General features: G+C 71.7%; 49 protein-coding genes (2 of these 49 cut by a window edge). 22 read left to right on the top strand and 27 right to left on the bottom strand.

The genetic code is table 11. The features are described from left to right. The 4 genes from ilvD to ASH01_RS01045 all read right to left on the bottom strand — a co-directional run. Positions 1-156, bottom strand: the 5' end (the start) of a protein-coding gene (gene ilvD / locus ASH01_RS01030) for a dihydroxy-acid dehydratase (protein ID WP_056770279.1). Its footprint begins 1,545 nt before the window's first position; only the first 156 of its 1,701 coding nucleotides appear in the window; the start codon lies at positions 154-156; the stop codon falls past the left edge of the window. Between the two features lie 79 nt (positions 157-235). Continuing rightward, positions 236-769, bottom strand: coding sequence for a SixA phosphatase family protein (locus ASH01_RS01035; protein ID WP_235509490.1), 534 nt, complete (start codon positions 767-769; stop codon positions 236-238). A gap of 46 nt (positions 770-815) precedes the next feature. After that, a complete protein-coding gene (locus tag ASH01_RS01040; protein WP_056770284.1) occupies positions 816-2,879 on the bottom strand; it encodes a YhgE/Pip domain-containing protein in 2,064 nt (687 codons plus the stop codon). Continuing rightward, on the bottom strand, positions 2,876-3,754 hold the full coding sequence (locus tag ASH01_RS01045) for a hypothetical protein (protein ID WP_056770289.1): 879 nt from the start codon (positions 3,752-3,754) through the stop codon (positions 2,876-2,878). Before ASH01_RS01045 ends, ASH01_RS01040 begins: the two co-directional genes overlap by 4 nt. Positions 3,755-3,811: 57 nt before the next feature. Here ASH01_RS01045 and ASH01_RS01050 point away from each other — a divergent pair, with 57 nt between their 5' ends. Continuing rightward, positions 3,812-4,432, top strand: coding sequence for a TetR/AcrR family transcriptional regulator (locus ASH01_RS01050; protein ID WP_056770293.1), 621 nt, complete (start codon positions 3,812-3,814; stop codon positions 4,430-4,432). A 120-nt stretch (positions 4,433-4,552) separates the two neighbouring features. On the opposite strand, the gene ASH01_RS01055 is transcribed toward ASH01_RS01050, so the two are convergent. Beyond that, on the bottom strand, positions 4,553-6,688 hold the full coding sequence (locus ASH01_RS01055) for a PKD domain-containing protein (protein WP_056770296.1): 2,136 nt from the start codon (positions 6,686-6,688) through the stop codon (positions 4,553-4,555). Positions 6,689-6,859: 171 nt separating this feature from the next. Here ASH01_RS01055 and ASH01_RS01060 point away from each other — a divergent pair, with 171 nt between their 5' ends. The 3 genes from ASH01_RS01060 to lepB all read left to right on the top strand — a co-directional run bounded on the left by ASH01_RS01060 (position 6,860) and on the right by lepB (position 9,692). Further along, positions 6,860-8,431: a multicopper oxidase family protein gene (locus ASH01_RS01060; RefSeq protein ID WP_056770299.1), complete on the top strand. Its 1,572-nt coding sequence runs from the start codon at positions 6,860-6,862 to the stop codon at positions 8,429-8,431. Further along, the gene (locus ASH01_RS01065; RefSeq protein WP_056770302.1) at positions 8,428-9,042 is read left to right on the top strand and encodes a hypothetical protein; all 615 of its coding nucleotides are present in this window, start codon (positions 8,428-8,430) and stop codon (positions 9,040-9,042) included. Before ASH01_RS01060 ends, ASH01_RS01065 begins: the two co-directional genes overlap by 4 nt. Positions 9,043-9,125: 83 nt before the next feature. Next, positions 9,126-9,692, top strand: coding sequence for a signal peptidase I (gene lepB, locus ASH01_RS01070; protein WP_162263854.1), 567 nt, complete (start codon positions 9,126-9,128; stop codon positions 9,690-9,692). On the opposite strand, the gene ASH01_RS01075 is transcribed toward lepB, so the two are convergent. Continuing rightward, the gene (locus ASH01_RS01075) at positions 9,670-10,716 is read right to left on the bottom strand and encodes an AfsR/SARP family transcriptional regulator (protein WP_082619326.1); all 1,047 of its coding nucleotides are present in this window, start codon (positions 10,714-10,716) and stop codon (positions 9,670-9,672) included. The genes lepB and ASH01_RS01075 overlap by 23 nt on opposite strands. A 187-nt stretch (positions 10,717-10,903) precedes the next feature. On the opposite strand from ASH01_RS01075, the gene ASH01_RS01080 reads away from it, so the two are divergent. Both ASH01_RS01080 and ASH01_RS01085 read left to right on the top strand, forming a co-directional pair. Further along, positions 10,904-11,557, top strand: a complete 654-nt coding sequence (locus ASH01_RS01080; RefSeq protein WP_056770308.1) for a response regulator transcription factor — start codon at positions 10,904-10,906, stop codon at positions 11,555-11,557. Then, a complete protein-coding gene (locus tag ASH01_RS01085) occupies positions 11,547-12,932 on the top strand; it encodes a sensor histidine kinase (RefSeq protein WP_082619327.1) in 1,386 nt (461 codons plus the stop codon). The genes ASH01_RS01080 and ASH01_RS01085 overlap by 11 nt, the downstream gene beginning before the upstream one ends. Here the strand turns inward: ASH01_RS01085 and ASH01_RS01090 are convergent. The 3 genes from ASH01_RS01090 to ASH01_RS01100 are packed head-to-tail and all read right to left on the bottom strand — an operon-like array spanning position 12,921 to position 15,288. Then, a complete protein-coding gene (locus ASH01_RS01090; protein ID WP_020142870.1) occupies positions 12,921-13,217 on the bottom strand; it encodes a MoaD/ThiS family protein in 297 nt (98 codons plus the stop codon). The genes ASH01_RS01085 and ASH01_RS01090 overlap by 12 nt on opposite strands. Before the next feature lie 17 nt (positions 13,218-13,234). Continuing rightward, positions 13,235-14,317, bottom strand: coding sequence for a WD40/YVTN/BNR-like repeat-containing protein (locus ASH01_RS01095; protein ID WP_056772486.1), 1,083 nt, complete (start codon positions 14,315-14,317; stop codon positions 13,235-13,237). Positions 14,318-14,331: 14 nt separating this feature from the next. Continuing rightward, entirely contained in the window at positions 14,332-15,288 is a 957-nt protein-coding gene (locus ASH01_RS01100) for a 2-hydroxyacid dehydrogenase (protein ID WP_056770315.1), read from the bottom strand. 104 nt (positions 15,289-15,392) lie between these two features. Here ASH01_RS01100 and ASH01_RS01105 point away from each other — a divergent pair, with 104 nt between their 5' ends. From ASH01_RS01105 to ASH01_RS01115, 3 genes are all read left to right on the top strand, one after another. Next, positions 15,393-16,058 carry an MOSC domain-containing protein gene (locus ASH01_RS01105; protein ID WP_056770317.1) on the top strand — a complete coding sequence of 222 codons (666 nt, stop codon included), beginning with the start codon at positions 15,393-15,395 and terminating at the stop codon, positions 16,056-16,058. 40 nt (positions 16,059-16,098) lie between these two features. Further along, positions 16,099-17,277: a PQQ-dependent sugar dehydrogenase gene (locus ASH01_RS01110; RefSeq protein WP_056770319.1), complete on the top strand. Its 1,179-nt coding sequence runs from the start codon at positions 16,099-16,101 to the stop codon at positions 17,275-17,277. Between the two features lie 109 nt (positions 17,278-17,386). Next, positions 17,387-18,070 (top strand): DUF937 domain-containing protein, encoded by a 684-nt coding sequence (locus tag ASH01_RS01115; RefSeq protein ID WP_056770322.1) that lies wholly within the window; start codon positions 17,387-17,389, stop codon positions 18,068-18,070. Positions 18,071-18,177: 107 nt separating this feature from the next. On the opposite strand, the gene gatB is transcribed toward ASH01_RS01115, so the two are convergent. The 3 genes from gatB to gatC form a co-directional block, all read right to left on the bottom strand. Continuing rightward, positions 18,178-19,725 carry an Asp-tRNA(Asn)/Glu-tRNA(Gln) amidotransferase subunit GatB gene (gene gatB / locus ASH01_RS01120; protein ID WP_056770324.1) on the bottom strand — a complete coding sequence of 516 codons (1,548 nt, stop codon included), beginning with the start codon at positions 19,723-19,725 and terminating at the stop codon, positions 18,178-18,180. Between the two features lies 1 nt (position 19,726). Next, positions 19,727-21,253 (bottom strand): Asp-tRNA(Asn)/Glu-tRNA(Gln) amidotransferase subunit GatA, encoded by a 1,527-nt coding sequence (gatA, locus tag ASH01_RS01125; RefSeq protein WP_056772488.1) that lies wholly within the window; start codon positions 21,251-21,253, stop codon positions 19,727-19,729. Between the two features lie 118 nt (positions 21,254-21,371). Beyond that, complete coding sequence (gene gatC / locus ASH01_RS01130) at positions 21,372-21,668, bottom strand: Asp-tRNA(Asn)/Glu-tRNA(Gln) amidotransferase subunit GatC (RefSeq protein ID WP_056770327.1); 297 nt, start codon at positions 21,666-21,668, stop codon at positions 21,372-21,374. A 167-nt stretch (positions 21,669-21,835) separates the two neighbouring features. Here gatC and ASH01_RS23290 point away from each other — a divergent pair, with 167 nt between their 5' ends. Next, on the top strand, positions 21,836-22,435 hold the full coding sequence (locus tag ASH01_RS23290; protein ID WP_200961739.1) for a hypothetical protein: 600 nt from the start codon (positions 21,836-21,838) through the stop codon (positions 22,433-22,435). A 61-nt stretch (positions 22,436-22,496) separates the two neighbouring features. On the opposite strand, the gene ASH01_RS01140 is transcribed toward ASH01_RS23290, so the two are convergent. From ASH01_RS01140 to ligA, 6 genes are all read right to left on the bottom strand, one after another. Next, complete coding sequence (locus tag ASH01_RS01140; RefSeq protein WP_156415365.1) at positions 22,497-23,516, bottom strand: branched-chain amino acid ABC transporter permease; 1,020 nt, start codon at positions 23,514-23,516, stop codon at positions 22,497-22,499. Then, a complete protein-coding gene (locus tag ASH01_RS01145) occupies positions 23,513-24,382 on the bottom strand; it encodes a branched-chain amino acid ABC transporter permease (RefSeq protein WP_056770330.1) in 870 nt (289 codons plus the stop codon). Before ASH01_RS01145 ends, ASH01_RS01140 begins: the two co-directional genes overlap by 4 nt. A 119-nt stretch (positions 24,383-24,501) precedes the next feature. Continuing rightward, a complete protein-coding gene (locus tag ASH01_RS01150; protein WP_056770333.1) occupies positions 24,502-25,746 on the bottom strand; it encodes an ABC transporter substrate-binding protein in 1,245 nt (414 codons plus the stop codon). A 152-nt stretch (positions 25,747-25,898) separates the two neighbouring features. After that, positions 25,899-26,690 (bottom strand): ABC transporter ATP-binding protein, encoded by a 792-nt coding sequence (locus ASH01_RS01155; RefSeq protein ID WP_200961740.1) that lies wholly within the window; start codon positions 26,688-26,690, stop codon positions 25,899-25,901. Next, entirely contained in the window at positions 26,683-27,447 is a 765-nt protein-coding gene (locus ASH01_RS01160) for an ABC transporter ATP-binding protein (RefSeq protein ID WP_235508594.1), read from the bottom strand. The genes ASH01_RS01155 and ASH01_RS01160 overlap by 8 nt, the downstream gene beginning before the upstream one ends. Before the next feature lie 258 nt (positions 27,448-27,705). Continuing rightward, positions 27,706-29,853: an NAD-dependent DNA ligase LigA gene (gene ligA / locus ASH01_RS01165; RefSeq protein WP_056772500.1), complete on the bottom strand. Its 2,148-nt coding sequence runs from the start codon at positions 29,851-29,853 to the stop codon at positions 27,706-27,708. 129 nt (positions 29,854-29,982) lie between these two features. Between ligA and ASH01_RS01170 the strand changes: the two genes are divergently transcribed. Together ASH01_RS01170 and ASH01_RS01175 are read left to right on the top strand one after the other, a co-directional pair. Next, positions 29,983-31,494: a long-chain-fatty-acid--CoA ligase gene (locus ASH01_RS01170; protein WP_056770336.1), complete on the top strand. Its 1,512-nt coding sequence runs from the start codon at positions 29,983-29,985 to the stop codon at positions 31,492-31,494. A gap of 158 nt (positions 31,495-31,652) precedes the next feature. Beyond that, positions 31,653-32,885 carry a L,D-transpeptidase gene (locus ASH01_RS01175; protein ID WP_235509491.1) on the top strand — a complete coding sequence of 411 codons (1,233 nt, stop codon included), beginning with the start codon at positions 31,653-31,655 and terminating at the stop codon, positions 32,883-32,885. Between the two features lie 89 nt (positions 32,886-32,974). On the opposite strand, the gene ASH01_RS01180 is transcribed toward ASH01_RS01175, so the two are convergent. Further along, a complete protein-coding gene (locus ASH01_RS01180) occupies positions 32,975-33,955 on the bottom strand; it encodes a methionine synthase (protein ID WP_056770340.1) in 981 nt (326 codons plus the stop codon). 84 nt (positions 33,956-34,039) lie between these two features. On the opposite strand from ASH01_RS01180, the gene ASH01_RS01185 reads away from it, so the two are divergent. Further along, positions 34,040-34,933, top strand: a complete 894-nt coding sequence (locus ASH01_RS01185) for a GNAT family N-acetyltransferase (RefSeq protein ID WP_235509492.1) — start codon at positions 34,040-34,042, stop codon at positions 34,931-34,933. Positions 34,934-34,946: 13 nt separating this feature from the next. Here ASH01_RS01185 and mnmA read toward each other — a convergent pair whose 3' ends face one another. Then, positions 34,947-36,053 carry a tRNA 2-thiouridine(34) synthase MnmA gene (gene mnmA / locus ASH01_RS01190; RefSeq protein ID WP_056770343.1) on the bottom strand — a complete coding sequence of 369 codons (1,107 nt, stop codon included), beginning with the start codon at positions 36,051-36,053 and terminating at the stop codon, positions 34,947-34,949. Further along, positions 36,050-37,240, bottom strand: coding sequence for a cysteine desulfurase family protein (locus ASH01_RS01195; RefSeq protein WP_082619330.1), 1,191 nt, complete (start codon positions 37,238-37,240; stop codon positions 36,050-36,052). Before ASH01_RS01195 ends, mnmA begins: the two co-directional genes overlap by 4 nt. A 189-nt stretch (positions 37,241-37,429) precedes the next feature. Here ASH01_RS01195 and ASH01_RS01200 point away from each other — a divergent pair, with 189 nt between their 5' ends. Next, positions 37,430-38,947, top strand: a complete 1,518-nt coding sequence (locus ASH01_RS01200) for a S8 family serine peptidase (RefSeq protein ID WP_056770350.1) — start codon at positions 37,430-37,432, stop codon at positions 38,945-38,947. A gap of 76 nt (positions 38,948-39,023) precedes the next feature. Beyond that, positions 39,024-39,497, top strand: coding sequence for a hypothetical protein (locus ASH01_RS01205; protein ID WP_056770354.1), 474 nt, complete (start codon positions 39,024-39,026; stop codon positions 39,495-39,497). A gap of 95 nt (positions 39,498-39,592) precedes the next feature. Here ASH01_RS01205 and ASH01_RS01210 read toward each other — a convergent pair whose 3' ends face one another. Beyond that, positions 39,593-40,558, bottom strand: a complete 966-nt coding sequence (locus ASH01_RS01210; RefSeq protein WP_056770356.1) for an electron transfer flavoprotein subunit alpha/FixB family protein — start codon at positions 40,556-40,558, stop codon at positions 39,593-39,595. Positions 40,559-40,599: 41 nt separating this feature from the next. Then, positions 40,600-41,382, bottom strand: coding sequence for an electron transfer flavoprotein subunit beta/FixA family protein (locus ASH01_RS01215; protein WP_056770359.1), 783 nt, complete (start codon positions 41,380-41,382; stop codon positions 40,600-40,602). Between the two features lie 247 nt (positions 41,383-41,629). On the opposite strand from ASH01_RS01215, the gene ASH01_RS01220 reads away from it, so the two are divergent. Then, positions 41,630-42,427 (top strand): SDR family oxidoreductase, encoded by a 798-nt coding sequence (locus ASH01_RS01220; RefSeq protein ID WP_056770361.1) that lies wholly within the window; start codon positions 41,630-41,632, stop codon positions 42,425-42,427. Between the two features lie 113 nt (positions 42,428-42,540). Here ASH01_RS01220 and ASH01_RS01225 read toward each other — a convergent pair whose 3' ends face one another. The 3 genes from ASH01_RS01225 to ASH01_RS01235 all read right to left on the bottom strand — a co-directional run bounded on the left by ASH01_RS01225 (position 42,541) and on the right by ASH01_RS01235 (position 44,265). Further along, positions 42,541-42,888 carry a hypothetical protein gene (locus tag ASH01_RS01225; protein WP_056770364.1) on the bottom strand — a complete coding sequence of 116 codons (348 nt, stop codon included), beginning with the start codon at positions 42,886-42,888 and terminating at the stop codon, positions 42,541-42,543. A gap of 91 nt (positions 42,889-42,979) precedes the next feature. Then, on the bottom strand, positions 42,980-43,759 hold the full coding sequence (locus ASH01_RS01230; protein WP_056770366.1) for an enoyl-CoA hydratase/isomerase family protein: 780 nt from the start codon (positions 43,757-43,759) through the stop codon (positions 42,980-42,982). Beyond that, positions 43,759-44,265 carry a YbjN domain-containing protein gene (locus ASH01_RS01235; protein WP_020142900.1) on the bottom strand — a complete coding sequence of 169 codons (507 nt, stop codon included), beginning with the start codon at positions 44,263-44,265 and terminating at the stop codon, positions 43,759-43,761. The genes ASH01_RS01230 and ASH01_RS01235 overlap by 1 nt, the downstream gene beginning before the upstream one ends. Before the next feature lie 78 nt (positions 44,266-44,343). On the opposite strand from ASH01_RS01235, the gene glgX reads away from it, so the two are divergent. Further along, positions 44,344-46,485 carry a glycogen debranching protein GlgX gene (gene glgX / locus ASH01_RS01240; RefSeq protein WP_056770369.1) on the top strand — a complete coding sequence of 714 codons (2,142 nt, stop codon included), beginning with the start codon at positions 44,344-44,346 and terminating at the stop codon, positions 46,483-46,485. An 84-nt stretch (positions 46,486-46,569) separates the two neighbouring features. Here glgX and glgP read toward each other — a convergent pair whose 3' ends face one another. Further along, a complete protein-coding gene (gene glgP / locus ASH01_RS01245; RefSeq protein WP_056770371.1) occupies positions 46,570-49,158 on the bottom strand; it encodes an alpha-glucan family phosphorylase in 2,589 nt (862 codons plus the stop codon). A gap of 308 nt (positions 49,159-49,466) precedes the next feature. Between glgP and ASH01_RS01250 the strand changes: the two genes are divergently transcribed. The 5 genes in view from ASH01_RS01250 to pgm are tightly spaced (at most 3 nt apart) and all read left to right on the top strand, a layout consistent with a single transcriptional unit that may run on beyond the window. After that, positions 49,467-51,485 (top strand): alpha-1,4-glucan--maltose-1-phosphate maltosyltransferase, encoded by a 2,019-nt coding sequence (locus ASH01_RS01250; protein ID WP_056772505.1) that lies wholly within the window; start codon positions 49,467-49,469, stop codon positions 51,483-51,485. Positions 51,486-51,488: 3 nt separating this feature from the next. Then, positions 51,489-53,195 carry a maltose alpha-D-glucosyltransferase gene (treS, locus tag ASH01_RS01255; RefSeq protein ID WP_056770373.1) on the top strand — a complete coding sequence of 569 codons (1,707 nt, stop codon included), beginning with the start codon at positions 51,489-51,491 and terminating at the stop codon, positions 53,193-53,195. After that, positions 53,195-54,622: a maltokinase N-terminal cap-like domain-containing protein gene (locus tag ASH01_RS01260; RefSeq protein WP_056770376.1), complete on the top strand. Its 1,428-nt coding sequence runs from the start codon at positions 53,195-53,197 to the stop codon at positions 54,620-54,622. Before treS ends, ASH01_RS01260 begins: the two co-directional genes overlap by 1 nt. Continuing rightward, the gene (glgB, locus tag ASH01_RS01265; protein WP_056770381.1) at positions 54,619-56,901 is read left to right on the top strand and encodes a 1,4-alpha-glucan branching protein GlgB; all 2,283 of its coding nucleotides are present in this window, start codon (positions 54,619-54,621) and stop codon (positions 56,899-56,901) included. Before ASH01_RS01260 ends, glgB begins: the two co-directional genes overlap by 4 nt. Further along, positions 56,898-57,671, top strand: partial view of a phosphoglucomutase (alpha-D-glucose-1,6-bisphosphate-dependent) gene (pgm, locus tag ASH01_RS01270; protein WP_056770383.1) — the 5' portion only. Its footprint extends 873 nt past the window's final position; 774 of the gene's 1,647 nt are visible here — the first part of the coding sequence; the start codon lies at positions 56,898-56,900; its stop codon lies beyond the right edge, outside the window. The genes glgB and pgm overlap by 4 nt, the downstream gene beginning before the upstream one ends.

Genomic DNA, 57,671 nt, shown 5'->3' on the forward strand with positions numbered 1-57,671 from the left:
CGTGATCTCGTTCCACGAGCTCGCGACGCCGATCTGCGGCTTGACCCAGTCGTCGTCGCCGAGGCCCACGGCCCGGAGCATCCCCCGCGCGGCGGTCTTCTCGAGACCGTCGGTGACGTCGCGGCTGCGGGGCTTGATGTCAGGCGTCTGCGTCATGCGAGCAGCATAGAACCGTGTCCGCTGGGTGGACACCGCATCTCACAGCCTGAGCCCGTGCCGAGCGGGCGTCGGCCGGTCAGTCGTCGTGACCGCGGCTGACGTGGAAGCGCGCCAGCTCGCACGTGCCGAGGTCGAGGTCGGCCCAGTCCCCCGCGTAGCGCAGGACCGCGAGCCCACTCGTGACGAAGCCCTCGCCGAGGGCCTCGTGCGCCTCGCGCGAGCCCTCGCCGTCGGTGAGCAGACTCGTCAGCTGCGCCATCGTCGGGTTGTGGCCGACGACGAGGACGGTCGAGGTGTCACCGGCGTCCTCGCGCACCGTCTCGAGCGTCTGCTCGGAGCCGCCGAGGTAGACGCTGCGCCGGAACTCGACGAACTCCGTGTGCGCGCCACCGCGGCACGCCTCCTCCCACGTCTGCCGCGTGCGCTGCGCCGTCGAGCAGATGACGAGGTCGGGCACGAGGCCTTCGGCATGGAGCCACTTCCCCGCAGCCTTGGCGTCCCGTCGACCACGGGCCGCCAGCTCGCGGTCGTGGTCGACCTTGCCCGGCCCCTCCTCGGCCTTGGCGTGACGCATGAGGATGAGGGTCTTCTCTCTCGCGGCGCTGCTCATGACTCCGAGCATGCTCCGGACCGGCCGCGTTGTCAGCCCGGACCGCTCAGAGGCTCAGCTCGGGCTTGATCCGCGACGGCGTCCACATCCGCGAGCGCCGGGCGGCGACCGTCGACACGGCGAGGGCACCGACGAGGTATGCCGCGAGCACCGCGATGCTGCCCGGCACCGGACCGAGGTCGGCGCCGTACATGAGCCGGCGGAGCCCGTCGATCGCGTACGTCATCGGGACGACGTGGTGGATGGCCTGGAGCGGCGCGGGCAACGTCTGCCAGGGGAACGTGCCGCCCGCGCTGACGAGCTGGACGACCATGAAGACGAGGCCGAGGAACTTCCCGACGGCGCCGAGCCGCGCGGCGAGGGCGTGCAGGATCGCGACGAACGTCATGGACACGAAGACGAGGAAGAGGAAGGCGAGCACCGGGTGCGCGATCCGGATGTCGACGCCCCTCCCGACGACGAGCACGAGCGCCGCGGCCTGGAGGACGCCGACGAGCGCCGGCGCGAGCCAGCCACCGACGGCGGTGCGGACCGAGCGCTGGCTCGTCGCGAGGGCACGCGTCGACAGGGGCCGGACGAACAGGAAGAGGACGTAGGCGCCGATCCAGAGCGCGAGGCTCATGAAGAACGGCGCGAGCCCGGCACCGTAGGAGCCCGCCGACGAGAGGGAGTCGGACGAGACCCCGACGGGGTTGCCGATCGTCTGGGCCATCGCCTTGCGCTGGGCGTCGGAAGGGTCGGGCACGGCGTCACGGCCCTTGACGAGACCGGCGTGCAGGTCGGTGGCGCCCTTGACGAGCGAGTCGAGGCCGGAGGCGAGGGAGCTCGCGCCCGACGAGAGCTGGTCGGCGCCGGTGGAGGCCTTCGTCGCGCCGGACGCGAGCGCGCTCGAGCCCGTCTTGAGCTGGTCGAGACCGGTGGCGAGCGCGCTCGCGCCGTCGCGGACCTGGACGGCGCCGGAGTGGGCTTGGGCGATGCCACTCGTCAGCGCCGGCGTCGCCGAGGCGAGCGTCCGGGCGCCGGTCGCGACCTGGTCGGCGCCCTTGGAGAGGCGGGTCAGGCTGCCGGAGGCCGACTGGATCGTGCTGTCGGCCGTGTCGACGTAGCCGTCGACGACGTCGAGCCGCGACTCGACGACGGCGAGCTGGGCGTCGGTGAGCCCCTGGACGCGCAGGGCCGACAGGAAGCTCGACCGGTCGGCGGCGATCCGGCTCTTGAGCTGGGTCGACGCGGTCGCGGCCTTGGTGCCGTAGGAGGCGATGGTCCGGTTGCCGGCGGCGACCTGCTCGGCGCCGTCGGCGAGCCGCGCGGTCTGGGCCGGCAGGTTGGCGGTGCGGGACTGCAGCGTGGACAGGCCGGAGGCGAGCTGGCCGGCGCCCGCCTCGAGGCTGTCGGCGCCGGAGGCCGCCTGGCCGACACCGGTGTCGAGGCGCCTGGCCCCGGAGGCGAGGTCGTCGAGACCGGTCGCCAGGGTGCGGGCCCCGCTCGCCAGCCTCCTCGCGCCGTCGTCGGCCTTGACCGCCCCGGCCCGCAGCTGCTCGGAGCCGTCGGCGGCCTTGACGAGCTGGTCGTGGACGTCGCTGAAGCCGAGGAGCAGCTTGCTGGCCGCGGTCCGGCTCACCTCGCTCGCGACCGATGCCGTCACCTGCTTGATGACCTGGTTGCCGATGGTCGAGGTCATGTAGTTGTTGGCGTCGTTCGTCTCGAGCACGACCGTGGCCTGTCGCGGCCGGAACTCGGCGGTCGACGCCAGGTCGGCCGAGAACGTCCGGGGCAGGATGACGGCGAAGGCGTAGGTCCCGTCGTCGACACCGCGCATCGCCTCGTCGTGCGAGACCCGGTGCCAGTCGAAGGACCTCGAGTCGACGAGCTGGTCGGCGACCCGCCCGCCGACCTGCAGCTTCTCCCCCGTGCTGAGGGTGGTGCCGGTGTCGTCGCTCACGACGGCCGCCGGCACCTGCGGGAAGCCGCCGTAGGGGTCGTGGTTGGCGTAGAGGTAGAGACCGCCGTAGAGCGTGGGGATGAGGACGAGGGCAGCCAGGGCGAGCCGGGCCAGGCGCGAGCTCGTGAGGCGGCGCAGCTCGGCGACCGCGAGGCGGACGGGGTTCATGCCGAGGGCTCCTTCGGGGTGGTTGCGGTGGTGTCCTGCGGGTCGGGAGCGGTCTCCGGCCCCGGCTCGGTCTCCGGCTCGGTCTCCGGCTCGGTCTCCGGCTCGGTCTCGGGCTCGGGCGCCGGCTCGGGCTCCGGCTGGGGCTCTGGCTCGGGCTCCGGCTGGGGCTCTGACTCGGTTTCCGGCTCGGGCTGCGATGTGGACGCGAGCGCCGGCTGCGGCGCGGGCTCGGCCTCGACCTCGTCGGGAGGCAGCGTGGATGCCAGGGCAGCCGTCGTCAGGACGATGACGGCGAAGCCCTCCCGGGCCAGCCGGTGGCAGGTCTCGAGCCAGACCGCGTGGTCCCCGCCGTGCCGCTCGGCACCGGCGAGGACGAGGACGCGTACGTGGGGGTGGAGGGCGCCGAGCTCGAGCAGCAGGCTCGTGCGCACCCCTGCGGGCAGCTGTTCCCAGGGCACCCCGGAGCGGTCGGCGAGGTCGTGCTCGGACAGGAAGGTGGCGACAGCCGAGCGGGAGGCAGGACGCTCGGCGAGGGCGAGCTCCTCCTGCACGACGGCCCGCACCGCCAGGGAGTCCTCGGGGGCCGTCACGTCAGCGACGTCGACGAGCCGCGTGCGCAGCTGCAGCTCGGCTCGCTCCGGGACCCCGCCGATGCTGACCCGCCCACGCAGCAGGGCGACCCGGCCTCCGATGGCGAGGGCGAGCGCGACCTGGGGAATGCCCGGGTCGGTCGGGACGAACGTGACGACACCCGCCGGGGCCGTGAAGCTCACGTGCTCGACGAAGGGCTCGTGCGTGCCGGCGACGCTGACGTCGTCGACGACGACGGTGCGCTGGTCGGGGTCCGTGGGTCGGCCTGGGCTGGGAGTGGTCACCCGACGAGTATGCTCCGATACGAGGTTGTATTCAATTCGAGGTTGTATCCTTGACGCATGCCGTCCGCCACAGCCCCGTCCACCGCTCCGCGCATCAGCGCGCGTCGCCAGGCCACCCGCGACCGTGTCCTCGAGGCCGCGAGCGAGGTCTTCGCCGAGCGCGGGTTCCACGGCGCCACGGTCGAGGACATCAGCGAACGCGCCGGCTTCACGCGAGGCGCCTTCTACTCCAACTTCAGTTCCAAGGACGACCTCGTCGTCGAGCTCTCCCGACGCCACTCGGAGGCGCTCGTCGACCGGATCCGCCGTGCAAGCAAACGCGAGCACGCGAGCGCCGACGAGGTGCTCCGCGACGTCTTCGCGGCGCTCGCCGACGACAGCAGAGAGCGCTGGCTCGTGCTCACGACCGAGTTCACCCTGCACGCCATCCGCGATGCCGACGCGCGACGCACCTGGGCTGCCCAGCAGCGTCGGGTCCGCGACGAGCTGGTGTCCGTCGTCGACGAGGCGGTGTCGCGCCAGGGACTCACCCTCCCGATCCCCACCGACCTCTTCGTCCGCGTCGCGATCGCGCTCGCCCAGGGCTCGATGACCCAGCGGCTCGTCGAACCGCGCTCTCTCGCGGTCGGAGAGCTCGAGCGCACCGTCCTGCCCATCCTCCTCGGCGTCGGTCGCTGACGAGGGCGCGACCGAGGCGGGCGACCCGAGCCAGCACTCACGACGGTGGCCCCCTCCGCAAGGAGGGGGCCACCTCGGGGGTGGACGGCCGGAGGTATCTGCGCCCACCCCGGGGAGGGGTCAGTTCAGCCGCACGGTGAACGGGGTGGAGACACCGCCCAGCTCCGACTCGACGACGACCGTGGCGCCCTGGGTCGCGACGGGTCCGGTGGCGGGCCGGATCGAGAACCCGCCGGCCGCGTCGACGACCGCTGATCCGATGACCGCCCCGGCGAGTCCACCCAGGTGCGCCGTGACCCGCTGTCCCGCCACGACGCTGCTCGTGCCGTCGATGCGCCACTGGCCCTTGAAGCGCGCCGTCGTCACGACGACGGTGTCGGAGGTGGGCGTCACCACCACGTCGTCCGTGGACGTGAGGGCCCCGGTGGCATCGCGCACCGTGAGCCGGAACGTCAGCGGGCCCGCGTTGCCGTCCGAGGCGTGGAAGAGCGGGAACGTGAACGTCGGTCGGGCGGACGTGGCGCCGGAGAGGGTCACCGTCGGCCTCGTGGGGCCGGCCACCTGCGCCCAGGCATAGGTCGCGGCTCCCTGTGACGCCCCACCGTCGAGGGTCACGACGGTCCCGCGCCGCACCGTCTGGTCGGACCCGGCGCTCGCGATGACGACCGTCACCGGCGGCGTGACCGTGACGGTGGCCGTGGCCCGGTCGCTCGTGCCCCCGGGTCCCGTCACGACGAGGGCGAGCTCGTAGTCGCCGGGAGCGTCAGGGGCGGTGAAGGACGCAACGGCGCTGTTCGGCGAGGTCAGGGAGATTCCTGTGGGGCTCTCCCACGCGTACGACAGGATCGTGCCGCGGGACGTGGACCCGTCGAGTGTGACGACCTGTCCCGGCTGGACCGTCTGGTCAGGTCCGGCTTGGGCCCTGACCGGGATCGGGTCCGTGGCGGGGCCGGTCACCGTCACCGGGATCGTGACGGCGCCACCGGCGGCGGAGGTGACCGTGACCGTGACGGGCGGCGCCACGAGGGGGTCGACGACCAGCGTGCCGCCGACGAGGTCACCGAGACCGACGGCGGTGAGCGTCGGGTCGGCGAACGTGTCGCTCGAGCTGGCCCCGACCGACAGCACGCGCCGGCCCGCATCGAAGACGGCGGTGCCCGACACCCGGTCGACGACGGCGATGGTCTTGCGTGACGGCGGCACGTCGCCGACGTTCGAGACCTGGACTCGGCTCGGCAGCCCGTCGGCGGCGACCCGGGCGAAGTACCTCCCGTCGCCCCCGGTCAGGGCTGTGGTGGCGAAGCCGACGACGCTCGAGGCGTCGCCCACCTCGATGGCCTGCAGCTCCCCCGGCTCCGACGAGGCGAAGACGTCGACGAGCGAGGCACCCCCGGACGAGCGGGCGTAGGTCGCGGCGTCGGCCGACACGCCGGAGGTCGTCGCGACCTTCCCCTGGACGGTGAAGAGGTCCGTCTCGATGCAGTCGGCCACGGGCCCGGTCACCGTCGGGCACGCGTCGGTCGTCGCGGACGGGTTGACGCCCGGCCCCTGGATCCGGAAGACGTTCGTGCCGTAGGGGCTGCCCTTGATCCGGTGGTCGGTGATGCCGTCGCCGACGTAGGTGTCGCCCTTGAGAGCGGGGTCCGTCCGCGTGCCGAACGTGTCCCACGTCAGGAACGGCCCGATGCGGCCGCCGAGGGCGCCGGAGAAGTCGCCCGGCGCACCGATGCCGATGTCCTCGGTGTCGAAGATCAGCCCGTCGCGGTTGGCCTTGAGGGTCTTCGTCCCCACGGGTGTCGTGAACGTGTAGTCGGTGTCGTTGCGGACGTTGGTCATCTTGAGCCGCATCCGCGCGAAGACGACCTGCTCGCCGTCGACGACCGGCCCGGCGGAGAACGCTCCTTCGAGGGCCATGTCGAGGCGCGCGACGCCGGCGCTCGCCGTGTCGACCTGGGCGCCGGTCAGCGAGTAGAACGCCTCGTCGGGGTAGTTGTCAGGGAAGGCGACGGGCGCCGTCTCGTCGGGAAGGTCGCCTCGAGCGGGACAGAGCGGGTCGGCTGCGGCGACGCACAGCTCGAGCCGCAGCCCGTTCTTGTCCTTGTACCAGGTGGGGTAGCCGTTGGTCGCGCTCACGGGACCGACGGCCGCCAGGCCCGGTCCGGGCGTACCGCCGACGACGGCGGCGGATGCGCTGACACCGATGACGACCGGGAGGCCGATGACTGCGGCGAGCGCCGCTGCGGTTGGACGTCTCATGACTTGCCTTCTCACGCGTAGGTCCGGTGACGGGCGCCCGGTACGGGCGTTCCCGTCAGGCTCCGCGCGCGGCCTTGCGGAAACCTTGGGCACGGGCTCCCCCGACCCACAAGGAGATCCCAAGGTCGCCCCGCTGTCCTAGAGGGAGTTGGAGTCGATCGAGGAGGAACCATGTCACTGTCGCGTCGTGACCTGATGAAGCTGGGCGTCGTGGGTGGCGCCGCTCTGGCCCTGCCGCTGGAGCGCACCGTCCGGGCGGGCTCGAGCACGCAGAGCCGGCTCGCGACCAGCAGGCTGCCGAAGCCGTTCACGCTGCCCTTCCGGGTGCCGCCCGTGCTCCAGCCCAGCCGGGTCGACAGCACGACCGACTACTACAAGGTCTACATGAAGCCGGTCATGGCCGACGTCGTCCCGGGCCTCAAGACGCCACTGTGGGGCTACAACGGCAGCGTGCCCGGGCCGACGGTCAAGGTCGCGCAGGGCCGCCGCACCGTCATGCGCCAGGTCAACAACCTGCCGGCGACCCACCCGCTCCTGCGCTACACGCCGTGGACCTCGGTGCACCTGCACGGGTCACCGTCGGCCCCGGAGTACGACGGGTACGCCAGTGACATCACGAACCCGGGTCAGTACAAGGACTACGTCTACCCGAACACCCCGACGGCCCGGACGCTCTGGTACCACGACCACGGCCTGCACCACACGGCGGAGAACGTCCTCATGGGCCTGGCAGCGCAGTACCACCTCACGGACCCGCTCGAGCAGTCGCTGCCGATTCCGCACGGCGAGTTCGACGTCCCGTTGGTCGTCAGCGACGCGATGTTCGCGACGGACGGGCAGCTCTACTTCGACAACCACGACGAGTCCGGGATGTTCGGCGACGTCGTCCTCGTCAACGGGGTGCCGTGGCCGGTCATGAAGGTCAAGCGGCGGCGCTACCGCTTCCGGCTGCTCAACGCCTCGATCTCACGGTCCTACCAGTGGTCGCTCGACTCCGGCGACCCGTTCGTCGTCATCGCGACGGACGGGGGCCTGATGCCGGCACCCCAGCGGGTCAGGAGCTTCCGGCAGGGCATGGCTGAACGCTACGAGGTCGTCGTCGACTTCAGCCGCTACCCCGTGGGCCGGCGGGTCGTGCTCGGCAACTCGAGCCCGAAGAACAACATCGACTACGACAACACGAACAAGGTCATGGCCTTCGACGTCGTCGGCGACGACTTCGACCCGGCCGACAACGCCGTTCCCGACCAGCTCAACCCGACCAACCCGGTCATGGCGCTCACCGCTGCTGACGCCGTGCGCACCCGAAGGCTCGACCTCGTGCGCAAGAACAGCCAGTGGACGATCAACGGCCACACGTGGGACGACGTCGTGCGCAGCCGGTTCGCGCTCGTCGAGGCAAACCCCGCAGAGGGGGACGTCGAGGTGTGGGAGATCCGCAACTCGTCGGGCGGCTGGTTCCACCCGGTCCACATCCACCTCGTGGACTTCCGCGTGCTCGACCGCAACGGCGCGGCGCCGATGGCCCACGAGCTCGGGCCCAAGGACGTCGTCTACGTCGGCGAGAACGAGACGGTGCGGGTCGTCATGCGCTTCGAGGGGCGGGGCAAGTACATGATCCACTGCCACAACCTCGTCCACGAGGACCACGACATGATGAGCCAGTTCGAGGTCGTGGCCGGGGAGTCGACCGACCCGATGAGTGATCCGTGCAGGTCGCTGCCCGAGGATGGTGAGCTGTGACCGCGACGGCCCGCGAGGGCCTTCCCGGTGCCGCGGTCGACGACGAGGGCACGCCGCAGCCGGCACACCGCTGGCGTACGCCGTCGGCCGAGGCCCGCGCGGCCGGCACCCTCCTCGGGGTGGCCGGGCTCGTCCACGTGGTCGTGACGCCGGAGCACGTCGACGAGTGGGCACCGGCCGGTGTCTTCTTCGCGGTCGTCGCCACCGCCCAGCTGTGGTTGGGCCAGGCGCTGTGGCGCGGCACCGCGAGGCGGGTCCTGCCCGCGGCGGTGCTCTCGACGGCCGGCCTCATCGCCCTCTACGTCGTGTCCCGCACCGCAGGACTGCCCTTCCACAGCGAGGGTGCGGCCGTGTCCGGTGGCGGGCACCACGGTCCCCTGCTCGTGCCCGGCGGCCACGGCAACGGGATGCCGGTCATCCCGGGGTCCGAGGGCGGTTCGACCGTCGAGGCCCTGGGGCTGCTCGATGCCGTCTGCGTCACCGCCGAGTTCGCGGCGCTGGCCCTCCTCGTCGGCCTGATGGCCCCCGCCCAGCGCCGTTCCGTCACCAACCTGCTGCTCGCGGTGGGCGTCTGTGGCTGGATCGTCTGGGCCGTGGCCCGGTTCACGTGAGCCTGCCGATGTCCGCGTCGGGACGACCGCCAGGGGATGGCGCGTCGGCAGCCGGGACCGTGCGCTCCCCTCGGACGCCGCACGTGCAGTCGCCGTTCGCGGGTCGTCGGGGTCGTGGCCTCCACCACGGCTCGCGCCGCGCGCGCCGGACACTCGCCGTGCTCGCCGTCGGTCTCGCCGTCGGGTCGCACTGGGTGGTCGAGCCGGTCCGTGTCACCTCCGACTCGATGAGCCCGACGCTGTCGGCGGGCGACCACGTGATCCTGCTCCGCACGCCGTGGGCGGGGACCGTGTCCCGCGGCGACGTGGTCGTCGTCGGCCCGGGGTGGGCCGAGCGGGCGGCGTCCACGACGAACGCCGGCGCTCAGGTGCCCACCGGCACGTCGTGGGTCAAGCGCGTCGTCGCGGTCGGCGGCGACGTGGTCGGCCTCGAGGACGGGCGGCTCGTCGTCGACGGCGTGCCGGAGACCGAGCCGTGGGTCGACGAGGAGTCGATGGACAGTGTGTGGTTCGGCCCCGTCGCCGTGCCCGCAGGTGCCGTCTTCGTCATGGGCGACGACCGCTCCCGCTCGGTGGACTCCCGGGTCCTCGGGCCCGTGCTCCTCGACGAGCTCGATGGACGCGTCGTCACGCCGTGGCCGCTCTCCTGACGTCGTCGGCCGGTCGGCCACCCGGGAGACCCGACGGCACCGTTTCGCGTGCGGCGCGGAGCAGCGACCGGAGCCGCCGGCAGTCCTCCTCGAGGGAGGCGAGCGCCTCGGGCTGTGCCATGCCCCCGGCCCCACGACCTCCGGCCGCGTGCGCGGAGGGCAGCCGGCCCGCCCCGCGACCGTCAGCCCCGTGGGCGAGCAGCCGCACGTGCAGGCGCACGACGGCGTCGACGAGGTCGCGCAGCCCGTCGTCGTCGGACGAGGTCGCCGCGAGCAGACGCGTGAAGACCGTGCGCAGTCCCGGTCCCGGGTCGCAGCCCAGCTCGTCGGCGAAGACCGAGCGACAGGTCTCGTACTCCCGCATCGCCTCGGCCTGGCGTCCCTGGCGCTCCAGCGACTCGAGCAGCACCTGCCAAGCCGCCTCGACGAGCAGGTCGCGCTCGATCGCGTCCCGGGCCCAGGTCTCGGCCCGGGACGGGTCGCCCTCGTCCAGCGCGAGGCGCGCGGCGTCGGTGAGCACGCGCAGCACCCGAGAGTGGTGACCGGAGACGTGCTCCTCGAGCCAGGGCAGGTCGCCGTCCACCGGCGCCAGAGGACGTTCGACGAGGGCGAGGGCAGCGGCATACGCCTCCAGCGCATCGGTCCCGGACACGTCGACCGCGCGTGCGGCGGCGACGAGGCGGGTGAACTCGACGACGTCGACGGGCGCCCGGTCCACGTCCCAGCGGTAGCCGCCCGGGACCGTGACGACCGGCGTCCCGCCCGGGAACACCATCGCGAGCCGTTTCCGGAGCACACTGACGTAGGCCTCCAGCGTGCCGAGTGCACCGGCGGGCGGTCTTCCACCCCAGAGGAACTCGATGAGACGTCCCTTCGAGACACCCGCACCGGCCTCGAACAGCAGCGCCATGAGCACCTGACGCGCCTTGGCCCCTCCGACGTCGCGCGGGCCGAGGGCGAGGTCCCCGTCTCCCACGACGAGTCCCCCACACAGGCGTACGCGAAGCCCAGCAGTTCCGTTCATCCGGATCCCCCCTTGCAGAACTCCTCCCATGGTGGGCGCCGCCGGATGACGCCGGACCACCCAGCGGCGGGTGCCCCGACCCCCACTTTTCGAGGGCCGTTTCTCCGCACGCGAGGCCTCCAGCCGTGATACTGGTGCGCGGAGCGGTGCGCCGGGGAGCGCACTGTCCTGACGACGAGGGGGCTCGATGTCGTCCGAGATGATGCGTGTGCTGGTCGTCGACGACCACCGAACTGTCGCCGACGCCCTGTCGCTCGCCGTGTCAGCCCAGCCGGACATGGAGAGCGTCGGCACCGCGGGCGGCGTCGTCGACGCGCTCGCGATCATCGACCGTGCGCGCCCCGACGCGATCGTCATGGACGTGCACCTCGACGACGGTGACGGCATCGAGCTGACCCGCCGCGTCACCGATGCGCACCCGCAGGTGCGCGTGGTCGTCCTCACCGCCCACGTCACCCACGCGTTGCTGGCCCGCGCCGCCGAGGCCGGAGCCTCGGCCCTGCTGCCCAAGGGCGGCCCGCTCGCCGAGCTGATCCAAGCGGTGCGCGAGGCCAGTCGCGGGACCTTCGCCGTGCACCCGGTGCTGCTGCGGGCGCTCGTCGGCAACGGGTCCGGCAGACAGGGCACCCCGGAGCTGCTGACCTCTCGGGAGCAGCAGGTCCTGGCCCTGCTCGCCCAGGGGCGGGACCCCACGGCCATCGCCCGCACGCTCGGCATCTCGGTGCTCACCTGCCGCGGCTACATCAAGAACATCCTCGTCAAGCTCGACGCGCACAGCCAGCTCGAGGCCGTCATGATCGCTCTGCGGCGCAAGCTGATCCGGCTCGACGATGAGATCTGACCTCGCCTCCGGCAGGGCGAGCCGAGGGCCGCTCCCACCCGGCCGGTCGACCGTCGTGCGCAGCGCCGTGACCCGGTTCGTGGTCTGGAGCGTGGCGGTGCTGCTCGTCGTCGCCTCGGGCACGCTGTTGTTGTCCAAACCCCTGGCCGAGTCCCTCTCCCTCCACGAGGCCGACGTGCGCAGCGTCGCGTTCGCCAACTCGGTCGTGGCACCGCTCGTCGACGAGGGGGTGCGGGCCGGACGGCCCGAGGCCATGGCACCCCTCGAGCGCCTCATGCGGGCACGGATGGCCGACGGGTCCATCGCCCACATGAAGATCTGGACCGCCGACGGGCTCGTGCTGTGGACCGACGAGGCGGGCATGACCGGCAGGACGTACGAGCTCGAACCCGACGTCGCAGCCCTCTTCGGGGGCACCGGCGCGACCGCGGAGCTGTCAGACCTCGACAAGCCCGAGAACGCCGCCGAGCAGTCCCATGAGGAGCTCATCGAGGTCTACGTCGGCTTCCGCGCCGCCGACGGCCATCCCCTCGTCTTCGAGGCCTACTGGCCCACCGAGCGCATCCAGCACGACGTCGCCGACATCCGCTGGCAGTTCACCACGCTGGGCCTCGTCTCGCTCCTGCTGCTCGCCCTCGCCCTGCTCCCGCTCGCGCTGTCCCTCGCCCGCCGCGTCGACCGCGGCCTCGCCGAGCGGGAGGAGATGATGGCCCACGCGCTGTCGGCCTCGGACCTCGAGCGCCGACGCCTCTCGCAGGACCTCCACGACGGACTCGTGCAGGACATCGTGGGGCTCGGGTACGCGTTGCCGACCGTCGCGGCCGCCCTGCCGGAGGAGGCGACCGCAGAGCGGCACCTGCTCGAGCAGGCGACGGCCGACCTCGCACGCAGCGCCACGGGGGCGCGCGAGCTGCTCACCGACGTCTACCCGGCGGACCTGCGCAGCGGGGGCCTCGTGGCTGCCGTCGAGGAGCTGGCGGACCGGCAGCGCCGCCATGGAACCGACGTCGACGTCTCGGTGGACCCCCGGCTCGACGACTCGCTCGCCGTCGCCCAGCTGACCTTCCGGGTCGTGCGCGAAGGGCTGCGCAACGTCGACAAGCACGCGGACGCCTCGACCGTGGCGGTGTCGGCCGCCCTCCGTGGCGAGCGCGTCGTCGTCGAGGTGCGCGACGACGGCGTGGGGCCCTCGGCCACGGTTGACGAGCCTCCGTCCGGTTCGAACCGAGGGCACCTCGGGCTCCGGCTGCTGCGCGACACCCTGCGGTCACTGGGTGGCGACCTGACACTGAGCCGCGAGACCCCGGGCGGGGCGGTGCTGCGGGCCGACTTCCCCGTGCTCGGGCCGATGTCCGGGGTGCCGTCAGCCTCCTGAGACGGCGTTGATGATGTGGACCCGGGCTCCGGCCGGCACCGGTGCGCCGATGCCCTCGCCGCGCGTGGCGTCCTCGCCGTTGACGAAGACCTTGACGTGCCGCCGGATCTGGCCGCGCTCGTCACGCACCTTCCCGTCGAGGATGCGATGACCGGAGAACGCCCGGTCGAGCAGCTCGGCCACGGTCTGCGACTCGGACGGCGACTCGACCTCGATCTCGGCGACGCCACCCACGAGGTCGCGGAGCATGCCGGGGAGGATGACGCGGACGGGGGCGGACGGCATACGGAATCCCTTGCGTGTCAGGCGAGCTGGGCGGCGCGCACGACGAGCACGTCGGGCAGCTGGGTCGCGATGCGCTGGAAGGTCTCACCTTCGTCAGCCGAGGCGAAGACGTCGCCGTTGCGGGTGCCGAGGTAGACGCCGACCGGGTCGGCCGCGTCGAGGGAGGCTGCGTCGCGCAGCACGCACGTGTAGCTGTGGCCGGGCAGACCGGTCGCCTGCTGGCGCCACGTCGCACCGGCGTCCTCGGACCGCTGGACCTGCAGCTGGGCGTCCGGCGGGATGCGCTCACCCGAGTCGGCCACGGGCACCACCCAGACGACACCGGGACGGCGCGGGTGGGCGAGGACCGTGAAGCCGAAGTCGGTCGGCAGCCCCTCGGCGATGGAGTCCCACGTCGCGCCGTTGTCGTGCGAGCGGTAGACACCGTTGTGGTTCTGGGCGAAGAGCTCCCCCTCGCCCTGGCCGCGCGCCACCTTGTGCACGCACTGGCCGTACTCCGGGTACTCGTTGTCGGGCATGAAGCCGGCCCGGATGCCGGGGTTGCTCGGAGCCCACGTCTGCCCGCCGTCGCCCGTGCGGTAGACGCCGCCCGCGCTCATCGCGACGAGCACCGACTCCGGGTGCCCGGGCTCGGGGACGATCGTGTGCACGGCGCCACCGCCGAAGCCGGGCTCCCAGGTCGGGCGGTGGGGGTGGTCCCAGAGGCCCCGGACGAGCTCGTAGTGCTCGCCGCGGTCGGTGCTCTTGAAGAGGGCGTGCGGCTCGACCCCCGCCCACACGACGTCGGTGTCGTTGGGGTCGGGCGTCAGCTGCCAGACGCGCTCGAGCGCGGTGTCGGTGTCGGCCGGGAAGGCCAGGGCCCGCTCGGCGCTCTCGGTCCACGTGCGGCCACCGTCAGTGGAGGCCTGGACCGTGGGTCCCCAGTGCCACGACTTGACGCCCGCCAGCACGGTCGAGCGCCCCTCGCGGGTGTCGACGGCGACGGAGGCGACCTCGCTCATGAGGAAGTGCGGACCCTCGAGGGTCCAGTCCTGCCGGTCGGCGCTGCGGGCGATCCAGAGCCCCTTGCGCGTGCCGATGGCGACGACGGTCTCGGTCATGTTGACAGTGTCCACTATGTCCGAGGGGCAGACAAGGGTCCGGCCACGGCGTTGTCGACCGGCTCACCGGCGAGCAGCGCCTCGACCTGTCGGCGCACCAGGGCGACGGCCCGCGGGCGCATCGCGTCCGTCGCTCCCCCGACGTGCGGTGTGACGAGGACGCCCCGCGTCGTCCACAGCGGGTGGTCCTGCGGCAGCGGCTCGGGGTCGGTCACGTCGAGCGCCGCCCGCAGCCGGCCGGAGGCGCACTCGGCCACGACGGCGTCGGTGTCGACGACCGGCCCCCGGGCCACGTTGACGAGGAGGGAGCCGTCCGGCATACGGCTGAGCAGCGTCGCGTCGAACAGACGACGTGTCGCGGAGGTCAGCGGCACGATGACGACGACCACGTCGTGGTCGGGCAGCAGGTCGGGCAGCTCGTCGATGCCGTGCACCCGCGGCACGAGCTCGTCGCCCTCCCGGGCTCGAGAGGCCACCGCCGTCAGCGTGACCTCGAACGGGGCGAAGCGCCGCGCGATGGCCCGGCCGATCCGCCCGTAGCCGACGACGAGCACCCGCCGGTCGGCCAGCGACGAGCGCAGGCGCAGCGGCTCCCAGCGCCCCTGGTGCTGGGACCCGACGAACTCCGGGATGTCCCGGATCGACGACAGGGTCAGGGTCAGCGCGAGCTCCGCCGTCGACGCGTCGTGCACGCCCGCCGCGTTGCAGAGGGTCACGCCCTCGGGGAGCCGGCCCACGAACTGCTCGTAGCCGGCGCTCTGCAGCTGCACGACCTCGAGGGCGTCGAGCCCGCGGGTGACGTCGGCGAGGTCGAGGCTCGTCATGTAGGGCATGACGGCGTAGCGGATCTCGGGACCGCGCGGGTGGGGCCCCTCCATGTCCCACACGACCGTGTCGACGCCGTCGAGGTCGGCGAGCGCCTCGGCGAACTCGGGGTCGGGGACGGACACGACGACGGGTTGGGCAGTCATGGCGCCCACGCTAGCCAAGACGGGCGGCCCGACCTGGAGGGGACCGGGAACGGTCGTGGACCGGTCGGGGAAAGGTCCGGCGCGACGCCGCTAGGCTCGCCCGGGTGACGCACCACCCCCACGTCCTCGCCCTCGGCTCGGGCCGACGCACCGCCCCCGAGGGCGGCGGCCGACCCACCGCGATCGACAAGCGGCCCGTCGAGTCGTTCGCGGTCCGCGATCCGGGGCCGAAGCACGGCGGTCTCGGCAGCGGGGTCGTCGGTGACGAGATCGGCAACCCGAAGCACCACGGCGGCGCGCTCCAGGCGGTCTACGCGTACCCGCGCGAGGACCAGGAGCTCTGGGAGCAGCAGACCGGGCGCTCCATCCCCTCAGGGGGATTCGGCGAGAACATCACGACGCTCGCCGTGGACACGACACACGCGCTCGTCGGCGAGCGGTGGCGCATCGGCGACGTCGTGCTGCAGGTCGAGGTGCCGCGCATCCCGTGCAGCACCTTCGCCGCGCACATGGGTGTGCCCCGCTGGGTACGCCGCTTCACCGAGGCCGGGCGCACCGGCGCCTACCTCTCGGTCGTGGTCCCCGGCACCGTGCACACCGGCGCGACCATCGAGATCGAGCGACCTTCCCACGACATCGACCTGCTCGTGCTCTTCCGCGCCGTCACCGGCGACCTCGCCGCCGCACGACGGGTCGTCGACGCCGACGTCGTCCACCCCGAGGTGCGCGACGGGCTCGTCGAGACGCTCGAACGACGACGCGGGGGCTGAGACACCGCTGTCCCAGACGCCACGTGGGACACAATGAGGTATGCCGCACACCTCCCGACCGATCGGCCGCGCGCTCGTGGGTGGCGTCGTCGTCGCCCTGGTCACGACCGCCTGCTCGACGGCCGAACCCTCCGCCCCCGCGACGGGTGCCGGCACGACCACCTCGGCGACCTCGAGCGCCACCACCGCGACGGGGAGCACCTCGGCGTCGTCGGCCCCCACGACTCCGACGCGTCCACCCGCAGCCCAGCCGGTCGGACCCGTGACCCTGCTGGGCGGCCTCGACATCGCCTGGTCGGTGGCCGTGCTGCCCGACGGCAGCGCCCTCGTGAGCGAGCGCAACACGGGCCTGATCCACCACGTGCCCAAGCCCGGAGCCGGGGGCAGGGCGACGGTCGCCGGGAAGGTGCCGATCACCCGCACGGAGGGCGAGGGCGGACTCCTCGGGCTCGCCGTGCCCGAGGACTTCGACGCCGATCCCGTCTTCTACGCGTACTACTCGACCGAGAGCGACAACCGCATCGCCGCCGTGCCGTGGCGGGACGGCACGATCGGCGAGCCCGTCGTCATCTTCTCCGGCATCCCGCGTGGTCGGAACCACAACGGGGGCCGCATCGCCTTCGGGCCCGACGGCTACCTCTACGTCGGCACGGGCGAGGCCGGCGACACCTCGCTCTCTCAGAACCTCGACTCCCTCGGCGGGAAGATCCTGCGCATCACCCCGGACGGCGACCCGGCCCCGGGCAACCCGTTCGGCGGCTCCCCGATCTGGTCCTACGGACACCGAAACGTCCAGGGGCTGGCCTGGGACAGTCGCAAACGCCTGTGGGCCAGCGAGTTCGGACAGAACACGTTCGACGAGCTCAACCTCGTCGAGCCCGGCAAGAACTACGGCTGGCCCGAGGTCGAGGGCCGCGCCGACAACCCCGACTACGTCGACCCCGTCGCCGAGTGGCCGACCTCCGAGATGTCACCGAGCGGCATCGCCGTCGGGCCAGACGGGGCCGTCTACATGGCAGCCCTGCGCGGGCAGTCGGTGTGGCGGGTGCCGGTCAACGCCGACGGCTCCGCCGGCACCCCGACCCGCCACCTCCAGGGCACCTACGGTCGCATCCGCGACGTCCACTTCGTCGGCAGCCGGGTCTGGATCACGACGAGCAACAACGACGGCGCCGACCGGCTCATCTCGCTGCCCCTCTCCGCGGTGGGAGCCGTCTGACCCTTCGCAGCAGGCTTCGCACCGCGTGGGCCGCCACCGGCGACCGGACGTGGCTAGCCTGACGAGCAGGGGTCGGCACCGGCGCCACCCACGAGCAGGAGGGGCACCCATGGGTTCGTACGACGAGATCCTCGACCAGGTACCGATCGACCAGCTGGCAGGCCAGCTCGGGGTCGGGAGTGACGAGGTCCGCCAGGCGGCGGAGAGTGCGCTGCCAGCCCTGCTCGGCGGGCTCCAGGCCAACGCCTCGGACCCCGCCGGTGCCGACTCGCTGCTCACGGCTCTCTCGGACCACCAGGGCACGATCAACGGCCTCGACGACGTCGACGAGCAGGACGGGAAGGCCATCGTCGGCAACATCTTCGGCGGCAGCACCGACCAGGTGGTCAACCAGCTCGGCGGGCTCGGCGGGTCGTCCGGCAGCCTCGTGCAGAAGCTGCTGCCGATCCTCGCCCCGATCGTCATGTCGTGGCTCGCCAACAAGATGGGTCAGGGCGGCCTGGGCGGGATGCTCGGCGGCGGGTCGGGCTCGACCGGCACGACGGCCCCGTCGGGCGGCGGGTCGACCGACGGCGGCTCGCTCTTCCCCGGCGGCGTGGGCGCCGACAGCGGGCCGGTCCAGGCCCCGGGCAGCGCGACGTCGACGGGTGCCGCGTCCGGCGGCTCGAACCCGCTCCAGGACATCCTCGGCCAGGTGCTCGGTGGCGGCTCCGGGTCGTCCGCTGGCAGCGGCGGCGCCGGTGACATCCTCGGCGGCCTGCTCGGTGGTCTCCTCGGCGGCGGCAAGCGCTGACCCTGCGCCGACGCCCTCGTCACCGTCGAAGGGCCACGTCCCGGGCCTCCCCGAGGTCACGGACCTGTGGACCGGCCGGAACGTGGCCCTTCGACGGGTGGAGCGGGTTACTGGAGCTTGGCGAGGATGAGCTCGCGGGCCTTGCCGGCGTCGGCCTGGCCCTTCATCTCCTTCATGACCTGGCCGATGAGGGCGCCCGCGGCCGCCACCTTGCCGTCGCGGATCTTGGCCGCGACGTCGGGGTTGGCCTCGATGACCTTGTCGACGGCGGCCTCGAGGGCACCGTCGTCCTGGACGAGCTCGAGCCCCCGGGCGTCGGCCACGGCCGTCGGGGTCCCCTCGCCGGCGAGCACGCCGTCGAGCACCTGCCTCGCCATCGAGTCGTTGAGGCGCCCCGCTGCGACGAGCCCGTCGAGCTCGGCGATGTGCGCGGGCGTCAGACCCAGCCCGGCGGCGTACGTGACGATGTCCTGACCCTCGGCGTTGGCGCGCCGTGACGGCTCACCGAGCCACCACTTCTTCGCGGCGCCGGCGCTCGCGCCGACTGCGACGGTCTCCTCGATGAGCTCGACCGCTCCGGCGTTGACGACGTCGCGCATCTCGAGATCGCTGTAGCCCCAGTCGGACTGGAGCCGCTTGCGACGGAGTCCGGGAGGCTCCGGCAGGGTGCCCCGGAGGGTCTCGACGGTCTCGCGCGTCGGCGCGACCGGCACGAGGTCGGGCTCGGGGAAGTAGCGGTAGTCCTCCGCGTCGGACTTGACGCGACCGGACGTCGTGATGCCGGTGTCCTCGTGCCAGTGCCGGGTCTCCTGGAGGATCGAGCCGCCGCCCTCGAGGGTCGCCGCATGCCGCGAGATCTCGTAGCGCACGGCCCGCTCGACGGAGCGGAGCGAGTTGACGTTCTTGGTCTCGGTGCGCGTGCCGAGCGGCACCTCGAGCTGGGCCTCGTCGAGCGGCTCACCGACGCGCGGGCGCAGCGACACGTTGGCGTCGCAGCGCATCGAGCCCTGCTCCATCTTGACGTCGCTGACGTCGAGCGCGCGCAGCAGGTCGCGCAGTGCGGAGACGTACGCCTTGGCCACCTCGGGTGCGCGCTCCCCCGCCCCCACCATGGGCTTGGTGACGATCTCGATGAGCGGGATGCCGGCGCGGTTGTAGTCGACGAGCGAGTGGTCGGCGCCGTGGATGCGACCGGTCGCGCCGCCGATGTGCAGCGACTTGCCGGTGTCCTCCTCCATGTGCGCGCGCTCGATCTCGACGCGGTAGACGCTGCCGTCCTCGAGCTCGACGTCGAGGTGGCCCTCGAAGGCGATCGGCTCGTCGTACTGCGACGTCTGGAAGTTCTTCGGCATGTCCGGGTAGAAGTAGTTCTTCCGGGCGAAGCGGCACCACTCGGCGATCTCGCAGTTGAGCGCCAGGCCGATGCGGATGGCCGACTCGACGGCCTTCTCGTTCACGACGGGCAGGGCGCCGGGGAGGCCCAGGCACACCGGGCAGACCTGCGAGTTGGGCTCGGCGCCGAACTCGGTCGGGCAGCCGCAGAACATCTTCGTGGCCGTGTGCAGCTCGACGTGGACCTCGAGACCCATGACGGGGTCGAACTTCGTCATGGCCTCGTCGTAGTCCATGACGGCATCGGTCGCGACGGTGGTCATGTCAGGCTCCCTTCGCAGCAGCGGCGCCCAGCACGGGCGCGCGGTCGAGGATCGGACCGCCCCAGCGGTCGACGAGCGCGGCCTCGAGGGCGGCACCGACGGAGTAGAGACGCTCGTCCTTGGTGGCCGGCGCGAGGATCTGGATGCCCGCGGGCAGGCCGTCCTCGTCGGCGAGACCCGATGGGATCGACATACCGGGGACGCCGGCGAGGTTGGCCGGGATGGTGGCGATGTCGTTGAGGTACATGGCCATCGGGTCCTCGAGCTTGTCGCCGAGCTTGAACGCCGTCGTCGGCGCCGTCGGGCTGACGAGCACGTCGACCTGGGCGTACGCGTTGTCGAAGTCCTGCGCGATGAGCGCGCGGACCTTCTGCGCCGAGCCGTAGTAGGCGTCGTAGTAGCCGGAGCTGAGGGCGTAGGTGCCGAGGATGATGCGGCGCTTGACCTCGGGGCCGAAGCCCGCGTCGCGCGTCGCGGCCATGACCTGCTCGGCGCTCGGCGCGTCGATGCCCTCGGGCAGCACGCGCATGCCGTAGCGCATCGCGTCGAACTTGGCGAGGTTGCTCGACGCCTCGCTCGGGAGGATGAGGTAGTAGGCCGCGAGGGCGTACTCGAAGTTCGGGCAGCTCACCTCGACGACCTCGGCACCGAGCTCCTCGAGCAGGGCGACGGACTCGTCGAAGCGGGCGCGCACACCGGGCTGGTAGCCCTCGCCGCCGAGCTCCTTGACGACGCCGACGCGCATCCCCTTGACGCTGGCGGCGCGGGCGGCCTCGACGACCGGCGGGACCGGCGCGTCGATGGAGGTCGAGTCCATCGGGTCGTGGCCACCCATGACGGCGTGGAGCAGGGCGGTGTCGAGGACCGTGCGACCGCACGGGCCGGCCTGGTCGAGCGAGCTCGCGAGCGCCACGAGGCCGTAGCGCGAGACGCCGCCGTAGGTCGGCTTGGTGCCGACCGTGGCCGTGACGGCAGCGGGCTGGCGGATCGAGCCGCCGGTGTCGGTACCGGTCGCGAGCGGCGCCTGGAAGGAGGCGAGCACCGAGCTCGAGCCACCACCCGAGCCACCGGGGATCCGGTCGAGGTCCCACGGATTGTGCGACGGCCCGTAGGCCGAGTGCTCGGTCGAGGAGCCCATCGCGAACTCGTCCATGTTCGTCTTGCCGAGGATCGGCAGGCCGGCCTCGCGCAGCTTCGACACGACGGTCGCGTCGTAGGGCGGGATCCACCCCTCGAGGATCTTGCTGCCGCACGTCGTCGGCAGGCCCTTCGTCGTCATGACGTCCTTGACGGCGATCGGCACCCCGGCGAGAGCGCCGAGGGCCTCGCCGGCCCGACGCCGGTCGTCGATCGACCGGGCCTGGGCGAGCGCCCCGGCCTCGTCGACGTGGAGGTAGGAGTGCACCTGGCCGTCGACGACGGCGATCCGGTCGAGGTGCGCCTGGGTCACCTCGACGGAGCTGATGGCCCCGCTCGCGAGCGCGCCGGCCAGGTCGGCGGCGGTGGCCCTCGTCAGGTCAGTTGGCAGGTCGGTCACGTCAGTGCCTTCGGTTCGTAGCTGCGACAGGAGTTTTCGTGGTGCCCGTCACGGGCGGGGCGTATGCCGGGTGCTCGGCGAGGCGGCATACGCAGGCTTCAGGGGTTGCTCAGTCCTCGTCGAGGATGCGCGGCACCGAGAAGCGCTGCTGCTCGGACTCGGGCGCCCCGGCCAGCACGGCGTCCGCCTCGAGACTGGGGCGCACCACGTCGGGACGGGTCACGTTGGTGAGCGGCATCGGGTGCGACATCGGGGCGACGCCGTCGGTCGGGGCCTGCTGGACCTTGGCCACGGACTCGAGGATGACTCCGAGCTCACCCACCATGCGGTCGAGCTCGGCGTCCGAGAGCTCGATCCGGGCGAGGCCGGCCAGGTGGGCTACGTCGTCGCGGGACAGGGATGACATGCGGGCCAGTCTATGGGGCAGCCCCTCGGGCCCGGACCACGCGTCCGGCCCCGTGCACGGCATCGCGTGGCCTCCTGCCGCGAAGTCCTCCGGCACGAGGCGTGTCCTGCCGCGGGTGTCGCTCGTTGACCACGTCGGATCCACGAACCACCCAAGGAGAACCCTCGATGACGAGCCCGGCCAGCCCGACCACGACGACGACCGCGCCCAGGGAGAACGTGCCAGCGCCTCCCGCCCCCGCGGCCGAAGCTGCCGACCCGACCCCCGCCGCCTCGGCCGGCCCAGCACCCACCCCGACGGCGAACGAGACGGCGACCGACACGGCGACCGAGACGTCGACCGACGCACCGGCCGACCGGGCCTCCGCCAAGGCCGAGATGGCCGAGGTCGCGCCTCGGGCGCGCCGCTCCCCCGACGTGCGGGCCGGCGCCCGCCGCGCCGCGACCCTCACCGGGGCCGGGATCAGGCGCGTGCGCACCCTGCTCGGCGACATCGTCTGGTTCGCGTGCCTGCTCGCCGCCACGGCGCTCCTGCTCGGAGCCGTCCTCGTCGTGCTGGACGCCAACACACGCAACGCCCTCGTGGCGGCCGTGCTGCGCGCCGCCGACTGGGCCGACCTCGGCGTCTTCAGCCGGACCGCGGGCGTCAAGCAGTTCAGCGGCGACAACGCCGTCGTCAAGAACACCGTCACCAACTGGGGTCTCGGCGCGGTGGCGTGGCTCGTGGTGGGCCGCGTCGGCCGCCGCATCCTGACGCCTCGGTCCTGACCGGTTGGAGGTATCCGCGCCGACGGAACCGCCGCGCGGATACCTCCAACCGGTAGGTCTCTCAGTCGCGCTGCCTGCCGCGCCTCTCGAGGACGTAGCGGCGCAGGACGTTGCGCGCCGTGCCCCAGATGCCGTGGCGGAAGAGCAGGACGATGACGACGAAGATCGTGCCGGTGATGAGGCCGATGCCCTCGAAGCCGGAGCTCGCGAGATAGTCCTCGACCGTCACGACGACGCCGGCGCCGACGAGGCCGCCCCAGAGCGTCCCGATGCCGCCGAGGACCGTGATGAGCACGACCTTGCCCGACGTCGTCCACATCAGCTCCTGCAGCGACGCGAACTGGTGGCTCACGGCGAAGACGCCGCCGGCGAGGCCGGCGAGCCCGGCCGAGATGATGAACACCGTGATCTTGTAGCGCTCGACGTCGTAGCCGAGGGCTCGCGCCCGGGCCGGGTTGTCGCGCACGGCCGTCAGCACCCGGCCGAAGGGCGAGTTGACGACGCGCCACGCGACGAGGATCCCGACGAGGATCATCGCGGCGCCGACGTAGTAGAAGTAGAACGGGTCGGTCTCGACCGCCTCGATGCCGAAGAAGTTCCTCGGGATGCCCTGCAGGCCGTTCTCGCCGCCCGTGAGGTCACGCGCCTGGTTGGCGATGAAGTAGAGCATCTGCGCGAAGGCCAGGGTGACCATGGCGAAGTAGATGCCGGTCCGCCGCACCGAGAGGTAGCCGATCGGCCAGGCGATGAGCATCGCGAAGACGGCACCGCCGATGACGGCGACCGGGAAGGGCACGCCCCAGTGGGTGGCGATGAGCCCCGTGCAGTAGGCCGAGCCGCCCCAGAACGCGGCGTGGCCGAAGCTGAGCAGCCCCGTGAAGCCGAGGAGCAGGTCGACGCTGATCGCGAAGAGACCCCAGCAGAGGATGTCCATCGCGACGGGCGGGTAGATCCAGTACGGCAGCATCACGAGCACGGCGAGGCCGGCCAGGAGCATGACGTAGCGCAGCGGGTTGCGCCGCGACAGGATCGAGGGCTGGGCCAGGTCGACGTCGACCTTGGCGGTCATCTGCTCGCTCATGCGACCTCCTCCCGTCCGAAGAGCCCCGAGGGCCGGACGAGAACGACGATCGCCATCAGCACGAAGATGACGATCTGGGCGTACGTGGGGGCGTAGGCGATGCCGTAGGCCTCGACGAGTCCGACGAGGAAGCCCGCGACCACCGCCCCGAGGATGGATCCGAGGCCGCCGATGACGACGACGGCGAACAGGATGATGATGAAGTTGCTGCCCATCTCGGCGGTGATCGCGCGGGTCGGGGCGGCCAGCACCCCTGCGAGGCCGGCGAGGGCGATGCCGAAGCCGAAGACGGGCGTGACCCAGAGCCCGACGTTGATGCCGAGGGCCCGCGTCCGGTCGGGTGCCTCGGTGGCGGCGCGCACGATCATGCCGATGCGCGTCTTCGTCAGCAGCAGCCCGACCGCCACGCAGACCACGACCGAGAAGAGACAGGCGAAGATCGCGTAGACCGAGAGGTTGACCGAGCCGACGGAGACCTGGCCCCCGAGTCCGGCGGGCACCTGGTAGGGCAGGCCCGAGACGCCGTAGCGCTGCTTGACCGCCTCGACGATCACGAGCGTGAGGCCGAACGTGAGCAGGAAGTTGTAGAGCGGGTCGAGCTCGAGCAACCAGCGCACGAGCAGGCGCTCCATGAGCACGCCGAACCCGAACATGAGGATCGGCACGATGACGAGCGCGGCCCAGAAACCGACGTTCAGCTCGGCGAGCAGGACGGCGGACAGGACGGCGCCGAGCATGTAGCAGGCGCCGTGGGAGAAGTTGACGACCCCGAGGACGCCGAAGATGACGGCGAGGCCCAGCGCGGAGAGCGCGTAGAAGCCCCCGGCGGCGAGCCCCTGGAGGGTGTACTGGATGAATTCGCTCATGTCTCTCGCTCGGTTCGCGGTCGATCGGGCTGGGTGCGGCTGCCTCGACAGTCGCGCTGTGCCGTATGCCGTCCGGCGCGGCCGCGTGGGACGCGACCGGACGGCATACGCACCGGGTGTCAGCTCATCGAGCAGGCGGGGTTGGCCTCGCCGTAGGCCTCGGCTGCCGGGATCGTCTTCTCGATGTCCTCGTAGTCCCACTCCTCCGGGGCGGAGCTCTTGACCTTGGCGAGGTAGACGTCGTGGATGACGGCGTGGTCGGCCTTGCGGATCTCGCCGTTGCGCAGGAAGACGTCGTTGATCTTCTTGCCCTCGAGCTTGCCGACGATGGTGTCGGCGTCGTCGGTGCCGGCCTCCTGGACGGCCTCGAGGTAGTTCATCGCGGCCGAGTAGTTGGCGGCGTGGGCGAACGACGGACGGGTGTTCGTCTTCTCCTTGAAGCGGTCGGCCCACTTCTTGTTCTGCGCGTCGAAGTTCCAGTACCAGGCGTCGGTGAACTGGGTACCGGCGAACTGGTCGACGCCGAGCGAGTGGATGTCCGTGATGAACATCAGGCCGACCGCGAGCTGGACCTTGCCCTTGAGCGAGCTCTGGTTGAACTGCTTGACGAAGTTGATGAGGTCGCCACCGGCGTGCATCGAGCCGATGACGTCGGGGTCGCCCTCGCCGGCCTTGGTGATGAAGGTGGCGAAGTTGTCGCTCGGGAAGGGCGAGGCGATCGACTGGCCGACGGTGCCGCCCGCGGCGGTGATCTCCTTGGTGAAGGACTTGTTCATGTCCTGGCCGAAGGCGTAGTCGGGGTAGACGATGTTCCACTTCTTGCCGCCGGCCTTGGTGATCGTGCCGGCCGTGCCGCGCGCCAGGACGCTCGTGTTGTACGCCCAGTGGAAGGTGTACTTGTTGCAGCTCGCGCCCGTCAGCGCCGTCGTGCCGGCGCCGATGTTGATGTAGAGCTTCTTCTTGTTCTTGGCCTGCGTGGCCACGGCGAGCGCGGCGGCCGAGTTCGGCACGTCGAGGATGATGTCGGCCTTCTGGCGGTCGTACATCTCCTGCGCCTTGGAGTTGGCGATGTCGGCCTTGTTCTGGTGGTCGGCCGTGACGACCTCGATGTCCTTGGCCACGGCCTTGTCGCCGTACTTGGCCTTGTAGTCCTCGATCGCCATCTCGATGGCGACCTTGCTGTTGGGACCGGACAGGTCCTTGTAGACGCCCGACTGGTCGTTGAGCAGGCCGATGACGAGCTTGTCGTCGGTGAGCTTGCTCGAGCCGCCGGACTGGGGGCCGCCGGCCCCTCCGCACGCGGCGAGCGCGAGCGACGCGGTCGCGGCGATGGCGACGGTGCCCTGGACTGTCCTGCTACGCATGTCCCCTCCTGGGGTTGTGACGAGTGGTGACGTGTGGTGCGGGTGTGACGGGGTGCCACGGTGGGTGCGGTGTGACGAGGTGACGCGAGGGCGTCGTGACGACGGAGCCGGCTGCGCCCGGGCGCCGGACGCGGCCGGGCGACGGGTGGGTGCTACATCCCGAGGTAGGTGAGCAGCTCGCCCTCGCGAGCGCGGAAGTCCTCGTTGCCGAGGTGCTCGACGACCTTGCCCTGCGCGAGCAGGTAGTGCCGGTCGGCGACCGTCGAGGCGAACGTGACGTTCTGCTCGACGAGGAGGACGGCGACCCCCTGGCCCTTGATCTCGCGGATGATCTCGCCGATGCGCTGGACGATGACGGGGGCCAGGCCCTCGCTCGGCTCGTCGAGCAGCAGCAGCCGTGAACCCATCCGCAGCACCCGGGCCATCGCGAGCATCTGCTGCTCGCCGCCCGAGAGCTTCGTGCCGGGGAAGTCGCGGCGTTCGTGGAGCACGGGGAAGAACTCGTAGACCCGCTCGAGCGGCCACGCGTCCGCGTGGACGACCGGCGGGAGCAGGAGGTTCTCGGCGACGGTGAGGCTCGCGTAGATGCCGCGGTCGTCGGGGACCCAGCCGATGCCCGCGCGGGCGCGGGCGTCGGCCGACCGCTTGGCGAGGTCGGCGCCGTCCAGGGTCATCGTGCCCTCGATCTGCCGGTGCAGGCCCATGACCGAGCGCAGCAGGGTCGTCTTGCCGGCTCCGTTGCGCCCGACGAGGGTGACGACCTCACCGGGGGCCACGTCGATGCTGACCTCGGTGAGGACGCGGGCCTCGCCGTACCAGGCGGAGAGCCCGGACACCTCGAGCATCCGTGCGGCGCCACGCCCGGGGCTCCCGGCCTCCGGCGCACCGGCGCGGTCGGGCGCAGGCTGCTCCGTCGTCGTCGTGGCCGTCGTGTCGTCACTCATGGGCTGCTCCGAGGTATGCCGTGATGACCCGCTCGTCGGCGCGCACCTGCTCGTAGGGTCCCTCCGCGAGCACCTGCCCCGACTGGAGCACGGTGACGCGGTCGGCGAGCGATCCGACGACGTGCATGTTGTGGTCGACGAAGACCACGGTGCGGCCCTCGGCGAGCTGCTTGACGAGGGCGATGGTGCGGTCGACGTCCTCGATGCCCATGCCGGCCGTCGGCTCGTCGAGGAGCAGCAGCTTGGGGTCGAGTGCCATGGCGATCGCGAGCTCGAGCGCGCGCTTCTGGCCGTAGGCCAGCGACGAGGCGGGTGCGCCGGCCCGGTCGGCGAGGCCGACCTGCTCGAGCAGCTCCATGGCGCGGTCCTTGAACGTGGCCATGCGGGTGACCGAGCGCCACCACTGCTTGCCCATGCCGGTCGGGCTGGCGAGGGCCAGCTCGAGGTGCTCGCGCAGGGTCATCGCCTCGAAGAGGCTCGTGATCTGGAAGGAGCGCGCGATGCCGAGCGGTGCGATCTGCTCCGGGGCCTTGCCGGTGATGTCCTCACCGTCGAAGAGCACGGCGCCGGACGTCGGGGTCAGGAAGCCGGTGAGCAGGTTGAAGAGCGTGGTCTTGCCCGCACCGTTGGGTCCGACGAGCGCGTGGACGGTGCCGCGGGCGACCGTCAGGTCGACCTCCGAGACGGCCCGGAAGCCACGGAACTCCTTGGTCAGGGCCCTGGTCTCGAGCAACGGGGTACCCGTCAAGACCTGCACCTCCTCGTGCGTCGCGCTCGGGTGAGCGTGGTGTCGGGCCGCGCCGGTCGGTGTGACGGGCGGGCGACGACTCCGGAAAGTCCGGGAAACTTCGGCAAAGCCTAGGAGGGCTGCACGCCGAAAGGACGGTGGGGACCCACACACCTGAGGCGGTTCTGTGGGCTCGCGACACATGCGTGCCAGCCTCCGGACCGGGCGGTCGCGGGTGCGGTCACGCGGGCTCGACGGGTGCGATCAGGTCCGACGGGGTCGGATGGGTCAGTCGGCCGCGCCCGTCTCGAGCAGGCGGCGGAAGCCGTCCTCGTCGAGGATCGTCAGCCCCAGCTCCTCGGCCTTGGCCGCCTTGGAGCCCGCGTTGGCCCCAATGACGACGAAGTCGGTCTTCTTCGACACCGAGCCGGAGGCCTTGCCGCCTCGGCTGATGATGGCTTCCTTCGTCTCGTCACGGGAGAAGCCCTCGAGCGAGCCGGTGACGACGACGGTCTTGCCCTCGAGCGTCCGCTCGACGGATTCGTCGACCTCGTCGGCCATCCGGACCCCGGCGTCGGCCCACTTGCGCACGATCTCCTGGTGCCAGTCGACCTCGAACCACGCGGTGACGGCCTCGGCGATGACCCCGCCGACACCTTCGGCCTGGGCGAGCTCCTCGGTCGACGCCGACCGGATCGCCTCCATCGAGCCGAAGTGGGTGGCCAGCGCCCGGGCCGCCGTGGGTCCCACGTGCCGGATGGAGAGGGCCACGACGACCCGCCACAGCGGCTGGGTCTTGGCCTTCTCGAGCTCGGCGAGCAGCTTGTCGCCACCCGCAGAGAGCACGCGCCCGTCGAGGACGGCCTCGTCCGGGTCGGTCTTCTTGGCGGCCCTGGTGTAGAGCGGGACCTGCGCGAGCTTCTCGCGGGTGAGGCCGTACTCCCCCGCGTGGGGGCTGTCGGGGGCCGGGGCGAAGAGGTCGCCCTCGTCGGTGATGACGCCCGACTCGAGCAGCGCGATCGAGCCCTCCCAGCCGAGGGCCTCGATGTCGAGACCGCCGCGCGCGGCGAGCGCGAAGACCCGCTCGCGCAGCTGGCTCGGGCACGAACGTGTGTTGGGGCAGCGGATGTCCTTGTCGCCCTCCTTCTCGGGGGCGAGCGGCGTGCCGCAGGCGGGGCAGTCGGTCGGCATGACGAAGGCGTGCTCGGTGCCGTCGCGCAGGTCGACGACGGGGCCGACGATCTCGGGGATGACGTCGCCCGCCTTGCGCAGCACGACCGTGTCGCCGATGAGCACACCCTTGCGCTCGACCTCGTACGCGTTGTGCAGCGTCGCCTGCTCGACCGTGGACCCGGCGACGACGACGGGCTCCATGACGCCGTAGGGCGTCACCCGGCCCGTGCGCCCGACGTTGACGCGGATGTCGAGGAGCTTGGTGTTGACCTCCTCGGGCGGGTACTTGAAGGCGATGGCCCACCGCGGCGCCCTCGACGTGGCGCCCAGCTGGCGCTGGAGGGCCACCTCGTCGACCTTGACGACGATGCCGTCGATGTCGTGGGCCCGGTCGTGGCGATGCTCGCCGTGGAAGGTCACGAACTCCTGCACGGACGCGATGTCGGGCAGGACGCGCACCTCGTCGGAGGTGGGCAGACCCCAGGCGCGGAGGGCGGCGTACCCCTCGCTCTGGCGCTCGATGTCGAAGCCGCGGCGCGCTCCGATGCCGTGGACGAGCATGCGCAGCGGCCGGGTGGCGGTGACCTTGGGGTCCTTCTGGCGCAGCGAGCCGGCAGCGGCGTTGCGGGGGTTGGCGAAGGGGGCCTTGCCCGCCTCGACGAGGCCCGCGTTGAGGTCGGCGAACGCCGCCGTCGGGAAGAACACCTCCCCGCGGATCTCGACGAGGTCGGGCACGTCGTCGCCCGCGAGCCGCTCGGGGATGCCCTCGATGGTGCGGACGTTGTTGGTGACGTCCTCGCCGGTGCGGCCGTCGCCGCGGGTCAGGGCGCGCACGAGGCGGCCCTTCTCGTAGAGCAGGTTGATGGCGAGGCCGTCGATCTTCAGCTCGGTGAGGAAGTGGGCGCCGTCGCCGACCTCGCGCTCGACGCGCTCGGCCCACGTCTGCAGCTCCTCGAAGGAGAAGGCGTTGTCGAGGCTCAGCATCCGCTCGACGTGGTCGACCGTCTCGAAGCCGGTCGCGAACGACGCACCCCCGACGTTCTGGGTCGGGCTCTCGGGCGTGCGCAGCGAGGGGTGCTCGTCCTCGATGGCGTTGAGCCGGCGGATCAGCGCGTCGTACTCACCGTCGCTGATGGTCGGCGCATCCTTGACGTGGTAGGCGAACTGGGCCGCCGCGGCCTGCTCGGCGAGCTCGGCCCACTCCTGGTGGACCTCGGTCGGGACGTCGTCGGTGACGGGCGTGGGGCCGCTGCTCTCGCTCACGCGCTCATCCTGCCAGCCGGCTCCGACGGTCACCCGCCCGATGACACTCCTCACGTGGCGGCGGGTCTGTTCACCGGGCGACCCAGCAGTGACAATGGGCCGGAGCCCGCCCCCTGCGAAGGAGCAGAGATGACCAACCTCGCCGCCAACCTCACCGCCACCGCGGCACGCGTCCCCGACAAGGTGGGCATCAAGCTCGACCAGGTCGAGCTGTCGTGGTCGGCGCTGCACCGCGCGGCGGCGGCCGTGGCCGGCCAGCTGCGTGCGGCGGGACTCGAGCCCGGCGACCGGGTGTCACTCATCCTCCCCAACGTGCCGGCATACCCCGTCGCCTTCTACGGCACCCTGCTCGCGGGCGGCGTCGTCGTGCCGATGAACCCGCTGCTCAAGTCGGGCGAGATCCAGTACTTCTACGAGGACAGCGGCGCCCGCTTCAGCTTCGTGTGGCCGGACTTCGCCGACGAGGCCGGGAAGGCTGCGGCCGAGACCGGGACCCGGCTGGTCGTGTGCGGTCCGATGGGGCCGGCCGACGGCCAGTTCGACGCGTCCGAGACGGCGGGCGCCCCGGTGCTCGAGCCGGTCGAGCGCGCCGACGACGACACCGCCGTGATCCTCTACACGAGCGGCACCACCGGCAAGCCCAAGGGCGCCGAGCTGACGCACTTCAACCTCCACCGCAACGCGGAGCGCTCGGCCACCGACATCATGGAGATCACCGAGGACGACGTCATCATGGGCTGCCTGCCCCTCTTCCACGTCTTCGGCCTCACGTGCGGGCTCAACACGTCGGTCCAGCGCGGCGCCACCCTGACGCTCATCCCCCGGTTCGACCCGGCCAAGGCCATCGAGGTCCTCGGTCGCGACCACGTGACGATCTTCCAGGGCGTCCCGACGATGTATGCCGCGATCCTCAACCACCCGAACGCCGACGAGGCCGACACGAGCAGCCTGCGCACGTGCGCCTCGGGCGGCTCGGCGATGCCCGAGGCCGTGATGAAGGCGTTCGAGGAGAAGTTCCACTGCCAGATCCTCGAGGGCTACGGCCTGTCCGAGACCTCCCCCGTCGCCTCGTTCAACATGCCCGACAAGCCGACGAAGCCGGGCACCATCGGCCGGGCCATCCCGGGCTGCGAGATGAAGCTCGTCGACCTCGAGGGCAACGACACCCCCGCGGGCGAGATCGGCGAGATCGCGATCCGCGGCGAGAACATCATGAAGGGCTACTGGAACCGGCCCGAGGCCACGAAGGAGGCCATCCCCGACGGGTGGTTCCGCTCGGGCGACCTCGCCACCGTCGACGACGAGGGCTACTACACGATCGTGGACCGCAAGAAGGACATGATCATCCGCGGCGGCCTGAACGTCTACCCGCGCGAGGTCGAGGAGGTCCTCTACACGCACCCCGACGTGCTCGAGGCCGCGGTCGTGGGTGTCCCCGACGACCTCATGGGCGAGGAGGTCGGTGCCGCCGTGGTGCTGCGGCCCGGCTCGACGGCGACCCTCGAGGACGTCCAGACGTACGTCAAGGAGCGCCTGGCGGCCTACAAGTACCCCCGCCGCATCTGGTCGCTCGACGAGCTGCCGAAGGGTCCCACCGGCAAGATCCTGCGTCGCGAGGTGCGTCCGCGGACCACGTCCTGACGCGCCGCCCGACCCTGCGACACGCAGGAGTTTGGACTCGCCGTACGTTTTGGCGTATTGCGCCGGATCGGTGACACTGGAGCAGGGTCACTATCGACGTGCCGCACCCCGTCCCGCCCTGGGACGCCCGGCGTCACGTCTGCGAAGGGTATTCACGCGTGAAGTTGAGCATCCGTTCCGCCGCAGTCTCGGGGATGGCCGTCCTGGCCATGCTCGGCGTCACGGCCTGCAATGCAACTGCCACGGCCGAGAACGGCAAGCCCGCGGGCACCTCCTCGGCGACCGCTGGTGGCACGACGTCGGCGGCACCCACGCCGACCACCGACCCGGTGGTCTTCAAGACGACCCCGGGCGACGAGTCCGAGGACGTCTCCGTCGACACGCGGGTCACCGCCTCGGCCGAGAAGGGCACGCTCAAGAAGGCCTCGCTCTCGTACAAGAGCAAGAAGGGCAACCGCATCCCCGTCGACGGCACCCTCGACGGCGGCACGTGGACCGCGTCCGACCTGCTCGAGCCCGGCGTCAAGTACACCCTCGCCCTCACGGCCGAGGACTCCGACGGCAAGACCACCGAGTCGACGCAGACGTTCCGCACCGCGAACCTCACGCTCGACGACCAGGTCTACGTCGCCGTCTCCCCGCGTGACGGAGGCACCGTCGGCATCGGCATGCCGGTCGTCGCCCGCTTCGACCTCCCGGTCGTCGACAAGGCGAGCTTCGAGAAGCACATGAAGGTGACCTCGACCCCCGCCCAGGCCGGGTCCTGGTACTGGCTCAGCTCGCGCGAGGCGCACTGGCGTCCCAAGACGTACTGGAAGGCCGGCACCAAGGTGCACGTCGAGGCCAACCTCAACGGCGTCCCCGCCGGCGGCAACCGCTACGGACAGATGAGCCGGACCTCCGACTTCACCATCGGGCGTGCCGTCGTGGCCAAGGTCAACCTCAAGACGGACCAGCTGGACCTCTTCATCAACGGCAAGTGGGCCAAGCGCATCCCCGTCACGGGTGGTCGTCCCGGCTTCGTCACCCGCTCGGGCGTCAAGGTCATCATGGACAAGCAGACCAACATCACGATGCGTGCAGAGACCATCGGCCTGAAGAAGGACGACCCCAACTACTACGCCGACACCCCGGTGAAGTACGCCATGCGCGTCACGAACTCCGGCGAGTTCCTCCACACGGCCCCGTGGTCGGTCGCCGACCAGGGCAAGCGCAACGTCAGCCACGGCTGCACGGGCATGAGCGACGCCAACGGCCAGTGGCTCTTCGGCCAGATGCAGATCGGCGACGTCGTCGAGACGACCGGCACCAGCCGTCCGATGACGATGGGCAACGGCTACTCGGACTGGAACCTCAGCTGGGCCAAGTGGACCGCGGGCTCCGCGCTCTGAGCTGACCACCGAGCTCACCGAGCAGAGGCCGGCCACCCTTCGGGGGTGGCCGGCCTCTGCCGTTCAGGATGGGGAGCCGCCGGGGACGGTCAGCCGGCGCTGCGCTCCTCGAGCTCGCGGGCGGTCTCCACGGCTGCCCGCTGCACGGCCCTCGCGACCTCCGGTGAGGCAGTGGCCAGGCCGCACGCGGGCGTCACGACGACGTCCGCGAGCGACCGGAGCGGGAGGCCGGTCCGCGTCCACGCCCCGACGAGGTCGGCGGCCAGGTCCTGCGGTCGCGTCCGGCTCCCGTCGGTGGGCACGACGCCGGCATGGAGGCGTATGCCGTCCTCGACCGCGACGGCGACGCCCTCCCACTCGCGGGGGCGCAGCACGGACGTGTCGAGCGACAACGCGGTCGGCACGGTGGCCCGCAGGAGTGGCAGGGGTGGGCTGGCCGCACAGCAGTGCACGACCGTCTCGCCGTCGTGTGCCCGGAGCACCGTCGTCAGGCCGGCCGCGGCCACCTGGGGGTCGAGGCTCGGCAGGCGACCGAACCCCGACGAGGTCGGCAGCCGGCCGGCGAGCACGGTCGGGAGGCTGGGCTCGTCCACCTGGAGCACGATCCGCGCCCCGGGGACGAGGCTGCGCACGGCGGCGACGTGGACGCGTACGCCCTCGGCGAGGGACTCGACGAGATCACGGCTGGCGCCGTCGTCGACGATGACGCGCTCGCCGCGCGAGAGCCACACGTTGGCGGCGAGGGTCCACGGTCCGACGACCTGGAGCTTGAGTGGGCCGGTGTGCCCGTCGTAGGCCTCGGCGAGCTCGTCGAGGTCCTGACGGAGCATCGCCGCCGTGCGCGACGCGTCGCGTCCGGGGCGGTCGACGAGCCGCCACCCGATGGGCTGGAGGTCGACGGGCAGCTCGACGAGCAGGCCTGCCGTGCGCCCGACCATGTCGGCTCCCGGCCCCCGTGCGGGCAGCTCGGGGAGGTAGGGCACGTGGCCGTCGAGGATCTCGCGCACCTGCCGCACCGCGTCGCGCACCGAGGTGCCGGGCCAGGAGCCGATGCCGGAAGCGAGAGTCACCGCGCCAGCCTAGGCGCACCCGGATCCGGGACCGCACCGCGAGGTGTGGTCGACGCCCCACCGGAGTCTGACGGCAGTAGCGTGATGCCGGTGCGCCGCCATGACTTCTCGGGACCTGCAGACCTGCGGGCGATGCAGGGCCTTGCCTCGCGGCTCTGGACACCCGCCTCCCGCTTCCACCCCGGTCAGCTCGCGTGGAGCCGCTACTACCGGCCGGTCGACCCGATGGGTCTCGACGACGACGAGGCCATCGCTCTCTGGACCGACGGCGGCGAGGTCGTCGGCTTCGGCTGGGCCGAGGCGCCGGACTGGTTCGAGCTCCAGGTCGACCCCGCGCGGCCCGACGTCGCCGCGGAGGTCGTCGACTGGTTCGAGGAGGTGAGCGACGCAGAGACGCAGTCGGCCCTCGTCTTGGAGGGAGATGTCGCCGAGCAGGCCCTCACCGCAGCAGGATTCGAGCCGCACGCGGACGAGCCCTTCTTCACGCACCACGAGCTCGACCTCGCCGACCTTCCGCCGGTGCCGGACGTCCCGGGCTACACCTTCCGTCACATCGAGCCGCACGAGGCCCGCGCCCGCGCTGCCGTCCACGCCGCCTCGTGGTCCGACGTGGGCCCGTCGAAGGTCGACGAGCGGGCCTACGAGCAGCTCATGGGCGCGTGGCCCTACCGCCACGACCTCGACTGGGTCGCCCTCGACGCCGACGACACCATGGTGGCCTCGGCCCTCGTGTGGCTCGACCCGGCCCACGGCGCGGGTCTCGTCGAGCCGGTGGGGTGCGTGCCCGAGCACCGCGGTCGCGGACTCGCAGGAGCCGTGACGCTCGCCGCCCTGCACCGGCTCGCCGAGGTGGGCGCCTCTGTCGCACAGGTGAGCCCGCGCGGCGACGACGACTACCCGGGTCCCCAGCGGCTCTACCGCGCCCTGGGCTTCCGACCGCGCGCCCGCACCGTCACGTGGCGCCGCTCGCTGGACTGAGGTCGCCTCCCGGCTACCCGACGGGGGTTCGCTCCAGCCGAGAGGCGGAGATCGTGGCCGAGCCGACGACCCGCGTGCCCTCGTAGAGCACGACGGACTGTCCCGGCGCGACGCCACGCACGCGGCCCTCGAGCCGCACCTCGACGCGGTCGCCATCGGCCCAGGCCGTCGCGGCATACTCCTCGCCGTGCGCACGCACCTGCGCACCGACGTGCACGACGCCCTGCGGCGCCGGGCCGCACCAGCGGGCATGGTCGCCGGTGATCGCGTTGACGCCGAGCAGGTCGGCGGCGCCGACGACCACCTGGTTGGTCTCGGTGCGGACCTCGACGACGTAGCGCGGCTCGCCGTCGGCGGCGGGCCGCGAGAGGGCGAGCCCGCGGCGCTGTCCGACCGTGTAGGCGAAGGCCCCGGCGTGCTGGCCCACGACCTCACCGGACGTGTCGACGATGTCTCCGGGGGCCTCGCCGAGCTCGCGCGTCAGCCACCCCTTGGTGTCGCCGTCGGCGATGAAGCAGATGTCGTGGCTGTCGGGCTTCCTGGCGATGAAGAAGCCCCGCTCGGCCGCCTCCTCGCGAATCCGCGGCTTGGTCGTGTCACCGAGCGGGAAGAACGACCGGGCCAGCTGGTCGGCGTCGAGCACGCCGAGGACGTAGCTCTGGTCCTTGGCCATGTCGACCGCGCGGTGCAGCTCGCGCCGCACTCCCCCGTTCCCGTCCTCCGCTTCGACGACCTGGGCGTAGTGACCCGTGGCCACGGCGTCGAAGCCGAGGGCCAGCGCCTTGTCGAGCAGCGCGGCGAACTTGATCTTCTCGTTGCAGCGCAGGCACGGGTTGGGCGTGCGCCCGGCAGCGTACTCGGCGCGGAAGTCGTCGACGACGTCGCGCTTGAAGCGGGCCGCCATGTCCCAGACGTAGAAGGGGATCCCGAGCACGTCGGCCACCCGACGTGCGTCGCCGGCGTCCTCGATGGTGCAGCAGCCGCGCGCCGACTCGCGCAGCGTCGCCGCGCTCTGGCTCAGGGCGAGGTGGACGCCGACGACCTCGTGACCGGCGTCGAGCATGCGGGCGGCGGCGACCGCCGAGTCGACGCCACCGCTCATCGCCGCCACGACCCTCACGACGCGGTCGCCTCCCGCGCGCGGCGCGCGCGCTCGATGGCAGCGGGCAGCGCGTCGACGAACGTGTCGACGTCGGCCTGGGTCGAGGTGTGCCCGAGCGTCAGGCGCAGGGCGCCCCGGGCGTCGCTCTCGGCGACCCCCATCGCGAGCAGCACGTGGCTGGGCTGGGGCACGCCGGCCTGGCACGCCGACCCCGTCGAGCAGGAGACCCCCGCAGCGTCGAGCAGGTAGAGCAGGGAGTCACCGTCGCACCCGGGCACGAGCAGGTGCACGTTGCCGGGGAGCCGGCTCACGCCGTCGCCACGGCGCCAGACCCCGGACGGCCGGATGTCCGGGGCGATCGCCATGGCGCGCTCGATGAGGTCGTCGCGCAGCGCGACGAGCCGCGCCGACTCGGCCTCGATCGAGGCCGTGGCCTCGGTGAGCGCGGTGGCGAAGCCGACGATGGCCGGGGTGTCGAGGGTGCCGGACCGCACCTGCCGCTCCTGCCCGCCGCCGTGCGTCAGCGGGACGAGCTTCGCGTCACGGCGCAGCACGAGGGCGCCGACGCCGACGGGACCGCCGAGCTTGTGCGCGGTCACCGACATGAGGTCGGCGCCGCTCGCCTCGAAGTCGACGGCCAGGTGCCCGGCCGCCTGCACGGCGTCGGTGTGGAACGGCACCCCGAACTCGTGCGCCACGTCGGCGATGGCACGGACGTCCTGGACGGCTCCGACCTCGTTGTTGGCCCACATCACCGAGACGAGGGCGACCGAGTCGGGGTCGGACTCGATGGCGGCGCGCACGGTCGCGGGCTCGACGACACCCTCGGGCGTGCAGTCGAGCCACGTCACCTTGGCACCGTCGTGCGCGACGAGGAAGTCGACGCAGTCGAGCACGGCGTGGTGCTCGGTGGCGCCGACGAGGAGGCGCACCCGCGCCGGGTCGCGATCCCGGCGGGACCAGTACGTGCCCTTGACGGCGAGGTTGTCCGACTCCGTGCCACCGGAGGTGAAGACGATCTCGGAGGGTCGCGCACCGAGGCAGCGGGCGATCCTCTCGCGCGACTCCTCGACGGCCCGGCGCGCGGCGCGACCCGTGCGGTGCAGGGACGAGGCGTTGCCCACGACCGCCAGCTGCTCCGTCATCGCCGCGAGGGCGGCGGGGAGCATCGGCGTGGTCGCCGCATGGTCGAGATAGGCAGTCACCCACCGATTCTAGGACGCCCGGACACCCCGGCCGGACGGCCGCAGGACGAGGCGTCCACCCACTCCCGTGGGCGATGGCGTATGCCGTCCCGCCGGCTACCCGTGCGTAACCTCACACCGCGCCCCCTCGTTGGCCAGTCACGTCGCCACCCTCCACTGACGTGGGGTGGCCCAGCAGAGAGGGATCTCATGCGATTGACCGCCTCACGCCGCCTCCGTCTCGGAACGGTCACCCTGGCAGCAGCCACCGCCCTGACCTCGGCCACCGTCGCCGCCGCGTCGCCGGCCTCGTCCGGTCCGCAGTCCGCGCCGTCCGGCGCCGCCGCCGGCCTGCTGGGCACCGGCCAGGCCCGCGCACCGCTGTCGACGTGGCTCGCGCAGCACTGGTCGACCCTGTCCGCCGTCACGCCGACGACGGTCCTCGTCCACGCGACGGACGTCGGGGCCGCACGCCGGGCCGCCACCGCGTCCGGGCTCACGGTCCGCGACACCTACGACAAGATCGGTGTCGTCGTCGCGGCCGGGCTCCCCCTGCAGATCGACGCCGTGCGCTCCGTCCCCGGCGTCACGTACGTCGAGGGCAACCAGCCCATCGACATGTTCCTGTCGACGTCCAACACGGCCACCCGCGGCTCCGAGGCCCGGGCGACCCTCACGGGGGCGAACGGCACGGCCCTCGACGGCTCCGGTGTCAGCGTGGCCGTCATCGACTCCGGCGTCGACCCGACGCACCCGTTCCTCCAGAACGCCGACGGCACCTCGGCCGTCGTCAAGAACCTCAAGATGGTGTGCGACCCGCTCGAGCTGCTCCCCTGCCAGCCCGTCGACGCCGGCAGCCTCAACACCGACCTGCTCGCCGCAGGCGGTCACGGCATGCACGTCTCCGGCATCGTCGCCGGGCGCGACGTCACCCTGTCCGACGGCACGAAGATGCACGGGGCCGCCCCCGGCGCGAGCATCGTCAGCCTGAGCACCGGCGCCGTGCTGCTCATCGTCGGCGCCGACTCGGCGCTCAACTGGGTCCTCGAGCACCACGCCGCGCCCTGCGGCGCGGGCGTCCCGGCCAGCACCTGCCCGCCGATCAAGGTCACGAGCAACTCCTACGGACCGACGGGCGGCGGCGAGTTCGACCCGAACTCGGCGACGGTCAAGCTCCAGCGCGCGCTCGTCGGCGAGGGCGTCGTCTCGGTCTGGGCCAACGGCAACGACGGCGGCGACGGGTCCGCCAACCTCTCCAACCCTCCCGGCCAGGACCCGACGGGCGGCATCATCTCCGTCGCGTCGTACAACGACCAGGACACCGGCACCCGGGGCGGCACGGTCAGCGACTTCAGCTCGCGCGGCCGCTCGGGGCAGCTCGCCTCCTACCCCGACATCTCGGCGCCGGGTGAGGGCATCACGTCGTCGTGCCGGATCTACCTGCCGATCTGCACGACGGGCGGCGACCCGCGCAACAACGGCGACTACAACACGATCAGCGGCACCTCGATGGCGACGCCGCACATCTCGGGAATCGTCGCCCAGCTCTTCCAGGCCAACCCGAGCGCGACGCCGGCCCAGGTCGAGGCCGCCATCAAGGCGACGGCCTGGAAGTACGCCGACGGAGCCGCCTACGTCAGCGACCCGGCCGGCAACGGCACGACGTCGTTCGACAAGGGTCACGGCCTCGTCGACGTCGTGGCGGCGGCCACCGCGATCCGTCCCTGACGCCGGGGCGCACCCAGCACCACACGCATCACCCGTCCACCCCACCCGTGGGGCCGGTCTGCCTATGATCGGCCCCATGGGTGGCAGGCACGAGGGCACCGGCGGCAGCCGGCTGCGCGCGCCCGCCGGCCACCGGGCCGTCGCGGCCCTGGCCTGTCCCGCCATCGGCTACTTCGTGGCCCGCCTGCTCGTGCGCCTCGTCCCGTCGCTGCCCGCGACGATGACGTATGCCGTGTGCCTGGCCCTCGCGCTCGCCCTCGCCTGGCGGGCGTGGTCGGCCCGCATCGACCTCGGGACGAAGCGCCTGCGCGTGCACAACACCCTGATGACGACGACGATCGACCGGCGCAACGTACGGCGCGTGTCGTCGAGCGGACGGCTCGAGTGGCGTCACGGGCAGGGGCGACCGGTGCGCCTGCCGTCGGAGGCGCTGCGCGGAGGATGGTGGACCCTCGGGACGGGGCGTTCGGCATACGCCTTCAACCGGCAGCGGCTCGAGAGCTGGATCCGGCTGTCGTCGCGGGTCGACCTCGACTCCGAGGCGGCCTGAGGGTCGGCCTCGTGCTCGCACGACGGCGGCCCCCGACCTTTCGTGGTCGGGGGCCGCCGTCGTGCGGCGTCGGGCACTCGGCCCGACGGGGGCGGTCAGTCCTTGGCGGCCGTGATCGCCTCGGTCGCCTGCGGGAGGACGTTGAAGAGGTCGCCCACGACGCCGAAGTCGACGAGCTCGAAGATCGGGGCCTCGTTGTCCTTGTTGACGGCCACGATCGTCTTGGACGTCTGCATGCCGGCGCGGTGCTGGATGGCACCGGAGATGCCGCACGCGACGTAGAGCTGCGGGCTCACCTGCTTGCCGGTCTGGCCGACCTGCGAGGTGTGGGGGTACCACCCGGCGTCGACCGCGGCACGCGAGGCACCGACGGCGGCACCGAGCGAGTCGGCGAAGTCCTCGACCTTGGAGAAGTCGCCGCCGGTGCCACGTCCACCGGAGACCACGATGGCGGCCTCGGTCAGCTCGGGGCGGCCGGTGGCCTGCTTCGGCTTGGACTCGGTGATCTTCGCGCCCTTGGCGGCGTCGGACGGGGTGAAGTCGACGACCTCGTCGGCGGCCGCACCCGCGACCTCCTCGGGGGTGGCGGAGTTGGGCTTCACGGCGACGATGGGCGTGCCCTTCGTCACGGTGGCCGACACCGTGTAGGAGCCGGCGAAGACCGACTGCGTCGTCGCGACGCCACCGCTGCCGTCACCAGTGGCCTGGACGTCGACGGCGTCGGTGATGAGGCCCGACTCGGTCTTGACGGCGAGGCGGGCGGCGATCTCCTTGCCCTCCGGCGAGGACGGCACGAGGACCGCGGCCGGGGACGCCGAGGAGACGAGCTGGGCGAGCAGCTCGGCCTGGGGGACGACGAGGTGGTCGAGCACCTCGGGCGACTCGACGCGGTAGATCTTCTCGGCGCCGAAGCGGGCGAGGGTCTCCTTGGCGGCGTCGAAACCGGGGCCGACGAAGACGGCGGACGGCTCGCCGAGGCGGCGGGCGATCGTCAGCAGCTCGGACGTGGTCTTGCGGACCTTGCCCTCGACGTGGTCGACGAGCACGAGTACTTCAGCCATGGTGCGGATCTCCTTTGCTGGCTGGGAAGGTCAGGGGCAGGTCAGACGAACTTGCGCTCGGTGAGGAAGGCGGCGAGCTTGCTGCCGCCATCGCCCTCGTCCGCGACGATCTCGCCCTGCGAGCGCGGCGGACGGGCGGCGAAGGACTCGACCTTCGTCCACGCGGCGTCGAGGCCGACCTGCGCGGCGTCCACGCCGAGGTCGGCGAGGCTCCACTGCTCGACGGGCTTCTTCTTCGCGGCCATGATCCCCTTGAACGAGGGGTAGCGCGGCTCGTTGATCTGGTCGGTGACCGACACGAGGGCCGGCAGCGTGGCCGTGATCGTCTGGGTGGAGGCGTCGCCGTCGCGGCGGATCGTCGCCGTGGTGCCCTCGACGGTCAGCTCGGACGCGAACGTCACGGCCGGCAGGCCGAGCCGCTCGGCGAGCATCGCGGGCACGACACCCATGGTGCCGTCGGTGGAGGCCATGCCGGTGACGACGAGGTCGACGTCCCCGATCTTCTTGATGGCCTCGGCGAGGACGAGCGAGGTCGCAATGGCGTCGGAGCCGTGGATGGCGTCGTCGTTGACGTGCACACCCTTGTCGGCGCCCATCTGCAGAGCCTTCTTGATGGCGTCGGCGGCGGCGTCGGGGCCCACCGTCAGGACGGTGACCTCACCCTCGCCGGCCTCGACGATCTTGAGGGCCTCCTCGACCGCGTACTCGTCGAGCTCCGACAGCAGGCCGTCGACGTTCTCGCGGTCGGTCGTGTTGTCAGATGCGTTGAACGTGCGCTCGGCCTGGGCGTCCGGCACGTACTTGACACAGACGACGATGTTCATGGGTGAACGTCCTCTTCCGTTGCTGGTGGTGGTGCTCATGGAACTGCCGGAGGTCGCTCCGGCACTGCCGTCCATCCTCTCACTGAGCGCCCGCTCAGTCCGCACGCCTCTGGCGTGACGCTCACCACCAGACCCCTGGCGTATGCCGTCCCCCGTCGTCCGCGCGCACCCGGCGGGCCTGCCGGGAGGGCTGGGACGAGGCAAAACCGGTTGTCGAGGGTTGTCCGAACTGCGGAGGATGGGCGCCATGTCGTCCGCCTCCCCCGTCCCGTCCACGCGCCCCCGGGTCGCCCTCGTCACCGGGGTCGGCAGGCGTCGCTCGATCGGCTCCGAGCTCGCCCTCGGACTCGCCGCGGACGGCTGGGACCTCGCCCTCGGGCACTGGCAGCCCTACGACGATCGGCTCGGCTACGAGCGCGGCACCGACGACCCCGCAGCCGTCGCCGACGAGTGCCGAGCCCTGGGTAGTCGCGTCGAGCTGCTGCCCGGCGACCTCTCGGACCCGGCTGTCCCCGAGGCCCTCGTCGCCACGGCGACGGAGCGACTCGGACCGGTGACCGGCCTCGTCATGTCGCACTGCGAGTCGGTCGACAGCGGGATCCTCACGACCTCGCTCGAGAGCTGGGAGCGGCACTACGCCGTCAACGCCCGCGCGACGTGGCTGCTCATCCGGGCCGTGGCCGAGCGGCTGCCGGTCCAGGAGCCCGTCGGGCCTGCCGCCGCCCACGTCGTGGCCCTGACGAGCGACCACACCGCGCACAACCTGCCCTACGGCTCGAGCAAGGGTGCCCTCGACCGCATCGTCATCGCGGCGGCCGTCGAGCTGGCGGACCGCGGGGTGCGGGCCAACGTCATCAACCCCGGTCCGATCGACACGGGCTGGATGGACGGCCGGATCCGGGCGCTCGGCACCGCCGACACCCCGGCCGGCCGGCTCGGCACGCCGCGCGACACGGCCGACCTCGTGCGCTTCCTGCTCTCGGAGCAGGGCGGCTGGATCAACGGCCAGCTGCTCCACAGCAACGGCGGCTTCAAGACCTCCTGAGCCGGACCGCGCCGCGGCGCGGTTCCTGCGCCGAACCCACCTCCGCCGTGCACGAGACCGCGCCATGGCGCAGTTCCTGCGCCGGACGGCATACCGACCTGGGCGCCGAACCGTCAGGCGGGGTCGACGTCGGCGGTCTCGAGGACGTGGAAGGCCGGCTCCTCGTAGGGGTGCGCGGCCGGAAGCGCGGCGACGACGTCGGCCCGCAGCCTCCGCTCGAGGACGAGCTCGACGCGGTTCTCGGCGACCTTCTCGAGGTCCCCGACGACGCCGATCGTCGGGGTCGCACCCTCGACCGGCCGGAACTGTCCCGTGCCGCGGGTGACGAAGGCGCACTCGCGGTAGTCGCCGACCGCCCCGGCCCCGGCGGCGAAGAGCGCCCCGAGCACTGCGTCGGTGTCGCCGACGGGGACGTAGACGACGAGGACGTCGAGGGGCCCGCGCCCCGGCACGGCGGTCACGGCCGAGTCCCCCCGAGCTCCCGGAGACGCCCGAGGCGGACCCACCGGCACGGGCGCCGCGGGTCCGCCTCGAGCGGCGTACGGGTGAGGGTCATCGACCCTCGAACTGCGCCTTGCCCGGGCCGTGCTCGACGAACGAGGACATGCCGATCTCCCGGTCCTTCGTCGCGAAGAGGGAGGCGAAGAGCAGACGCTCGATCTCCAGCCCGGTCTCGAGGTCGACCTCGAGACCACGGTCGATGGCCTCCTTGGCGGCGCGGACGGCATACGACGCGGCGCCGACGAAGGTCGAGGCCCACTCACGCGAGGCGGTGTAGACGTCGGCGGCCGGCACGACCTTGTCGGCGAGGCCGATGGCGAGCGCCTCCTGGGCGTCGACGAAGCGGCCGCTGAAGATGATCTCCTTGGCGCGCGAGGCTCCGACGAGCCGCGAGAGGCGCTGCGTGCCGCCGGCGCCCGGGATGATGCCGAGGAGGATCTCGGGCTGGCCGAGCTTCGCGTCGTCGGCGACGACCCGGAAGTCGCACGCGAGCGCCAGCTCGCAGCCTCCACCGAGCGCATACCCGGTGATCGCGGCGATGACCGGCTTGGGGATGCGCGCCACGGCGCTGATCGAGCTCATGAGCGGACCGGAGCGCTCGACCATGTCGGTGTACGACATCGTCTGCATCTCCTTGATGTCCGCCCCGGCGGCGAAGACCCGCTCACCGCCGTAGGCGATGACCGCCTTCACGTCGGTGCGCGCGGTCGCCTCGGCGGCGGCCTCGCGGATCTCCTCCTGGACCTGGACGTTGAGGGCGTTCATCTTCGGCCGGTCGAGACGGATCGTGCCGACGCCGTCCTCGACCTCGAGCCGGACGAACTCACCCATCAGGCGTCGCCGGGAGCGGGCGCGTCGTCCATCGGCAGCCAGGACTGGAAGAAGAAGCCGACGCTCTGGAGGATGTGGTTGACCGACAGCGGCACGAGGATGTCGAGGTCGGCGTTCGGGGTCACGACGTGCTCGGCCGAGACGACGAGGCTCTCCTGGACGAGGGAGAGCTTGACGATGTTGAGCTGCATCGTCAGGTCGTTGCAGCGGGCGAGGCGCTCGTTGCGATCGGACGAGACGGGCTCGGCGAGCTGCCACTGGCCGAAGAAGCGGACGAGGGCGAGGTCTCCCTCGGCGATGCGGGCGAAGAGGGTCGTGCTGGTGCCCTGGTCGTCGACGATGGCGAACTCGAGGTCGCCGTCCCCGTCGATGCTCGCCTCGATGCCGAGGCCCTTGAGCACGTCGAGGATGCGGTCACGCACGGGCGCGTCACTGACAGGGGCTCCGTTGGGGCCGGCGTCGGGCGCGCTCGGCATGAAGTTGGGCAGCGAAGTCGGATCGGTCATGCGCCAACCGTAACGAGCCTGCGCGACGAGGTCGATCCGGCCCGGGGGTGCGATCGGCCACCCCCTACGCTCAGACACATGTGCCCGCCCCCTCCCGCGACGCCAGACCTGCCTCCCGAGCACGGGGTCCGGCTCACCGCCGAAGGAGCCCAGTTCTCCGTCTACGCCGGCCACGCCAGGGCCGTCGAGGTCTGCCTCTTCGACATCGCCGCCGACGGCACCGAGACCGAGCGCCGGGTGCCGCTCCGGCATCGCGCGCACGGCACGTGGTTCGACACCGTGCCCGGGGTCGGGGCCGGGCAGCGCTACGGCTTCCGCGTCGACGGCGACTGGGACCCGGACCGGTCCCTGCTGCACAACCCCGCCAAGCTGCTCCTCGACCCCTACGCCCGGGCCATCGAGGGCGGGGTGCTCCTCGACCCCGCCGTCTACGCCCACCACGTCGGCCCGGACCTGCGCGGTGACCTCTGGGTGCGCGACGACCGCGACTCGGCCCCGCACCTGCCTCGTTGCGTCATCGTCGAGGACGAGTTCGACTGGGGTGCAGACGATTTCCCGAGGCGCTCACTCACCGAGTCGCTGATCTACGAGGTCCACGTCAAGAACGCCACCCAGCTGCACCCGGGCGTCCCCGAGGAGCTGCGCGGGACGTATGCCGGCCTCGCCCACCCCGCGTTCGTCGACCACCTGCTCGGGCTGGGGGTCACCGCGGTCGAGCTCCTTCCGGTCCACACGTTCACCCACGAGCCCGACCTCGTGCTGCGCGGCCTGACGAACCACTGGGGCTACAACACGCTCGGCTTCTTCGCGCCGCACGCCGCGTACGCGGCGACGGCCGACCCGCAGGGCGCCCTCGACGAGTTCAAGACGATGGTCAAGGACCTGCACGCCGCCGGCATCGAGGTGCTCCTGGACGTCGTCTACAACCACACGGCCGAGAACGCCCGCGAGGGGATGACGCTCTCGTGGCGCGGGCTCGACCAGCGGGCGTACTACCGCGTCGACGGTCGCGGCCGCGACATCGACGTCACGGGGTGCGGCAACACGCTCGATCTCACGCACCCGGTCGTGGCCAAGATGGTGCTCGACTCGCTGCGCTACTGGGTGCAGGAGTGCCACGTCGACGGCTTCCGCTTCGACCTCGCCGTCGCACTGGGCCGCGGCAAGGACGACGGCTACGACCGCGACCACCCCTTCCTCGTGGCCCTGCGCACCGACCCCGTCCTGTCCCGCGCCAAGCTCGTCGCCGAGCCGTGGGACCTCGGCATCCACGGTTGGCGCACGGGCCAGTTCCCGCCCCCGTTCTCGGAGTGGAACGACCGCTACCGCGACGCGACCCGGACCTTCTGGCTGCGCGACCTCGCCGCCTCCGCGTCGGGAGGGGTCGGCCACGGCGTCCGCGAGCTGGCGACCCGCCTGGCGGGGTCACAGGACCTCTTCGACCGCCACGACCGCGGCGCCATCGCCTCGGTCAACTTCGTCACGGCCCACGACGGCTTCACGCTCGCCGACCTCACGACCTACGACACCAAGCACAACGGCGCCAACGGCCACAGCGGCGCCGACGGGTCCAACGACAACCGGTCGTGGAACCACGGCGTGGAGGGTCGCAGCGACGACCCCGACATCACCGCTGCGCGACGCCGGTCGATCCGCAACCTGCTCGGCACGCTCCTGCTGTCGACGGGCGTGCCGATGCTCAACGCGGGCGACGAGGTGGGTCGCAGCCAGCGCGGCAACAACAACCCCTACTCCCAGGACAACGAGATCAGCTGGATGTCGTGGGACCTCGAGCCCTGGCAGGACGACCTCCTCGAGACGACGCGGCACCTCGTCCGCCTTCGACACGAGCACCCCGTGCTTCGGCAGCGGGCGTTCTTCTCCGGCAGGCAGATCCATGCGGACGGCTCGACCGACCTCGCGTGGTTCGCATCCGACGGGCACCCCATGGGGGACCGCTGGGACGGCCCCGCCGCCCACGTCCTCCAGGCCCTCTACGACGGTGCGCGACTCGACCAGCAGTCGGTGCTCATCGTCGTCAACGGGTCGGCCCAGAAGGCCGAGGTCACGCTGCCGAAGGCGCCGGGCGCCACGGCCTACGAGCTGCTCTGGGACAGCGCCGGGGAGCGGCCCACTCCCCCGGCCGGGGACTGCGCTGCCGGGACGCCCGTCGCGATGGAGGCCGCGTCGATGCGCGTCTGGCGCTCGACCGCCGGCTGAGGTCGGGACCCTGCCACCCGGCATACGTCCGCGGACGACGAGAGCCCGGACCCCAGCGGGGTCCGGGCTCTCGGTCGACGAGCCTCAGGCGTTGCGCGCGAGTCCCAGCTCGGCCGGGCCGGCGAGCCCGGGGTGCTTCGGGACGACGCGGACGCTGTAGCCGAACGACCCGGTGCGACGCAGCGGCTGCGAGCCGGCGAACTGGTGCCGGCCGTCGGCGTAGGACTCGACGAGGGCGAGCGGGGCGACCTCCATGCCCCACAGCTCGTCGACGTCGTTGACGTGTCCGTGGACGAGCTGCACCTCGACGTCGTCGGGGGTGAGCCCGTCGAGGGCGACGTAGGCGCGCAGGTCGAGGACGTCGCCGATCTGCGGCGAGTCCGACAGACCCGAGGGCTCGACGTGCTCGACCTTGACCTTGGGCCAGGCGCTGCGGATCTTCGTCTTGTAGGCAGCAAGGTCCTTGGCACCGGCGAACTCCGACCCGGACACGGAGCGACCGGCTCCGGCCGCCGGGCTGTAGAGCTGCTCCGTGTAGTCCTGCACCATGCGGCTCGCGAGGACCTTCGGGCCGAGCGTCTTGAGGGTGTGGGTCATCATGTCGATCCAGCCCTGCGGCAGGCCCGCGGCGTCCCGGTCGTAGAACTTCGCGGCGACGTCGTTCTCGATGAGGTCGTAGAGCGCCGAGGCCTCGATGTCGTCACGCCGGTCGGCGTCCTCGACGCCGTCTGCGGTCGGGATCGCCCAGCCGTTGCGACCGTCGAACCACTCGTCCCACCAGCCGTCGAGGATCGAGAGGTTGAGGCCGCCGTTGAGGGCCGCCTTCATGCCCGACGTGCCGCACGCCTCGAACGGTCGCAACGGGTTGTTGAGCCAGACGTCGCAGCCCGGGTAGAGGTGCTGGGCCATCGCGATGTCGTAGTTGGGCAGGAAGACGATGCGGTGGCGCACCTCGGGGTCGTCGGCGAAGCGGACCATCTCCTGGATGAGGCGCTTGCCGGTCTCGTCGGCCGGGTGCGACTTGCCGGCGATGACGAGCTGCACGGGACGCTCCGGGTGGAGCAGGAGACGCTTGAGGCGCTCGGGGTCTCGCAGCATCAGGGTGAGGCGCTTGTAGGTCGGCACGCGTCGGGCGAAGCCGATCGTCAGCACGTCGGGGTCGAGGATGTCCTCGACCCAGCCGAGCTCGGCGTCGCTCGCGCCACGCTTCTGCCACGAGGCCTTGACGCGACGGCGGGCGTCGGCGACGAGCTTCTCGCGCATGACGCGCTTGGTCGACCACACGGCATCGGCGGGCACCTCGTCGATGCGCTCCCAGGCGTTCTCGCCCGAGATGTCGGTCGTGCCGAGGTGCTTGCGGGCCACGTCGTAGACGGCCCGGTCGACCCACGTCGGGGCGTGGACACCGTTGGTGATGCTGGAGATCGGGACCTCGACGTCGTCGAAGCCCGGCCACAGGCCGTCGAACATCTCGCGGCTCACGACGCCGTGCAGCTGGGACACGCCGTTGGCGCGCTGCGCGAGCCGCAGGCCCATGACGGCCATGTTGAAGATGCCCGGCTGGCCGCCCTCGTAGTCCTCGGCGCCGAGGGCGAGCAGGCGCTCGACCGGCACGCCGGGGATGGCGTTGGCGCCGCCGAAGAAGAGGTTGATCTTCGCGGCGTCGAAGCGGTCGATGCCGGCGGGCACGGGCGTGTGGGTCGTGAAGACCGTCGCTGCGCGCACGGCCTCGAGGGCCTCGTCGAAGGTCAGGCCGTGGTCGCGGACCAGCTCGGTGATGCGCTCGACGCCGAGGAAGCCGGCGTGGCCCTCGTTGGTGTGGTAGACCTCCGGCGTCGGGTCGCCGGACAGGCGGGACCACAGACGCAGGGCGCGCACGCCACCGATGCCGAGGAGCAGCTCCTGCTCGAGGCGGGTGTCGCCGCCGCCGCCGTAGAGCGACTCGGTGACCTTGCGGGTCTGCTCGTCGTTGCCGGGCACGTCGGAGTCGAGCAGCAGCAGGGGCACGCGACCGACCTGCGCCTTCCAGACGTGGGCGTGCAGCTGGCGGCCCGCGGGCAGGCTCACGGTGACGACGGCGGGCGTGCCGTCCTCCTCGCGCAGCAGCGACAGCGGGAGGCCGTCGGGGTCGAGGACCGGGTAGGTCTCGACCTGCCACCCGTCGCGGTTGAGCGACTGCTTGAAGTAGCCGGTCTTGTAGAAGAGCCCGACGCCGACGATCGGCACGCCGAGGTCCGACGCGGTCTTGAGGTGGTCGCCGGCGAGGATGCCGAGGCCGCCGGAGTACTGCGGCAGCACGGACGTGATGCCGAACTCCGGGCTGAAGTACGCGACCGCGGCCGGGGCAGCCTTGCCGGCGGCCTCCTGCTCGCGGCTCCACGACTGGTACCAGCGCTCGTCGGAGAGGTAGTGGTGCAGGTCCTCGTTGGCGGCCACGACGCTGCCGACGAACTCGTCGTCGGCGGCCAGCGCGGCCAGCTCGTCGGAGGACAGGCGGGAGAGGAGCTTGACGGGGTCCTCACCGGCCTGGGCCCACTTGCGGGCGCTGATGCTCTCGAACAGGTCGCGGGTCGGCGGGTGCCAGGACCAGCGCAGGTTGCTCGCGAGGACGCCGAGTCCCTCGATGCGGCTCGGCAGGACGGTACGGACGCTGAAGCGACGGATGGCCTTCACAAGGGGACAGCATAGGGGTCGCGATGACGGCTTCTTGCAACCCTTGCAGCGGGGTTTCACCCATCGGACGGGGCCTCGGCGCGTCATGGGCCAAACGCTGCAACTTCGATACGGTCGATCACGTGACTGGCTCAGCGAAGAAGCCCCGTTCCAGCAAGCCGAACCGTGTGCGCAACGCCGCCCCCCAAGCACCACGACGCGACGATGCCACCCCGACCGCAGACACCGCGTTCGTCGACGACACCGAGGCAGGAGCCGTCCACCTCGCCCCCGACCACCCCGTGAGCGCCCCGCCGACCGTCGAGGGCATGCCGGGTGACGCGCTCCCGATGGGACGCATCCCCGTGAGCGACGTCCGTCCGCTCGTCGACGGCGGGACCCGCCCGGCCAAGTCGGTCGTCGGCGAGGAGTTCACCGTCCGGGCCAAGGTCTTCCGCGAGGGCCACGACGCCGTCAACGCGACGGCCGTGCTCACCGACCCCGACGGCACCGACCACTACTTCGCCATGCACAGCGTCAACCCCGGCCTGTCCGAGTGGGCCGCCACCGTCGTCGCCGACCGCGAGGGCTGGTGGACCTACCGCGTCGAGGGCTGGTCCGACCCCTACGCGACCTGGGTGCACGACGCCGGCATCAAGATCGCCGCCGGCGTCGACGAGGACCTCATGTGCGCCGAGGGCGTCCGCGTGCTCGAGCGCTTCGCCGCGGCCGTCCGCGGCCTCGGCGTCGACGCCGCCGAGATCGACAAGGGCGTCGTCGCCCTGGGCGACAACCGGGCCCCAGCCGCGCACCGCTTCGGCGCGGCGACCTCGCCGGAGATCGCCGGTCTCGCCGCCCTCGTGCCGCTGCGGGAGTTCGTGTCGGCGTCACCGGCATACTCCCTGCTCGTCGAGCGCGAGCGCGCGCTCTACGGCGCCTGGTACGAGATCTTCCCCCGGTCCGAGGGCGCCCACCGCGACGAGAAGACCGGCGAGTGGGTGTCGGGCACCTTCCGGTCCGCGGCCGAGCGGCTGCCCGCCATCGCCGACATGGGCTTCGACGTCGTCTACCTGACGCCGATCCACCCGATCGGGACGACGGCCCGCAAGGGGCGCAACAACACCCTCACGGCCCAGCCCGGCGACCCCGGATCCCCTTATGCCATCGGCTCGCCCGACGGCGGGCACGACGCGATCCACCCCGACCTCGGCACGTTCGAGGACTTCGACCACTTCGTCGCCGAGACGCGACGGCTCGGCATGGAGGTGGCCCTCGACATCGCTTTGCAGGCCTCCCCCGACCACCCGTGGGTCCAGACGCACCCCGACCTCTTCACGACCCGGGCCGACGGCACCATCGCCTACGCCGAGAACCCGCCGAAGAAGTACCAGGACATCTACCCGCTCAACTTCGACAACGACCCTGCCGGGTCCTACGCCGAGGTGCGCCGGGTCATCCAGGTGTGGCTCGACCACGGCGTGCGCATCTTCCGCGTCGACAACCCCCACACCAAGCCGGTCGCCTTCTGGCAGTGGCTGATCGCCGATGTCGCGCAGGACCACCCCGACACCATCTGGCTGTCCGAGGCCTTCACCAAGCCGGCGATGATGCACCACCTCGCCAAGGCCGGATTCCAGCAGAGCTACACCTACTACGCGTGGCGCAACGCGAAGTGGGAGCTCGAGGAGTACGGCACCGAGCTCGCGGGCGAGGACACCGGGTCGGCGTACATGCGCCCGGCCTTCTGGCCGACGACGCACGACATCCTCACGCCCTACATGCAGTACGGCGGCCCGACCGCGTGGAAGCTGCGCGCCGCGGTCGCCGCGACGATGGCCCCGACCTACGGCATCTACGCCGGCTACGAGCTCATGGAGCACGTGGCGCGTCCCGGGGCCGAGGAGCAGCTCGACAACGAGAAGTACGAGTACAAGGACCGCCAGTGGTACCTCTACGAGCCGGGGGGCCCCCTCGAGAGCCGCTCGCTCGCCTGGTACCTCAAGCGGCTCAACGACATCCGCGGCTGGCACCCCGCGCTGCACTGGCTGCGCAACCTGCGCTTCCACGCGGCTGACGACGAGAACGTCATGGTCTTCAGCAAGTCCCGTGTCGTCGACCGGGCCACGGGCGAGCGCGACACCGTCCTCGTCATCGCCAACCTCGACCCGCACGCCACGCGTGAGACGTGGGTGCACCTCGACATGGAGGCACTGGGTATGGCCACGTGGTCGACGTTCGACGCGCACGACCACATCACGAACCAGACGTGGGAGTGGCGCCAGGACAACTTCGTGCGGCTCGGTCCCGACTCCGAACCCGTCCACATCATCCACGTGAGGAGCCACTGACGCATGCAGGGCCTCAACCTGTCCCAGCCCGGCCTCAAGCACGACCCGCAGTGGTTCAAGAAGGCGGTCTTCTACGAGGTGCTCGTCCGGGCCTTCGCCGACTCGAAGGGCTCCGGCGCCGGTGACTTCACCGGTCTCATCAACCGGCTCGACTACCTCCAGTGGCTCGGGGTCGACTGCCTCTGGCTGCCGCCCTTCTACGCGTCTCCGCTGCGCGACGGCGGCTACGACATCGCCGACTACAAGGCGGTCCTGCCCGAGTTCGGCACGCTGCCGGAGTTCACCGAGCTCGTCTCGCAGGCTCACGCCCGCGGCATCCGCATCGTCACGGACTTCGTCATGAACCACACGAGCGACCAGCACCCGTGGTTCCAGGCGAGCCGTGCCGAGCCCGACGGGCCCTACGGCGACTTCTACGTCTGGTCCGACACCGACGACGGCTACGACGACGCTCGCATCATCTTCGTCGACACCGAGGTCTCGAACTGGACCTTCGACCCGGTGCGGCGGCAGTTCTTCTGGCACCGCTTCTTCAGCCACCAGCCCGACCTCAACTTCGAGAACGAGGCCGTGCAGGAGGCGATGTTCGACATCGTGCGCTTCTGGATGGACCTCGGGATCGACGGCTTCCGTCTCGACGCGGTCCCGTACCTCTTCGAGGAGGAGGGCACGAACTGCGAGAACCTCCCGAGGACGCACGAGTTCCTCGCCAAGCTGCGCGCCATGGTCGACGCCGAGTACCCCGGCCGGATCCTGCTCGCGGAGGCCAACCAGCCGCCCGCCGAGGTCGTCGACTACTTCGGCACCGAGGAGGCGCCGGAGTGCCAGATGTGCTTCCACTTCCCGGTCATGCCCCGGCTCTACTACTCGCTCCGCGAGGAGACCGCCGCCCCGATCATCGACGTGCTCGCGGACACGCCGGCCATCCCGTCGGGCACCCAGTGGGGCACGTTCCTGCGCAACCACGACGAGCTGACGCTCGAGATGGTGACGCCCGAGGAGCGCGCCGCGATGTACGGCTGGTACGCCCCCGACCCCCGGATGCGTGCCAACGTCGGCATCCGCCGCCGGCTCGCTCCCCTGCTCGACAACTCACGGCCCGAGATCGAGCTCATCCACGCGCTGATCCTCTCGCTGCCGGGGTCGCCGTGCCTCTACTACGGCGACGAGATCGGCATGGGCGACAACATCTGGCTCACCGACCGCGACGCGGTGCGCACGCCGATGCAGTGGACCCCCGACCGCAACGCCGGCTTCTCGAGCGTCGACCCGGGCAAGCTCTACCTGCCCGTCATCAGCAGCCTCGTCTACCACTACAACAACATCAACGTCGAGGCGCAGATGGCCTCCTCGGCCTCGCTCCTGCACTGGGTGCGCGGGATGCTCCAGATCCGCGGACGGCATCCGGTCTTCGGGCTCGGCGACTTCACCGTCGTCGAGGCCGACAACGAGTCCATCCTCGCCTTCACGCGCACCCTGGAGGCCGACGGCAACGAGCCCGGCGAGGCCGTGCTCTGCGTCAACAACCTCTCGAGCCGCCCCCAGGCCGCGACGATCCAGCTGCCGGAGGAGCTCGCCGGCCGCGAGCTCATCGACCTCTTCGGCGGCAGCGGCTTCCCGTGGGTGGCGAGCGACGGACGGGTCACCCTGACGCTCGGCTCGCGCGACTTCTTCTGGCTCCGCGTGCGGGGCGGGGAGGACCGCGGCTGATGGCCATCGTGCACAAGGGCGCGTCGATCGTGCCGACCAAGACCGAGATGGTCACCGAGTGGATGCCGCACCAGCGGTGGTACCACGGCAAGGGCCACGTCCCGCAGCTGCGCCGCGTCGGCGGGTTCCGCTTCGAGGACCCCGAGGGCGAGGTGGGCTGCGAGACGCTGCTCCTCGCCGACGAGGCCGTGGCCCCGGCCGTCGTCTACCAGGTGCCCCTCACCTACCGTTCGGCCCCTCTGGAGGGCGCCGAGCACGCGCTGCTCGGCACGATGGAGCACAGCGTCCTCGGCACACGGTGGGTCTACGACGGACCGCACGACCCGGTCTACGTCAGCCAGCTCATGGCGACGATCCTCGGCGGCGGCGCCTCCGACGAGGCGCAGGCCTCGGTCGGCAGCAACGCGCTCGCCACCGGCTCCTCGACCGGCCACGCCGACGGCTCGGTGTCGTCGTCGACGGTGCTCAGCGGCGAGCAGTCCAACACGTCGGTCATCTGCCGCATGACCGCTCCTGACGGCGGCCCGGCCGAGCCGGTCATCGTCAAGGTCTTCCGCACCCTCCAGGACGGCGACAACCCCGACGTCGTCGTGCAGTCCGCCCTGACGGAGGAGGGCTCCGACCGTGTGCCGATGGCCATCGGCCACCTGTCGGGTGCCTGGGACGCCCCGACCGGTGGCACGACGATGCACGGGCACCTCGCCTTCGCCCAGGAGTTCATCCCCGGGGTCGAGGACGCGTGGCGGGTCGCACTCGTCGCCGCCGCGTCGGGCACGGACTTCACCGACCGGGCCCGTGACCTCGGCGTCGTCACCGCCCAGATCCACACGGCGCTCGCGCACGCTCTCGGCACGCACGAGGTGACGCCCGAGGCGCGCGAGGCCGTCGTCGCGTCGATGCGCCAGCGGTATGCCGCCGCCGTGGCCCTCGTGCCCGACCTCGCCTCCCGCTCGGCCGCCGTCGAGCGCGTCGTCGCGTACGTGCACGGCGTGCACTGGCCGTCGCTGCAGCGGATCCACGGCGACTACCACCTCGGCCAGGTCCTCGACGTGCCCGAGCGCGGCTGGGTGGCCCTCGACTTCGAGGGCGAGCCGCTGCGCCCGCTCGCCGAACGCGTACTCCCCGACCTCACGGCGCGTGACGTCGCAGGCATGCTCCGCTCCTTCGACTACGCCGCGGGCTCAGTGGCGCTGGCCGAGTCACCGGTCGACGCGACCGTCTGGGCGGCGGCCTGCCGGGCCGCCTTCCTCGACGGGTACGCCTCCGTCGCAGGGGCGCCCGACGCCGACGCGCAGGCACTGACCCGCGCGCTCGAGCTCGACAAGGCGCTCTACGAGGTCGTCTACGAGGCCCGCAACCGGCCCTCGTGGCTGCCGATCCCGCTCGGCGCCGTCGAGCGACTCACCACCGAGGAAGGCACGCCATGACCACCGAGACCGCCCACGGTCCCTCCCTCGACGACGCCGCCATCACGGCCTTCCTCCAGGGCCGCAACGGCCAGCCGCACGACCTGCTCGGCCACCATGTCGGGCCCGGCGGCCTGACGATCACCGCCTACCGCCCCTTCGCGACCCGGGTCGGCGCCCGTCTCGACTCGGGCGAGCGGGTCGAGCTGCAGCACGTCCGCGACGGCATCTGGTCGATGACCTCGCCCGACTTCGGCACGACCCACGACTACCGCCTCCTCGTCGAGTACGGCGACGGCGTGGAGCACGAGCAGGACGACCCCTACCGCTTCGCCCCGACCCTCGGCGAGATCGACCGCCACCTCATCAACGAGGGCCGCCACGAGCAGCTGTGGACCGTCCTCGGCGCGCACGTGCGCCACTACCCCGGCCCGCTCGGCGACGTCTGGGGCGTGTCGTTCGCGGTGTGGGCGCCGCGCGCCAAGGCCGTCCACGTCATCGGCGACTTCAACGACTGGGACCGCCGCTCGCACCCGATGCGGGCGCTCGGCGAGAGCGGCATCTGGGAGCTCTTCCTGCCCGGCGCCCAGGAGGGGATGAACTATCAGTTCGCCGTGCGCGGCCCCGACGAGCTCGTCCGGCTCAAGAGCGACCCGATGGCGCGGATGACGGAGGTCGCGCCCAAGCAGGCCGCCATCGTCACCGAGACCCACTACGACTGGCGCGACGACGACTGGATGGAGCGCCGCCGCACGAGCAACGCCCACCAGGGACCGATGAGCATCTACGAGGTCCACCTCGGCTCGTGGCGCCAGGAGCTCGGCTACCGCGGTCTGGCCGAGCACCTCGTCAACTACGTGCGCGACCTCGGCTTCACGCACGTCGAGTTCCTGCCCGTCATGGAGCACCCGTACGTCCCGTCGTGGGGCTACCACGTGACCGGCTACTACGCCCCGAGCTCGCGCTGGGGCCGGCCCGACGACTTCCGCTTCCTCGTCGACGAGCTGCACCGTGCCGGCATCGGCGTCCTGCTCGACTGGGTGCCCGGGCACTTCGCCACCGACGAGTGGGCCCTCGCCCGCTTCGACGGCCTGCCGCTCTACGAACACCCGGACCCCCGCAAGGGCTGGCACCCCGAGTGGGGCTCCAACATCTTCGACTACGGCCGGCCCGAGGTGCGCAACTTCCTCGTCGCCAACGCCATCTACTGGCTCGAGGAGTTCCACCTCGACGGCCTCCGCGTCGACGGCGTGGCCTCGATGCTCTACCTCGACTACGCCCGCGACGCCGGGGCCTGGGTGCCCAACAAGGACGGCGGGCGCGAGAACCTCGAGGCCGTCGAGCTGCTCAAGGAGACGAACGGCACCGCCTACAAGCGGGTCGGCGGGATCGTCACGATCGCCGAGGAGTCGACGACGTGGCCGGGCGTCACGAAGCCGACCAACGAGGGCGGTCTCGGCTTCGGCTTCAAGTGGAACATGGGCTGGATGAACGACTCGCTGAAGTACCTCGGCGAGGAGCCGATATACCGGAGCTACCACCACGGCAAGCTCACCTTCTCCCTGATGTACGCCTTCGACGAGAACTTCGTGCTGCCGATCAGCCACGACGAGGTCGTCCACGGCAAGGGCTCGCTGCTGCGCAAGTCGCGGGGCCCGCGCGAGGAGCAGGTCGCGACCCTTCGCGCCTTCCTCGCCTACCTCTGGTGCCACCCCGGCAAGCAGCTGCTCTTCATGGGCTGCGAGTTCGGCCAGGAGTCCGAGTGGTCCGAGGGCCGCAGCCTCGACTGGTGGTTGCTCGAGCAGCCGCTGCACTACCGCGTGCACAACCTCGTCAAGGACCTCAACGGCATCTACCGCGGCAACCGGGCGCTGTGGGAGCTCGACTCCGACCGCTCGGGCTTCGAGTGGCTCGAGGCCGACGACGCAGCCCACAACACGTTCTCGTGGCTGCGCTTCGGCACGGGCGACCGGGCGACCGACGCCCCGGTCGTGGCGTGCGTCATGAACTTCAGCGGCGAGACGCAGCAGTCCTACCGCATCGGGCTGCCGCGCGGCGGGCGGTGGACGGTCGTCCTCGACACGGCCGGCTACCACCCCGACGCCCCGAGCAGCACCGGCACCGTCGTCGAGGCGCGCGAGGAGGCCTGGCACCAGCAGCCGTATGCCGCCGACCTCACCGTCCCGCGCCTTTCGACCGTCTGGCTCGTCCCCGTCGACGAGCCCTCCGTCCCGGCCGTCGTGTCCGGGACCCTCGCGAGCAGCGACGCCGACCCGACCCCGAACGGAGACCCCTCATGACCCACCCGCGCGCCGGTCAGCCCGCACAGGCCGAGGACCTCGTCGACGTCGACGCCCTCGTCGGGGCCTACTACGACCGGCACCCCGACGTCGACGACCCCGACCAGCAGGTCGCGTTCGGCACGTCGGGACACCGCGGGTCGAGCCTGCGCACGGCGTTCAACGAGGACCACATCCTCGCCACGACGCAGGCCATCGTCGACTACCGCGTCTCGCAGGGTTTCGACGGGCCCCTCTTCATCGGCCGCGACACGCATGCGCTGTCCGACCCCGCCTGGCGCTCGGCGCTCGAGGTGCTCGTGGCCAACGGTGTGCAGGTGCTCGTCGACGACCGCGACGGGTTCACCCCGACCCCGGCCGTCTCGCACGCCATCCTCCGCGCCAACCGCGGCAAGGCCTCGGGCGCCAGCGGACTGGCCGACGGCATCGTCGTCACGCCGTCGCACAACCCGCCGGCCGACGGCGGCTTCAAGTACAACCCGCCGCACGGCGGCCCGGCCGACACCGACGCGACGTCGGTCATCGCCGAGCGCGCCAACGACCTCATCCGCGGTGGGCTGCGCGAGGTCCGCCGCGTGGCCTTCGAGCAGGCCCGCGGCGAGGCCGGTTCCTACGACTTCATGGGCACCTACGTCGACGACCTGCCGAACGTCGTCGACCTCGCCCGGGTCCGCGAGGCCGGCGTGCGCATCGGAGCCGACCCGCTGGGTGGCGCGTCCGTCGCCTACTGGGGCGAGATCGGTGAACGGCACGGGCTCGACCTCACCGTC

Source organism: Terrabacter sp. Soil811 (assembly GCF_001429655.1).
Taxonomy (GTDB): domain Bacteria; phylum Actinomycetota; class Actinomycetes; order Actinomycetales; family Dermatophilaceae; genus Terrabacter.

Coding starts and splice junctions, on each gene's coding strand:
- gatC (WP_056770327.1), bottom strand. CDS start 21,668: ATGTCATCCCTGTCCCGCGACGACGTAGCCCACCTGGCCGGCCTCGCC.
- glgB (WP_056770381.1), top strand. CDS start 54,619: ATGACCACCGAGACCGCCCACGGTCCCTCCCTCGACGACGCCGCCATC.
- ASH01_RS01100 (WP_056770315.1), bottom strand. CDS start 15,288: ATGACTGCCCAACCCGTCGTCGTGTCCGTCCCCGACCCCGAGTTCGCC.
- ASH01_RS01230 (WP_056770366.1), bottom strand. CDS start 43,759: ATGGGTGAGTTCGTCCGGCTCGAGGTCGAGGACGGCGTCGGCACGATC.
- ASH01_RS01185 (WP_235509492.1), top strand. CDS start 34,040: ATGCCGGTGCGCCGCCATGACTTCTCGGGACCTGCAGACCTGCGGGCG.
- ASH01_RS01115 (WP_056770322.1), top strand. CDS start 17,387: ATGGGTTCGTACGACGAGATCCTCGACCAGGTACCGATCGACCAGCTG.
- glgX (WP_056770369.1), top strand. CDS start 44,344: ATGTGCCCGCCCCCTCCCGCGACGCCAGACCTGCCTCCCGAGCACGGG.
- ASH01_RS01145 (WP_056770330.1), bottom strand. CDS start 24,382: ATGAGCGAATTCATCCAGTACACCCTCCAGGGGCTCGCCGCCGGGGGC.
- ASH01_RS01170 (WP_056770336.1), top strand. CDS start 29,983: ATGACCAACCTCGCCGCCAACCTCACCGCCACCGCGGCACGCGTCCCC.
- ASH01_RS01055 (WP_056770296.1), bottom strand. CDS start 6,688: ATGAGACGTCCAACCGCAGCGGCGCTCGCCGCAGTCATCGGCCTCCCG.
- ASH01_RS01075 (WP_082619326.1), bottom strand. CDS start 10,716: ATGAACGGAACTGCTGGGCTTCGCGTACGCCTGTGTGGGGGACTCGTC.
- ASH01_RS01140 (WP_156415365.1), bottom strand. CDS start 23,516: ATGAGCGAGCAGATGACCGCCAAGGTCGACGTCGACCTGGCCCAGCCC.
- ASH01_RS01200 (WP_056770350.1), top strand. CDS start 37,430: ATGCGATTGACCGCCTCACGCCGCCTCCGTCTCGGAACGGTCACCCTG.
- ASH01_RS01235 (WP_020142900.1), bottom strand. CDS start 44,265: ATGACCGATCCGACTTCGCTGCCCAACTTCATGCCGAGCGCGCCCGAC.
- ASH01_RS01220 (WP_056770361.1), top strand. CDS start 41,630: ATGTCGTCCGCCTCCCCCGTCCCGTCCACGCGCCCCCGGGTCGCCCTC.
- ASH01_RS01250 (WP_056772505.1), top strand. CDS start 49,467: ATGCCGGGTGACGCGCTCCCGATGGGACGCATCCCCGTGAGCGACGTC.
- ASH01_RS01260 (WP_056770376.1), top strand. CDS start 53,195: ATGGCCATCGTGCACAAGGGCGCGTCGATCGTGCCGACCAAGACCGAG.
- ASH01_RS01085 (WP_082619327.1), top strand. CDS start 11,547: ATGAGATCTGACCTCGCCTCCGGCAGGGCGAGCCGAGGGCCGCTCCCA.
- ASH01_RS01095 (WP_056772486.1), bottom strand. CDS start 14,317: ATGACCGAGACCGTCGTCGCCATCGGCACGCGCAAGGGGCTCTGGATC.
- ASH01_RS01050 (WP_056770293.1), top strand. CDS start 3,812: ATGCCGTCCGCCACAGCCCCGTCCACCGCTCCGCGCATCAGCGCGCGT.
- ASH01_RS01205 (WP_056770354.1), top strand. CDS start 39,024: ATGGGTGGCAGGCACGAGGGCACCGGCGGCAGCCGGCTGCGCGCGCCC.
- ASH01_RS01150 (WP_056770333.1), bottom strand. CDS start 25,746: ATGCGTAGCAGGACAGTCCAGGGCACCGTCGCCATCGCCGCGACCGCG.
- ASH01_RS01080 (WP_056770308.1), top strand. CDS start 10,904: ATGTCGTCCGAGATGATGCGTGTGCTGGTCGTCGACGACCACCGAACT.
- ASH01_RS23290 (WP_200961739.1), top strand. CDS start 21,836: ATGACGAGCCCGGCCAGCCCGACCACGACGACGACCGCGCCCAGGGAG.
- ASH01_RS01060 (WP_056770299.1), top strand. CDS start 6,860: ATGTCACTGTCGCGTCGTGACCTGATGAAGCTGGGCGTCGTGGGTGGC.
- ASH01_RS01155 (WP_200961740.1), bottom strand. CDS start 26,690: ATGAGTGACGACACGACGGCCACGACGACGACGGAGCAGCCTGCGCCC.
- ASH01_RS01110 (WP_056770319.1), top strand. CDS start 16,099: ATGCCGCACACCTCCCGACCGATCGGCCGCGCGCTCGTGGGTGGCGTC.
- ASH01_RS01090 (WP_020142870.1), bottom strand. CDS start 13,217: ATGCCGTCCGCCCCCGTCCGCGTCATCCTCCCCGGCATGCTCCGCGAC.
- ASH01_RS01040 (WP_056770284.1), bottom strand. CDS start 2,879: ATGAACCCCGTCCGCCTCGCGGTCGCCGAGCTGCGCCGCCTCACGAGC.
- gatB (WP_056770324.1), bottom strand. CDS start 19,725: ATGACCACCGTCGCGACCGATGCCGTCATGGACTACGACGAGGCCATG.
- treS (WP_056770373.1), top strand. CDS start 51,489: ATGCAGGGCCTCAACCTGTCCCAGCCCGGCCTCAAGCACGACCCGCAG.
- ASH01_RS01210 (WP_056770356.1), bottom strand. CDS start 40,558: ATGGCTGAAGTACTCGTGCTCGTCGACCACGTCGAGGGCAAGGTCCGC.
- ASH01_RS01035 (WP_235509490.1), bottom strand. CDS start 769: ATGAGCAGCGCCGCGAGAGAGAAGACCCTCATCCTCATGCGTCACGCC.
- ASH01_RS01215 (WP_056770359.1), bottom strand. CDS start 41,382: ATGAACATCGTCGTCTGTGTCAAGTACGTGCCGGACGCCCAGGCCGAG.